This window comes from Streptomyces sp. NPDC056835, from assembly GCF_042789485.1.
Classification (GTDB): domain Bacteria; phylum Actinomycetota; class Actinomycetes; order Streptomycetales; family Streptomycetaceae; genus Streptomyces.
This window is the reverse complement of record NZ_JBHUBB010000008.1, coordinates 116,613-172,319: the sequence shown is the minus strand read 5'-3', so window position 1 is coordinate 172,319 and position 55,707 is coordinate 116,613. Positions and strand designations below refer to the sequence as shown.

At 70.9% G+C, this 55,707-nt stretch carries 56 protein-coding genes and 2 pseudogenes (1 of these 58 cut by a window edge); 37 read left to right on the top strand and 21 right to left on the bottom strand.

From position 1 onward, the window contains the following. The 5 genes in view from ACFRMN_RS11715 to ACFRMN_RS11695 are tightly spaced (at most 44 nt apart) and all read left to right on the top strand, a layout consistent with a single transcriptional unit that may run on beyond the window. Positions 1–726, top strand: partial view of an ABC transporter substrate-binding protein gene (locus tag ACFRMN_RS11715; RefSeq protein WP_383016977.1) — the 3' end only. Its footprint begins 900 nt before the window's first position; 726 of the gene's 1,626 nt are visible here — the last part of the coding sequence; its start codon lies beyond the left edge, outside the window; it ends in the stop codon at positions 724–726. Positions 727–770: 44 nt separating this feature from the next. After that, positions 771–1,694, top strand: a complete 924-nt coding sequence (locus tag ACFRMN_RS11710) for an ABC transporter permease (RefSeq protein ID WP_383016974.1) — start codon at positions 771–773, stop codon at positions 1,692–1,694. Continuing rightward, positions 1,687–2,700 carry an ABC transporter permease gene (locus ACFRMN_RS11705; protein WP_383016971.1) on the top strand — a complete coding sequence of 338 codons (1,014 nt, stop codon included), beginning with the start codon at positions 1,687–1,689 and terminating at the stop codon, positions 2,698–2,700. The genes ACFRMN_RS11710 and ACFRMN_RS11705 overlap by 8 nt, the downstream gene beginning before the upstream one ends. A gap of 14 nt (positions 2,701–2,714) precedes the next feature. Continuing rightward, on the top strand, positions 2,715–3,707 hold the full coding sequence (locus ACFRMN_RS11700; RefSeq protein ID WP_383016968.1) for an ABC transporter ATP-binding protein: 993 nt from the start codon (positions 2,715–2,717) through the stop codon (positions 3,705–3,707). Further along, positions 3,700–4,725, top strand: coding sequence for an ABC transporter ATP-binding protein (locus ACFRMN_RS11695; protein ID WP_383016965.1), 1,026 nt, complete (start codon positions 3,700–3,702; stop codon positions 4,723–4,725). Before ACFRMN_RS11700 ends, ACFRMN_RS11695 begins: the two co-directional genes overlap by 8 nt. 199 nt (positions 4,726–4,924) lie before the next feature. Here ACFRMN_RS11695 and ACFRMN_RS11690 read toward each other — a convergent pair whose 3' ends face one another. Beyond that, on the bottom strand, positions 4,925–7,126 hold the full coding sequence (locus ACFRMN_RS11690; RefSeq protein ID WP_383016962.1) for a prolyl oligopeptidase family serine peptidase: 2,202 nt from the start codon (positions 7,124–7,126) through the stop codon (positions 4,925–4,927). A gap of 165 nt (positions 7,127–7,291) precedes the next feature. On the opposite strand from ACFRMN_RS11690, the gene ACFRMN_RS11685 reads away from it, so the two are divergent. From ACFRMN_RS11685 to ACFRMN_RS11670, 4 genes are all read left to right on the top strand, one after another. Then, positions 7,292–7,486 carry a hypothetical protein gene (locus ACFRMN_RS11685; RefSeq protein ID WP_030352924.1) on the top strand — a complete coding sequence of 65 codons (195 nt, stop codon included), beginning with the start codon at positions 7,292–7,294 and terminating at the stop codon, positions 7,484–7,486. A gap of 142 nt (positions 7,487–7,628) precedes the next feature. Further along, positions 7,629–8,570 carry an N-acetyl-1-D-myo-inositol-2-amino-2-deoxy-alpha-D-glucopyranoside deacetylase gene (gene mshB / locus ACFRMN_RS11680; RefSeq protein WP_383016958.1) on the top strand — a complete coding sequence of 314 codons (942 nt, stop codon included), beginning with the start codon at positions 7,629–7,631 and terminating at the stop codon, positions 8,568–8,570. After that, entirely contained in the window at positions 8,567–8,977 is a 411-nt protein-coding gene (locus ACFRMN_RS11675; RefSeq protein WP_383016955.1) for a DUF6113 family protein, read from the top strand. Before mshB ends, ACFRMN_RS11675 begins: the two co-directional genes overlap by 4 nt. Positions 8,978–9,172: 195 nt before the next feature. Continuing rightward, positions 9,173–11,356 (top strand): hypothetical protein, encoded by a 2,184-nt coding sequence (locus ACFRMN_RS11670; protein WP_383016952.1) that lies wholly within the window; start codon positions 9,173–9,175, stop codon positions 11,354–11,356. A 123-nt stretch (positions 11,357–11,479) separates the two neighbouring features. On the opposite strand, the gene ACFRMN_RS11665 is transcribed toward ACFRMN_RS11670, so the two are convergent. Next, positions 11,480–12,310 (bottom strand): tetratricopeptide repeat protein, encoded by an 831-nt coding sequence (locus ACFRMN_RS11665; protein ID WP_383016949.1) that lies wholly within the window; start codon positions 12,308–12,310, stop codon positions 11,480–11,482. Between the two features lie 17 nt (positions 12,311–12,327). Then, a complete protein-coding gene (locus tag ACFRMN_RS11660; RefSeq protein WP_383016946.1) occupies positions 12,328–13,341 on the bottom strand; it encodes a GNAT family N-acetyltransferase in 1,014 nt (337 codons plus the stop codon). Positions 13,342–13,481: 140 nt separating this feature from the next. Between ACFRMN_RS11660 and fdxA the strand changes: the two genes are divergently transcribed. Then, positions 13,482–13,802 (top strand): ferredoxin, encoded by a 321-nt coding sequence (gene fdxA, locus ACFRMN_RS11655; RefSeq protein ID WP_003985062.1) that lies wholly within the window; start codon positions 13,482–13,484, stop codon positions 13,800–13,802. Positions 13,803–13,975: 173 nt separating this feature from the next. Further along, positions 13,976–15,070 (top strand): bifunctional succinyldiaminopimelate transaminase/glutamate-prephenate aminotransferase, encoded by a 1,095-nt coding sequence (locus ACFRMN_RS11650; protein ID WP_383016943.1) that lies wholly within the window; start codon positions 13,976–13,978, stop codon positions 15,068–15,070. A gap of 103 nt (positions 15,071–15,173) precedes the next feature. On the opposite strand, the gene ACFRMN_RS11645 is transcribed toward ACFRMN_RS11650, so the two are convergent. After that, positions 15,174–15,629 (bottom strand): ATP-binding protein, encoded by a 456-nt coding sequence (locus tag ACFRMN_RS11645; RefSeq protein ID WP_383016940.1) that lies wholly within the window; start codon positions 15,627–15,629, stop codon positions 15,174–15,176. A gap of 288 nt (positions 15,630–15,917) precedes the next feature. Next, positions 15,918–16,880 carry a hypothetical protein gene (locus ACFRMN_RS11640; RefSeq protein WP_383016937.1) on the bottom strand — a complete coding sequence of 321 codons (963 nt, stop codon included), beginning with the start codon at positions 16,878–16,880 and terminating at the stop codon, positions 15,918–15,920. A 104-nt stretch (positions 16,881–16,984) separates the two neighbouring features. Here ACFRMN_RS11640 and dapE point away from each other — a divergent pair, with 104 nt between their 5' ends. After that, the gene (gene dapE, locus ACFRMN_RS11635) at positions 16,985–18,064 is read left to right on the top strand and encodes a succinyl-diaminopimelate desuccinylase (protein ID WP_383016934.1); all 1,080 of its coding nucleotides are present in this window, start codon (positions 16,985–16,987) and stop codon (positions 18,062–18,064) included. 177 nt (positions 18,065–18,241) lie between these two features. Next, positions 18,242–18,991 carry a TIGR00730 family Rossman fold protein gene (locus tag ACFRMN_RS11630; RefSeq protein ID WP_383016931.1) on the top strand — a complete coding sequence of 250 codons (750 nt, stop codon included), beginning with the start codon at positions 18,242–18,244 and terminating at the stop codon, positions 18,989–18,991. An 84-nt stretch (positions 18,992–19,075) separates the two neighbouring features. Here ACFRMN_RS11630 and folP read toward each other — a convergent pair whose 3' ends face one another. After that, on the bottom strand, positions 19,076–19,948 hold the full coding sequence (folP, locus tag ACFRMN_RS11625; RefSeq protein WP_383016928.1) for a dihydropteroate synthase: 873 nt from the start codon (positions 19,946–19,948) through the stop codon (positions 19,076–19,078). Between the two features lie 175 nt (positions 19,949–20,123). Here folP and ACFRMN_RS11620 point away from each other — a divergent pair, with 175 nt between their 5' ends. The 3 genes and pseudogenes from ACFRMN_RS11620 to ACFRMN_RS11610 all read left to right on the top strand — a co-directional run. Further along, a complete protein-coding gene (locus ACFRMN_RS11620; RefSeq protein ID WP_383016925.1) occupies positions 20,124–20,540 on the top strand; it encodes a DivIVA domain-containing protein in 417 nt (138 codons plus the stop codon). Continuing rightward, the gene (locus tag ACFRMN_RS11615) at positions 20,537–21,148 is read left to right on the top strand and encodes a DNA-3-methyladenine glycosylase I (RefSeq protein ID WP_383016922.1); all 612 of its coding nucleotides are present in this window, start codon (positions 20,537–20,539) and stop codon (positions 21,146–21,148) included. The genes ACFRMN_RS11620 and ACFRMN_RS11615 overlap by 4 nt, the downstream gene beginning before the upstream one ends. Before the next feature lie 24 nt (positions 21,149–21,172). Beyond that, positions 21,173–21,250, top strand: a pseudogene (locus tag ACFRMN_RS11610) (transposase); the annotation flags it as partial. 17 nt (positions 21,251–21,267) lie between these two features. On the opposite strand, the gene ACFRMN_RS11605 reads toward ACFRMN_RS11610, so the two are convergent. Next, entirely contained in the window at positions 21,268–21,897 is a 630-nt protein-coding gene (locus ACFRMN_RS11605; RefSeq protein WP_383016919.1) for a TetR/AcrR family transcriptional regulator, read from the bottom strand. Between the two features lie 70 nt (positions 21,898–21,967). On the opposite strand from ACFRMN_RS11605, the gene ACFRMN_RS11600 reads away from it, so the two are divergent. After that, on the top strand, positions 21,968–22,840 hold the full coding sequence (locus ACFRMN_RS11600) for a ketopantoate reductase family protein (protein WP_383016916.1): 873 nt from the start codon (positions 21,968–21,970) through the stop codon (positions 22,838–22,840). Between the two features lie 256 nt (positions 22,841–23,096). On the opposite strand, the gene ACFRMN_RS11595 is transcribed toward ACFRMN_RS11600, so the two are convergent. Continuing rightward, entirely contained in the window at positions 23,097–23,900 is an 804-nt protein-coding gene (locus tag ACFRMN_RS11595; RefSeq protein ID WP_383016913.1) for an enoyl-CoA hydratase-related protein, read from the bottom strand. Between the two features lie 312 nt (positions 23,901–24,212). Here ACFRMN_RS11595 and ACFRMN_RS11590 point away from each other — a divergent pair, with 312 nt between their 5' ends. Next, positions 24,213–24,380: a DUF3117 domain-containing protein gene (locus tag ACFRMN_RS11590; RefSeq protein ID WP_003966491.1), complete on the top strand. Its 168-nt coding sequence runs from the start codon at positions 24,213–24,215 to the stop codon at positions 24,378–24,380. A 193-nt stretch (positions 24,381–24,573) separates the two neighbouring features. Here ACFRMN_RS11590 and ACFRMN_RS11585 read toward each other — a convergent pair. After that, positions 24,574–25,240: pseudogene (locus ACFRMN_RS11585) on the bottom strand (O-methyltransferase). Between the two features lie 141 nt (positions 25,241–25,381). On the opposite strand from ACFRMN_RS11585, the gene sigE reads away from it, so the two are divergent. The 5 genes from sigE (at position 25,382) to ACFRMN_RS11560 (ending at position 30,244) form a co-directional block, all read left to right on the top strand. Further along, entirely contained in the window at positions 25,382–26,140 is a 759-nt protein-coding gene (sigE, locus tag ACFRMN_RS11580; RefSeq protein WP_383016910.1) for an RNA polymerase sigma factor SigE, read from the top strand. Then, positions 26,137–27,021, top strand: coding sequence for an anti-sigma factor family protein (locus ACFRMN_RS11575; protein ID WP_383016907.1), 885 nt, complete (start codon positions 26,137–26,139; stop codon positions 27,019–27,021). The genes sigE and ACFRMN_RS11575 overlap by 4 nt, the downstream gene beginning before the upstream one ends. 87 nt (positions 27,022–27,108) lie before the next feature. Continuing rightward, positions 27,109–28,878, top strand: a complete 1,770-nt coding sequence (locus ACFRMN_RS11570; protein ID WP_383017250.1) for a trypsin-like peptidase domain-containing protein — start codon at positions 27,109–27,111, stop codon at positions 28,876–28,878. Between the two features lie 93 nt (positions 28,879–28,971). Beyond that, a complete protein-coding gene (locus ACFRMN_RS11565; RefSeq protein WP_383016904.1) occupies positions 28,972–29,463 on the top strand; it encodes a sec-independent translocase in 492 nt (163 codons plus the stop codon). Between the two features lie 115 nt (positions 29,464–29,578). Then, on the top strand, positions 29,579–30,244 hold the full coding sequence (locus ACFRMN_RS11560) for a hypothetical protein (RefSeq protein ID WP_383016901.1): 666 nt from the start codon (positions 29,579–29,581) through the stop codon (positions 30,242–30,244). A 160-nt stretch (positions 30,245–30,404) separates the two neighbouring features. Here the strand turns inward: ACFRMN_RS11560 and ACFRMN_RS11555 are convergent, their stop codons facing one another. From ACFRMN_RS11555 to ACFRMN_RS11545, 3 genes are read right to left on the bottom strand one after another with little or no spacing between them, the layout of a single operon-like run. Next, positions 30,405–31,565 (bottom strand): Mrp/NBP35 family ATP-binding protein, encoded by a 1,161-nt coding sequence (locus tag ACFRMN_RS11555; RefSeq protein ID WP_383016898.1) that lies wholly within the window; start codon positions 31,563–31,565, stop codon positions 30,405–30,407. 42 nt (positions 31,566–31,607) lie between these two features. Next, on the bottom strand, positions 31,608–32,198 hold the full coding sequence (locus ACFRMN_RS11550) for a DUF1003 domain-containing protein (RefSeq protein ID WP_383016896.1): 591 nt from the start codon (positions 32,196–32,198) through the stop codon (positions 31,608–31,610). Further along, positions 32,191–33,468: a magnesium transporter MgtE N-terminal domain-containing protein gene (locus ACFRMN_RS11545; protein WP_383016893.1), complete on the bottom strand. Its 1,278-nt coding sequence runs from the start codon at positions 33,466–33,468 to the stop codon at positions 32,191–32,193. The genes ACFRMN_RS11550 and ACFRMN_RS11545 overlap by 8 nt, the downstream gene beginning before the upstream one ends. 218 nt (positions 33,469–33,686) lie before the next feature. Between ACFRMN_RS11545 and ACFRMN_RS11540 the strand changes: the two genes are divergently transcribed. Beyond that, positions 33,687–34,460: a hypothetical protein gene (locus ACFRMN_RS11540; protein WP_383016890.1), complete on the top strand. Its 774-nt coding sequence runs from the start codon at positions 33,687–33,689 to the stop codon at positions 34,458–34,460. Here ACFRMN_RS11540 and ACFRMN_RS11535 read toward each other — a convergent pair. Together ACFRMN_RS11535 and ACFRMN_RS11530 are read right to left on the bottom strand one after the other, a co-directional pair. Then, positions 34,457–35,017, bottom strand: a complete 561-nt coding sequence (locus tag ACFRMN_RS11535; RefSeq protein ID WP_383016887.1) for a hypothetical protein — start codon at positions 35,015–35,017, stop codon at positions 34,457–34,459. The genes ACFRMN_RS11540 and ACFRMN_RS11535 overlap by 4 nt on opposite strands. A gap of 70 nt (positions 35,018–35,087) precedes the next feature. Further along, the gene (locus tag ACFRMN_RS11530) at positions 35,088–36,212 is read right to left on the bottom strand and encodes a magnesium and cobalt transport protein CorA (protein ID WP_383016884.1); all 1,125 of its coding nucleotides are present in this window, start codon (positions 36,210–36,212) and stop codon (positions 35,088–35,090) included. Between the two features lie 443 nt (positions 36,213–36,655). On the opposite strand from ACFRMN_RS11530, the gene ACFRMN_RS11525 reads away from it, so the two are divergent. The 4 genes from ACFRMN_RS11525 to ACFRMN_RS11510 all read left to right on the top strand — a co-directional run bounded on the left by ACFRMN_RS11525 (position 36,656) and on the right by ACFRMN_RS11510 (position 39,748). Beyond that, entirely contained in the window at positions 36,656–37,252 is a 597-nt protein-coding gene (locus ACFRMN_RS11525) for a suppressor of fused domain protein (protein ID WP_383016881.1), read from the top strand. Positions 37,253–37,441: 189 nt separating this feature from the next. Next, positions 37,442–38,080 carry a DUF6758 family protein gene (locus ACFRMN_RS11520; protein WP_383016878.1) on the top strand — a complete coding sequence of 213 codons (639 nt, stop codon included), beginning with the start codon at positions 37,442–37,444 and terminating at the stop codon, positions 38,078–38,080. 80 nt (positions 38,081–38,160) lie between these two features. Continuing rightward, entirely contained in the window at positions 38,161–39,030 is an 870-nt protein-coding gene (locus ACFRMN_RS11515) for a PHP domain-containing protein (RefSeq protein WP_383016875.1), read from the top strand. 112 nt (positions 39,031–39,142) lie between these two features. Further along, a complete protein-coding gene (locus ACFRMN_RS11510) occupies positions 39,143–39,748 on the top strand; it encodes a MarC family protein (RefSeq protein ID WP_383016872.1) in 606 nt (201 codons plus the stop codon). 93 nt (positions 39,749–39,841) lie between these two features. Here ACFRMN_RS11510 and ACFRMN_RS11505 read toward each other — a convergent pair whose 3' ends face one another. Next, positions 39,842–39,994 carry a hypothetical protein gene (locus ACFRMN_RS11505; protein WP_165840668.1) on the bottom strand — a complete coding sequence of 51 codons (153 nt, stop codon included), beginning with the start codon at positions 39,992–39,994 and terminating at the stop codon, positions 39,842–39,844. Positions 39,995–40,170: 176 nt separating this feature from the next. Between ACFRMN_RS11505 and ACFRMN_RS11500 the strand changes: the two genes are divergently transcribed. Continuing rightward, complete coding sequence (locus ACFRMN_RS11500) at positions 40,171–41,082, top strand: NYN domain-containing protein (RefSeq protein ID WP_383016869.1); 912 nt, start codon at positions 40,171–40,173, stop codon at positions 41,080–41,082. A gap of 23 nt (positions 41,083–41,105) precedes the next feature. Here ACFRMN_RS11500 and ACFRMN_RS11495 read toward each other — a convergent pair whose 3' ends face one another. Beyond that, complete coding sequence (locus ACFRMN_RS11495; RefSeq protein ID WP_383016866.1) at positions 41,106–41,948, bottom strand: alpha/beta fold hydrolase; 843 nt, start codon at positions 41,946–41,948, stop codon at positions 41,106–41,108. Positions 41,949–42,064: 116 nt separating this feature from the next. Continuing rightward, positions 42,065–44,086 carry a DEAD/DEAH box helicase gene (locus tag ACFRMN_RS11490; protein WP_383016863.1) on the bottom strand — a complete coding sequence of 674 codons (2,022 nt, stop codon included), beginning with the start codon at positions 44,084–44,086 and terminating at the stop codon, positions 42,065–42,067. A 515-nt stretch (positions 44,087–44,601) separates the two neighbouring features. Between ACFRMN_RS11490 and ACFRMN_RS11485 the strand changes: the two genes are divergently transcribed. Next, a complete protein-coding gene (locus ACFRMN_RS11485; RefSeq protein WP_383016860.1) occupies positions 44,602–45,348 on the top strand; it encodes a ferritin-like fold-containing protein in 747 nt (248 codons plus the stop codon). Between the two features lie 47 nt (positions 45,349–45,395). Here ACFRMN_RS11485 and ACFRMN_RS11480 read toward each other — a convergent pair whose 3' ends face one another. The 4 genes from ACFRMN_RS11480 to ACFRMN_RS11465 all read right to left on the bottom strand — a co-directional run bounded on the left by ACFRMN_RS11480 (position 45,396) and on the right by ACFRMN_RS11465 (position 47,266). Next, entirely contained in the window at positions 45,396–45,668 is a 273-nt protein-coding gene (locus tag ACFRMN_RS11480) for a hypothetical protein (protein WP_383016857.1), read from the bottom strand. A 226-nt stretch (positions 45,669–45,894) separates the two neighbouring features. Further along, the gene (locus ACFRMN_RS11475) at positions 45,895–46,122 is read right to left on the bottom strand and encodes a DUF3107 domain-containing protein (protein WP_383016854.1); all 228 of its coding nucleotides are present in this window, start codon (positions 46,120–46,122) and stop codon (positions 45,895–45,897) included. A gap of 120 nt (positions 46,123–46,242) precedes the next feature. Then, a complete protein-coding gene (locus ACFRMN_RS11470) occupies positions 46,243–46,884 on the bottom strand; it encodes a TetR/AcrR family transcriptional regulator (RefSeq protein ID WP_383016852.1) in 642 nt (213 codons plus the stop codon). Between the two features lie 157 nt (positions 46,885–47,041). Then, positions 47,042–47,266 carry a hypothetical protein gene (locus ACFRMN_RS11465; protein ID WP_383016849.1) on the bottom strand — a complete coding sequence of 75 codons (225 nt, stop codon included), beginning with the start codon at positions 47,264–47,266 and terminating at the stop codon, positions 47,042–47,044. Positions 47,267–47,376: 110 nt separating this feature from the next. Between ACFRMN_RS11465 and ACFRMN_RS11460 the strand changes: the two genes are divergently transcribed. The 7 genes from ACFRMN_RS11460 to ACFRMN_RS11430 all read left to right on the top strand — a co-directional run bounded on the left by ACFRMN_RS11460 (position 47,377) and on the right by ACFRMN_RS11430 (position 55,529). Next, on the top strand, positions 47,377–48,336 hold the full coding sequence (locus ACFRMN_RS11460; protein ID WP_383016846.1) for an alpha/beta fold hydrolase: 960 nt from the start codon (positions 47,377–47,379) through the stop codon (positions 48,334–48,336). 8 nt (positions 48,337–48,344) lie between these two features. Next, positions 48,345–49,718 carry a DUF3152 domain-containing protein gene (locus ACFRMN_RS11455; RefSeq protein ID WP_383016843.1) on the top strand — a complete coding sequence of 458 codons (1,374 nt, stop codon included), beginning with the start codon at positions 48,345–48,347 and terminating at the stop codon, positions 49,716–49,718. A 67-nt stretch (positions 49,719–49,785) separates the two neighbouring features. Beyond that, positions 49,786–49,884 (top strand): Ms4533A family Cys-rich leader peptide, encoded by a 99-nt coding sequence (locus ACFRMN_RS11450; protein ID WP_326610489.1) that lies wholly within the window; start codon positions 49,786–49,788, stop codon positions 49,882–49,884. A 206-nt stretch (positions 49,885–50,090) separates the two neighbouring features. Beyond that, positions 50,091–51,815: an ABC transporter substrate-binding protein gene (locus tag ACFRMN_RS11445; protein ID WP_383016840.1), complete on the top strand. Its 1,725-nt coding sequence runs from the start codon at positions 50,091–50,093 to the stop codon at positions 51,813–51,815. Beyond that, positions 51,812–52,855: an ABC transporter permease gene (locus tag ACFRMN_RS11440; RefSeq protein ID WP_383016837.1), complete on the top strand. Its 1,044-nt coding sequence runs from the start codon at positions 51,812–51,814 to the stop codon at positions 52,853–52,855. The genes ACFRMN_RS11445 and ACFRMN_RS11440 overlap by 4 nt, the downstream gene beginning before the upstream one ends. After that, a complete protein-coding gene (locus ACFRMN_RS11435; protein ID WP_383016834.1) occupies positions 52,852–53,841 on the top strand; it encodes an ABC transporter permease in 990 nt (329 codons plus the stop codon). Before ACFRMN_RS11440 ends, ACFRMN_RS11435 begins: the two co-directional genes overlap by 4 nt. Continuing rightward, positions 53,838–55,529 carry a dipeptide ABC transporter ATP-binding protein gene (locus ACFRMN_RS11430; RefSeq protein WP_383016831.1) on the top strand — a complete coding sequence of 564 codons (1,692 nt, stop codon included), beginning with the start codon at positions 53,838–53,840 and terminating at the stop codon, positions 55,527–55,529. The genes ACFRMN_RS11435 and ACFRMN_RS11430 overlap by 4 nt, the downstream gene beginning before the upstream one ends. Positions 55,530–55,707 lie beyond the last annotated feature (178 nt).

Sequence of the window (55,707 nt, the reverse complement as noted above, 5' to 3'; positions counted from 1 at the left end):
GACAAGGAGTGGAACACCGCGGGGGCCGCCAAGGTACGCACCGGGCTCTCCATGGCGATCAACCGCAAGCAGATCACCGACATGATCTTCCGCAGGACCCGCACCCCGGCGACCGACTGGACCTCCCCGGTCCTCGGCGCGGACGGCGGCTATCTGGCCGGGCTCTGCGGCAGGGCCTGCGAGTACGACGCCCCCGCGGCGAAGAAACTGATCAAGCAGGGCGGCGGCATCCCGCACGGCCGATTGACGATCACGTACAACGCCGACACCGGCTCCCACAAGGAGTGGGTCGACGCGGTCTGCAACAGCATCAACAACGCGCTCGGCAACGACAAGGCGTGTGCCGGCAGTCCGGTCGGCACCTTCGCGGACTTCCGCAACCGGATCGGCCGGCGGAAGCTGCGGGGGCCCTTCCGGGCGGGCTGGCAGATGGACTACCCGCTGATCCAGAACTTCCTCCAGCCGCTCTACTACACCAACGCCTCGTCCAACGACGGCAAGTGGAGCGATCCCCGGTTCGACCGGCTCATCGACGAGGCCAACGCCGACGCGGACACGAAGGCGGCGATCCGCACATTCCAGCAGGCGGAGGGCGTCGTACGGGACCGGATGGCGGCCATCCCGCTCTGGTACCAGAACGGCAGCGCCGGCTACTCGGACCGCGTCTCCCATGTCGAACTGAACCCCTTCAGCGTCCCGGTCTACAACGAGATCACGGTCAGCTGACGCCCGGGGCCGCCCACGCCCTCCCCCGAACCCCGGAGCTCTCCATGGGACGTTATGTGATCCGGCGTCTGCTGCAGATGATCCCCGTCTTCATCGGCGCCACCCTGCTGATCTTCCTGATGGTCAATGTGATGGGCGACCCCATCGCCGGTCTCTGCGGGGAGCGGCAGTGCGATCCGGCCACCGAGGCACGGCTGCGCCAGGAGTTCGGCCTCGATAAGCCGGTGTGGCAGCAGTACCTCACCTATATGGGACATGTCTTCTCCGGCGACTTCGGCACCGCCTTCAACGGCCAGAGGGTCATCGACCTGATGGCCTCGGCCTTCCCGGTCACCATCCGGCTGACGATCGTGGCCATCGTCTTCGAGATCATCATCGGGATCATCTTCGGTGTGATCACCGGGCTGCGCCGGGGCCGTCCGGTCGACACCTCCGTACTGCTGCTGACACTGGTGGTCATCGCCGTACCGACCTTCGTCACCGGTCTGCTCGCGCAGCTGCTGTTCGGCGTGAACTGGCATCTCATCCGGCCGTCGGTCTCCCCGGCGGCCCCGCTGGACGAGCTGATCCTGCCGGGGCTGGTGCTCGCGTCCGTCTCCCTGGCCTATGTCACCCGGCTGACCCGAGCCTCGATCGCCGAGAACGCCCGCTCCGACTATGTCCGTACCGCCGTCGCCAAGGGCCTGCCCAGACACCGGGTGATCACCCATCATCTGCTGCGCAACTCGCTGATCCCGGTGGTCACGTTCATCGGTACGGACATCGGCGCGCTGATGGGCGGCGCGATCGTCACCGAGCGGATCTTCAATATCCATGGCGTCGGATTCCAGCTCTATCAGGGCATCCTGCGCCAGAACACCCAGACCGTCGTCGGCTTTGTGACCGTACTGGTCATCGTCTTCCTGGTGGCGAATCTGCTGGTCGACCTCCTTTACGCCGTTCTCGACCCGAGGATCCGCTATGCCTGAGCCGCAGTCCCCACCCACCGACGACAACGGCGGAGCCATCGCGGCGACCGGGGCGGGCGGGGTGATGGACCTCGCCACCAGCGAGGGAGGCACGCTGGAACAGCGCCCGGCCGGCCCCGGCGGCGGATCAGGCGGCGGCCCCGGCGGCGAATCCACGGGCAGGCCGCGCAGCCTCTGGTCGGACGCCTGGCGCGATCTGTGCCGTAACCCCGTCTTCGTCCTCTCGGGGCTCGTCATCGTCTTTCTGGTGATCATCTCGATCCGGCCGTCGCTGATCACCGCCGGCAATCCGCTCTCCTGCGATCTGGCCAGGGCCCAGGACGGCTCCCGGCCCGGCCATCCCTTCGGCTTCAACGGGCAGGGCTGCGACGTCTACACCCGGACCGTCTACGGCGCCAGGACCTCGGTCGTCGTCGGCGTTCTCGCCAGCCTCGGGGTCGCGGTCGCCGGCTCGGTCCTCGGCGGACTGGCCGGCTTCTTCGGCGGATTCTGGGACGCGATCCTCTCCCGGATCACCGATATCTTCTTCGCCATCCCGGTGGTCCTCGGCGGTCTGGTACTGCTGTCCGTGGTGACCAGCTCCACCGTCTGGCCGGTGATCGGCTTCATGGTGCTGCTCGGCTGGCCGCAGATCTCCCGGATCGCGCGCGGCTCCGTCATCACCGTCAAACAGAACGACTTCGTCCAGGCGGCGCGGGCGCTCGGCGCCTCCAACCCCCGGATGATGCTGCGGCACATCCTGCCCAACGCCATCGCGCCGGTGATCGTCGTGGCGACGATCGCGCTCGGTACGTTCATCGCGCTGGAGGCGACCCTCTCGTATCTCGGCGTGGGCCTCAAACCGCCGACCGTCTCCTGGGGGATCGACATCTCCGACGCCTCGCCCTATATCCGCAACTCCCCGCACATGCTGCTCTGGCCGGCCGGCGCGCTGGCGATCACCGTGCTCGCGTTCATCATGCTCGGCGACGCGGTACGCGACGCCCTCGACCCCAAGCTGCGCTGAGGAGCCCCGCCCCCATGTTGCTCGAAGTGCGCGATCTACAGGTGGAGTTCCACACCCGGGACGGCGTCGCCAGGGCCGTCAACGGCGTCAGCTACTCGGTCGACGCCGGCGAGACACTGGCCGTACTGGGCGAATCGGGGTCCGGGAAGTCCGTCACCGCGCAGGCGGTCATGGGGATCCTCGATATGCCGCCCGGCCGGATCACCGGCGGTGAAGTGCTGTTCCAGGGGCGGGATCTGCTGAAGCTCAAGGAGGAGCGGCGGCGCAGGATCCGGGGCGCCGAGATGGCGATGATCTTCCAGGACGCGCTCTCCTCGCTCAACCCCGTGCTCACCGTGGGCGCTCAGCTCGGCGAGATGTTCATCGTGCACCGGGGGATGTCCCGCAAACAGGCGCGGGCGAAGGCCGTCGAGCTGATGGACCGGGTCAGGATCCCGGCGGCCGCGGAACGGGTCAACGACTATCCGCACCAGTTCTCCGGCGGCATGCGCCAGCGCATCATGATCGCGATGGCGCTCGCCCTTGAGCCCGCGCTGATCATCGCCGACGAGCCGACCACCGCACTGGACGTGACCGTCCAGGCCCAGGTGATGGATCTCCTCGCCGAGCTGCGGCGCGAGCTGAACATGGGGCTGATCCTGATCACCCATGACCTCGGTGTGGTCGCCGATGTCGCCGACCGGATCGCGGTGATGTACGCGGGCCGGATCGTGGAGACCGCCCCGGTGCACGAGATCTACCGGGCGCCCGCCCACCCGTACACCCGCGGTCTGCTCCGGTCGATCCCGCGTCTTGACCGGAAGGGCCGGGAGCTCTACGCGATCAAGGGCCTGCCGCCGAATCTGCTGCGCATCCCGCCCGGCTGTGCCTTCAACCCCCGTTGTCCGATGGCCCAGGGCGTGTGCCGTACGGAGGTGCCGCCGCTCTTCGCGGTGGAGGAAGTGCCGGGGGCGGCCGGGGGACGGCACAGCGCCTGCTACTTCTGGAAGGACACGCTCCATGGCTGAACCCATCCTGGAAGTGCGGGATCTGGTCAAGCACTACCCGCTGACCCGGGGCATCCTGTTCAAGAAGCGGATCGGGGCGGTACGGGCGGTCGACGGGGTCTCCTTCGCGCTGGCCCCCGGCGAGACCCTTGGCATCGTGGGGGAGTCGGGCTGCGGCAAGTCGACCGTCGCGAAGACGCTGGTGAACCTGGAGCGGCCGACGTGCGGCGCGATCCGGTACAAGGGCGAGGACATCACCCGGCTGTCGGGCCGCGCGCTGAAGGCGGTGCGTCGCAATATCCAGATGGTGTTCCAGGACCCCTACACCTCGCTCAACCCCCGGATGACCGTGGGCGACATCATCGGGGAGCCGTACGAGATCCACCCCGAGGTGGCGCCGAGGGGCGACCGGCGGCGCAGGGTCAGGGAGCTGCTGGATGTCGTCGGCCTCAACCCGGAGTACATCAACCGCTATCCGCACCAGTTCTCCGGCGGCCAGCGCCAGCGCATCGGCATCGCGCGCGGGCTGGCACTCCGGCCCGAGATCATCGTGGCCGACGAGCCGGTCTCGGCCCTCGACGTCTCCGTACAGGCGCAGGTCATCAATCTGATGGAGCGGCTTCAGGACGAGTTCGGTCTCTCGTATGTCTTCATCGCCCACGATCTGTCGATCGTCCGGCATATCTCCGACCGGGTCGGCGTGATGTATCTGGGGCGACTGGCCGAGATCGGCCGGGACGCGGAGATCTACGAGCACCCCACGCATCCGTACACCCAGGCGCTGCTCTCGGCCGTGCCGCTGCCCGACCCGACGGCGCGCGAGCACCGCGACCGGATCATCCTGACCGGCGATGTGCCGTCCCCGGCGAATCCTCCGTCCGGCTGCCGGTTCCGTACGCGCTGCTGGAAGGCGCGGGAGCGGTGTGTGGTGGAGGTACCCGAACTGGCGGTCCCGGAGGTCTTCCGGGGGCGCCAGGGGCCCGCCGCGCACCCTTCCGCCTGCCACTTCGCGGAGGAGCGGCAGATCGTGCCGTCCTGAGCGCGGGAGGGCCGGGATTCGGGGACGAAATGTGATGAAGCACATCAATTTCGTTAACACGCAGGCAACTTGGCGGACCCGTCACCGATATACGAACGCGTCAGGCTGGACAGCGTACGGCCGTGCGGGTGCCGTAGACCGGCCGGGACTCCCAGGGTCCCGACCGGTCGCCCCGCGCTCAGCGGCCGGTCGCCCGTGCTCAGTCCAGGCCCAGCGACCTCTTGAGGAAGTCGACCTGGAGCAGCAGCAGATTCTCCGCCACTTCCTCCTGCGGTGTCATATGGGTCACACCGGTGAGCGGCAGTACCTCATGGGGCCGCCCCGCCGCGAGCAGGGCCGCGGAGAGCCTGAGCGTGTGTGCCACCACCACATTGTCGTCCGCCAGCCCATGGATGATCATCAGAGGGCGCGCCGGACTCGCCGGCGCCGAGAGCCCGTCGTCCGTGACCAGTGAGTGCCTGGCGTAGACCTCGGGCACCTCCTGTGGACCGCCGCCGAAGTACCGCTCCTGGTAGTGGGTGTCGTAGAGCCGCAGATCGGTGACCGGAGCGCCGGAGACCGCCGCGTGGAAGACATCCGGGCGGCGCAGGACCGCGAGCCCGGCGAGATAACCGCCGAAGGACCAGCCGCGCATCGCGACCCGCCCCAGATCGAGCGGGAACCGCTCGGCGAGGGCGTGCAGCGCCTCGATCTGGTCGTCCAGGCTGAGCAGCAGATTCTGCTTGACCGCCTTCTCCCAGGCCGGCGAACGGCCCGGGGTGCCACGACCGTCGGCGACGATCACCGCGAACCCCTGGTCGGCGAACCACTGCGAGGTGAGATACGCGTTCCGCGCGGCCACCACGCGCTGCCCGTGCGGGCCCCCGTAAGGGTCCAGCAGAACGGGAAGCGGGCCGTCCGACTCCTGGTAGCCGGCCGGGAGCAGCACGGCGCACGGAATCCGGTGCTCGCCCGCCTCGGTGAGCACCGGCCGCGCGGTGAGCACCGGCCGCTCGGCGTACGACGCGACCGCCGCGAGCCCCTTGCCGTCCCTGAGCACCCGCGCGGACGCTCCGGAGGCATCGAGCCCGGCCGACACCAGCACGGTCACCTCGCCGGTACGTACGGCGGAGTGCACCCCCGCGCCTTCCGACAGCCGTTCGACGCCCAGTTCGTTGACCCGGTACACATGGATCTCGCCGATCCCGGGATCCGCCGCCTCCTCGCCGGCCGACGCCGAGACGAGGACATCGTGCTCGCCGATGTCCAGCACGGCCCGGACATGCAACTGCGGCCCGGTCAGCGGCCGGTCGCCGACGATCAGGACCCGCGCGCCGCCCTCGTCGGCGATCCGTACCAGCCGTCCGTCCGGTGCCCAGGCGGGCAGCTCGGCGAAGAGGTCCAGCCAGGCGGGATCCTCGTCCCGGTGCACGGTCCTGGTCGCGCCGGTCGCCGTGTCCACCGCCAGATACAGCTGGCCGCGCTGGTCGCGGCTCTGTACGAGCAGCAGGGGCGCGCCCGCGGCCGACCAGTGCACCCGCGCCAGATACGGGTAGCGGGCACGGTCCCAGACGACCTCCGTACGCGCCTCTCCGGGCCCCTCTGCCGCGTCCGCGCCCTCGGCACCGCCGGACCCCTCCAGGCCGACGAGATACAGCCGTACGTCCGCGTTGGGGGTACCGGCCGCCGGGTAGGCGACCTTCACGGGCTCCCGCTCCGGGTGCGCCGGGTCGGAGATCCACCAGCGCCGCACCGGCGCCGTATCGACCCGCGCGACGAGCAGCCGGTCGGACTCGGGAGACCACCAGTAGCCGCGGGTGCGGCCCATCTCCTCGGCGGCGATGAACTCCGCCAGGCCGTAGCCGATGTCCTCGCCCTCGGCCGCCGAGCGCCCCGCCAGCTCGCGGTCGCGCTCCCCGTCCGCCGCGATCACGCGGAGGGCGCCGTCGGCCACGTACGCGACATGGCGCCCGTCCGGCGAGGGCCGCGGGTCGATCACCGGTCCCCGAACGGGCAGTTCGCGGGTCGTCCCGGCGAGCAGTTCGGCCGCGAACAGCCGCCCGGAGAGCGCGAACGCCGCCAGCTGTCCCGCGCCGTCCACCGCGTAGCCGACGATGCCCCCCGATCCCTCGCGGCTCCGCTCGCGCCGGGCCCGCTCCTCGGGGGAGAGCCGTTCGACGGCGCCGCCCAGGAGCACGGCCGGATCCGCGACGATCCGCTCACGCCCCTCTCCGGATCCGGTGGGGGAGTCCTCAAGATCCAGTACCCAGAGGCTGTTCACCCGGTCCGTGCCCGAGGAGGAGCGCAGGAAGATCACCCGCGCACCGTCGGGAGACACCGTGAACGCGCGTGGGGCGCCGAGGGTGAAGCGCTGAGTCCTGGCGTGCTGGCGAGGGAACGAGAGCTGCTGCCTCAAGGTCATGGAACGAACCTACTGGGCGAGGGCTGTGCGCCCCCAGTGTGCTGCCGTGCACCGATCAATGCATCCGCACGGATAGTTATGATCCGTAGCGTTAGGTGGGTATGAATCCGCCGGGCACATGCTTGCTGCGATTTTCCGACTGAATATTTATGGAGGTGAACCGCCGTGGCACTCTCGATTTCGGCGGTGGTGCTGCTGGCGATCGTCGTCTTCCTGCTGGTCCGGAAATCCGGACTGAAGGCCGGACACGCGGTGGTCTGCATGTTGCTCGGGTTCTACATCGCCAGTTCATCCATCGCTCCCACCATCAGCGAACTGACCACGAACGTGGCAGGGATGATCGGCGGGATCAAGTTCTAGCCATCTTCCGCTCTCTTTCGGTCAACTTCACCATGCCCTGAAGTCCGACCATATCCGGCACCGCCCACTGCCCACCGCCCCTCGGTCACCGTCGTCGCCCACTGGCCGAGGGGTTTCGGGTGCCTGCTCGTAGGCTGTCCCCATGACCGATCTACCCGCCCGCCGTCTGCTGCTGGTGCACGCGCACCCGGACGACGAGTCGATCAACAACGGCGCCACCATGGCCAAGTACGCGGCCGAGGGCGCCCTGGTCACGCTGGTGACCTGCACCCTCGGTGAGGAGGGAGAGGTCATCCCGCCCGAGCTCGCCCATCTGGCGGCCGACCGCGAGGACCGCCTCGGCGCCCATCGCATCGGTGAACTGGCCTCGGCCATGAGCGAGTTGGGCGTCACCGACCACCGCTTCCTCGGCGGCCCCGGCAGATTCCGGGACTCCGGGATGATGGGTCTGGAGCAGAACGACCGCGAGGGCGCCTTCTGGCACACCCCCGTCGACGACGCCGCCGCGTACCTGGTGGAGGTGATCCGGGAGGTGCGTCCGCAGGTGCTGGTGACGTACGACCCCCACGGCGGTTACGGCCACCCCGACCACATCCAGGCCCATCGCGTCGCCATGCGCGGCGCCGCCCTGGCCGCCGAGCCCGCCTTCCGGCCCGGCCTCGGCGCTCCGCACGCCATCGACAAGATCTACTGGAACCGCGTACCGCGCTCGGTCGCCGAAGAGGGTTTCGCCCGGCTGCGGGCGGCGGGGGCCGACTTCCCGGGTGTCGCCGCGATCGAGGACATTCCGGGCGTGGTTGACGATACGGAGATCACCGCCGCGATCGACGGCGCGCCGTACAGGGAGCGCAAGGCGTCGGCGATGCGCGCCCATGCCACCCAAATCGCCGTGGACGGGCCCTTCTTCGCGCTCTCCAACGATCTGGGGCAGCCGATCTTCGCCGCCGAGTACTACCAGTTGACGCACGGCACGTCGGGGGCGCCCGCCGGTGAACGTGAGAACGATCTCTTCGCGGGAGTCGCCGGAAACGACGGCGTGAACGTTGTGAACAGTGTGAACGGGGCGAACGGGGCGAACGGATGAGCGGGCAGGGGCAGTCCGGCGGGGGATTCGCGAGTCGCCCCAGACCCGGGCGTATCGCCACGTATCTCGCACTGTTCGTCCTCGGTGCGCTCGTCAGTACGGCGGGCTCGCTCGTCCAGGGCGGCTGGATTCCCGGCGGATTGCTGCTCGCCCTCCTCGCCACGGCCGGGCTCTTCTTCGGCGGGCTGTATCTCACCGGCACCCAACTGGGCGTGGGGGCGCCCGCGGCCGGCTGGATCCTCACCGCCGTTTTCCTGAGCCTGGGCCGCCCGGAGGGCGACGCGGTCTACACCGCGGGCATCGGTCCGCTCGTCTACCTGCTGGGCGGCATGTTGGTGGCTGTGATGTGTGTCACGATGACGCGGTTGCCGCAACCGGGCCCGAAGTCCGGCCGACTTGAGAAGTGACGCGCCCGGCTGCTGCTGAATTGACCACGTCCGTACGGTCGGCGGAGCATCGCTTCGCACGGTCGTCGGGTGTCTGTCGGCCGAGGCCAGTATGGTGGTGCGCGCTCCGGGCCTTCCCCCCGCCTCCGGCATGGGGAACCTGAACAGTTTCGTACCAGTAAGAACGGGCGGCGGAGCCAACCGGGAGAACCTGCTTTGAGTCGTGAAACTGACAGTTCGTCCTCCGGGCCCCAGGGGCGCGGCGGAGCCGCGTACCCCTCGGGGACACCGCCGTACGGATCCCGCCAGTATCCGTCGCTGCACCCCCAGCAGGACGCTCCGGAGGAGACGGAAACCTCGCCCGTCCCGCAGCCGGACGAGCCCAGAACAGAGACCACGCTGACCACGCGTATCCGGATCAACATCCCGGGCTCGCGGCCGATTCCGCCCGTCGTGATGCGTACGCCCATGGGCGACGCCGACAGCACCGACGGCCGGGGTGTCCCGGCCGCCGAGCGAACGGGCGGCATCCCCAGGCCCGACGCGCCCCAGGACGCCACCGACGCCGGGCCGGCCGGACAGGCCGAGACGGCGGAGGAGCCGGGGGCCGAGGACAGATCCACGAGCGACTGGTTCGCGCCACGCAAGTCGGCGACATCGGGCACCGGTACGGCCGCGGGCATGAGCGCCGGTCTCGGCGCGGGCGCCGCCGCCGTCGCGGGCACCACCGCGCCGCGGCAGGCCGACCGAGGCTCCTCGGAGTCGCCGTACCACCCGGGCGGCGGGCAGTCGCAGAACGGCGGCGCTCCCCGCAGCGCGCTCAGCGATCTCGCGTCCGGCTCCGGACCCCAGGGCTCCGGACCTCAGGGCTCCGGACTCCAGGGCTCCGGACTCCAGGGCTCGGGCTCCAACGGCTTCGCGTCCGGCGGTACCGGTACGGACTTCGCGTCCGACGGTGCCGGTACGGACTTCACGTCCGGTGGTCCCACCACCCCGGCGCTCGGTATCCGGCCTCCCGGAAGCGGGCCCAGCGGTCCGACCGGCGGTCCGGTCACCGGTGGCGCGTCGCTCGGCACCCCGCCGTCGTCCCTCAGCACCCCGCCGGGCCTGGGCCAGGTCGGCCCGCCGCGGATGTCCGACGACACCGCCGTACTGACACCGCAGCAGCCCGCGCCCGAGCCCGCACCCGGCGGCCATGTCTCCGGGGACACGCTCACCAGCGGAATTCCCGTGGTGCCCGCGGAGCACCGCTCGCCCTTCCCCGGCTCGGGTCCGCAGGGCGGTCCGCACGCCGACCTCGGCCCGAGGACCGACGGCCCCGGCGCACTCGGCCAGGACCGTGACTTCTCGGCCCCGGACTTCCCCGGCCCGATCGGCTCCCCGCAGGGTGCCGCGCCCTCGGGCACGGCCCCGGCCCCGGCGCGTACCGCCACCCCGCCGGCCCCGCCCGCCAAGAAGAAGGGCCGCTCCAAGCTCACGCTCCTCGCTGTCATGGTCGTCGTGGCCGCGGGCTGCGTCTACGGCGCCGGCCTGCTGATGAACCGCTCCGATGTGCCCAAGGGCACCACGGTCCTCGGCGTCGACATCGGCGGCACCCGCGACGAGGCGGTCAACAAGCTCGACACCACCTTCGGCGAGCGGGCCTCGGCACCGCTGCGGCTCAGCATCGGAGGCAAGACGGAGGAGCTCGCCCCGGACAAGGCGGGACTCAGCTTCGACAGCCAGGCCACCGTCCGCGCCGCGGCCGGCAGCGACTACAACCCCGTGTCGGTGATCGGCTCGCTCTTCGGCCGCGCCCGGGTCGCCCAGCCGATGATGCCCGTCGACGACGAGAAGCTGACCGCCGCGCTCACCGATCTGGCGGGCGTCTCGGGTTCGGCGAGCGAGGGAACGATCAAGTTCGAGCCGGGCAAGGCCGTCGCCGTACCGGGCAAGGCCGGCAAGGCACTGGACGTCAACCACTCGATCATCTCGGCCAAGGACGCCTACCGCGCCCAGGTGGAGACGGGCAAGACCAACAACGTGGAGCTGCCCGTCGTCACCCGCGAGCCGACGGTCGGCCAGGCGGAGCTGGACCGGGCGATGAAGGAGTTCGCCGAGCCCGCGATGTCCGACCTGGTCACCATCAAGGCGGGCGGCAAGCAGATCCAGTTCGGTCCCGCGAAGTCGCTGCCCAAGATCCTCTCCATGAAGCCCGTCGACGGAAAGCTTGTCGAGGTCTACAACAGGACCGCCATCGACCAGCTGCTGGAAGGCGTCTTCGACGGCATCACGATCACGAAGGGCGACGGCAAGCAGCACCCCGTCTCCTCCGCCGATGTGGCGCAGGCCATGCAGATGGCGCTGCGCGGCAAGACACCCGCCGAGCGCACCCAGACGATCAATCTGAACCCCAGCTAGAAGATCGTCGCTCAGGCTCTGTCGTGTCCCGGGGAGGACGGATGTCATCCCCGGGACCCCGGGACACGACTCGCGACACCGGACGGCGCGCCCGGCCCCCGGGCCCCCGCCGGGCGCGGACCGTCAGTTGAGCATCGCCCGCGCCGCCCTCGCCTTGCGCCGGATCGCCTCAGCCGTCGACGGCTCCACCGCGTCCACCACCCGCGCGTACTCGTCCATCTCCGCCGCCCCCCGGCGGAACTCCCCGCGCTGTACGAGCAACTGGGCGCGGTCGTAACGCAGTCTGGCCGGGTGCGAGGGCAGCAGCAGGGACAACTCGACCGCCCACAGCGACACATCGGTGTGCTCCGGGCGGGTCGCGGCCCAGGCGCGGATGTTGTTCAGGACGCGCAGAACGATGTCGAGCGGGTCGGCGGGGGCGAGCATGGCCGGTTCGAGCGCCTCGCCCGTCGTGCCGGTCACCAGCAGCTCCGCGTCCGCGCCCGTCAGCAGCCGGCCACCGCCGAAGGGATCGGCGAGGACACGCTCCTCCGGATCGCCGAAGCCGACCACGAAATGGCCGGGCAGGGCCACGCCGTACACCGGCGCGCCCGCCCGTCGCGCGACCTCGATCCACACCACGGAGAGCAGGATGGGCAGCCCGCGTCTGCGCCGCAGCACCACGGGCAGCAGCGAGGAGTCCAGCCGCCGGTACTCCGCCGGGGAGCCCTCGAACCCGCACCGCTCACCCAGCAGTTCCGCCAGCGCGACCGCCCAGGCGCGCGCGCCGAGGACCCCGAAGGGCAGCAGCCCCGCCAGCCGGTCCAGCTCGGCCTGGGCCGCGTCGATACCGGCCTCGCCCAGGGCGGGATCGGCCTCCGCCGCCACCAGCAGACAGAGCGTGGCCAGGTCGGGACGGTCCGCGCGGGCCTCCTCGGCGAACCACCGGCGCACGTCCTCGGATTCCGGTCGCATATCGGCCTCGTACCCGCTCAGCGCGCTCGGAAGTGGTGGTAGCGGTGGTGGATGGCGAAGCCCATCGCGTCGTACAGCGCACGCGCGCCGTCGTTGTCCGACTCGACCTGGAGCCAGGCGGCGGACGCGCCCTCCTCCAGCGCGCGCCGGGCGAGCGCGGTCATCACGGCGGTGGCCAGCCCTTGGCGGCGGCGGGCCGGGTCGACCTCCACCGCCATGAACCCCGCCCACCGTCCGTCCACCACACACCGGCCGATCGCCGCCGGTACGTCGGGCTCCCCGTCCTCGCGGGGTTCCCCGGGCACGGTGGCGAACCACACCGAAGGTCCGCTGTTCAGTACGTGGAGCACATGGGGTCCCGGCACACCGGACCGCTGGTAACGCCGGAGCCAGGCCTCGTCGACGCTCCGGCCGAGCACGACCCGGGAGACATCGGCGTCACGGTCCCCGAGCGGCGCGAGCGCGGCGATCCGTACCTCGGCCGTCACCTCCGACCGCCAGCCGCGCCGCTCCAGCTCCGCGCACAGCCGCTCCTGGGTGCCCTCCGCGCCGGTCGCGGTCTGTACGTACGGGGGCAGCCCCCGCTCCTCGTACCACCGCTGTACGCGCGTCAGCGCCTCGTCCAGCTCCACTCCGGGATCGCCCAGGGGAAGCGCGGCATTGGCCCGCCGGGTGAAGCCCGAGGCCGCTCTGAGCCGCCACTCTCCCAGCGGCTCGCTCTCCACCGGCTGCCAGGACCGCGCGCAGACCCTGGACAGCTCCTCGAACGACGCCGCGGGCCCCCGGCGTCTGGCCGGGGCCGCGGGCACCACCTTGCCCGCGACCAGGGCAGCCTCCGGAACGTGGACGCTCTCGCCGGTGCGCCGTGTGATCAGCAGCACATCCTCGTCCCAGGATGTGAGAACGCCCACTGTGTCGGTGAACTTCTCACCGTCGGTCCCGCTGCCGGTCAACTGTCTGACTGATACACGTTTGCCCACGTCAGCCCGTGTGAGACGGACCTCGAACCGTCCGCCCGCAGTGAATTCCACAGCTCTGTACGCCCCTCCTGTTCGGATCGCGCCCAAGAACGGAGATACTAGATGCGGGCATCGACGACGCCGCGCTCCCGCGCGCCCGTGGACGGAGCCGCAGATCGGCCCGCCGCGCCCTATCGAGGAGGAACGACAGCGTGACCTACGTCATCGCGCAGCCTTGTGTCGACGTCAAGGACAAGGCGTGCATCGAGGAGTGCCCGGTCGACTGCATCTACGAGGGCTCCCGGTCCTTGTACATCCACCCGGACGAATGCGTCGACTGTGGAGCCTGTGAGCCGGTCTGCCCGGTCGAGGCCATCTTCTACGAGGACGACACCCCGGAGGAGTGGAAGGACTACTACAAGGCGAACGTCGAGTTCTTCGACGAGCTCGGTTCGCCCGGTGGCGCTTCCAAGCTCGGTCTGATCGAGCGGGACCATCCCTTCATCGCCGCGCTGCCGCCCCAGAACGGCTGACAGCGTGCCCCCGGTCCCGTACGGCCCGCCGCCGTACGGGACCGCGGTGTTTCGCCCGCCGGTCCGCGTCTGTCCGCGTCGGTTCGCGTCGGTTCGCACGAGTCCGTGCGGCGGGAACGAGCACCGTACGAGAGGATCCGTACGCGAGCATCCGTACGAGAAAGAGTGAGCACGTGTCCGCAGTCTCTTCGCGTCTTCCCGTCTTTCCCTGGGACAAGCTGGAGCCCTACAAGGCCACGGCGGCGGCCCATCCGGACGGGATCGTGGACCTGTCCGTCGGGACCCCCGTCGACCCCGTCCCGGCACTGATCCAGCGGGCCCTGATCGAGGCCGCCGACTCCCCCGGCTATCCGACGGTGTGGGGGACGACCGCGCTGCGGGACGCGCTCACCGGCTGGGTGGAGCGGCGGCTCGGCGCGCGCGGCGTGACGCACGAGCATGTGCTGCCGGTGATCGGCTCCAAGGAACTGGTGGCCTGGCTGCCGACGCAGCTCGGCCTCGGCGCGGGTGACCGCGTCGCCTTCCCGCGGCTCGCGTACCCGACGTACGAGGTGGGCGCGCGGCTCTGCGGCGCCGAGCCCGTCCCGTACGACGACCCTACGGATCTCGACCCCGCCGGGCTGAAGCTCCTCTGGCTCAACTCGCCGTCGAACCCGACCGGAGCCGTCCTGGCGCCGGACGAGCTGACCCGGATCGTCGCCTGGGCGCGCGAGCACGGCGTGCTGCTGTTCAGCGACGAGTGCTATCTGGAGCTGGGCTGGGAGGCCGATCCCGTATCGGTGCTGCACCCGGACGTCCGCGGCGGTTCGTACGACGGGATCGTCGCCGTCCACTCGCTCTCCAAGCGCTCCAACCTGGCCGGCTACCGCGCGGCCTTCCTGGCGGGCGACAAGGCCGTCCTGGGCGAGCTGCTGAAGATCCGTAAGCACGGCGGGATGATGGTCCCGGCGCCGGTGCAGGCAGCGACCGTCGCGGCGCTCGGCGACGACGCGCACGTACGGGAACAGCGGGAGCGGTACGCGGCCCGGCGCGCCGCGCTGCGCGCCGCGCTGGAGACGCACGGCTTCCGTATCGACCACAGCGAGGCGAGCCTCTATCTGTGGTCGACGCGCGACGAGCCGTGCTGGGACACCGTGGCGCACCTCGCGGAGCTGGGCATTCTGGTCGCGCCCGGCGATTTCTACGGTCCCGCCGGGGACCGGCACGTACGGGTGGCGCTGACGGCCACCGACGAGCGCGTCGAAGCGGCGGTCAAGCGGCTGGGCTGAGACGCCCGTACCGCGTACGACGGTGACGCGAGGGGGCCCGGGAAGCGACCGCTGACTGCTTCCCGGGCCCCCTCGTCCGCGTCGCGACGCGCGTGCGCGGGTGTCAGCCGAGCGGCAGCGACACCGGCAGCTTGCCGGTCGGCAGACCGCCACCGAGCGCGCCGGTCGGCGCGGCACCCTCCGTGGCGGACGTGGCGGACGTGGCGGACGCGGCGGTGTCGCCGAGGAGTTGACCGGCGCCGCCCGCGGTGTCACCGGCCGCCTTCTGCACGGCGGGCGTCGCCGTCTTGCCGACCTTGCCGACGGCCTTGCCCGCGGCCGGGACGCCCGTCTTGACGGCCTTGCTGCCCGCGTCGCCCACCACGCCGGTCGCCTTCTGGGCGCCGGTGTCGACGGTGTCGCCCACGGCCGCGCCGTCCAGCGCGCTCACCGCACCCAGGTCGGTGGCCTGCGGGAGCGCGGCCGCGTTCGCCGCGCCGGCCGCACCGATCACCGGGGCCGCGCCCGCGGCGACGAGGAGGGCGGCACGGGCGATCCGACGGGTCAGGGGGAGGGACATGATGCTCCTTGGAAGGGAGAGAAATAGTGCTTGTCCGTCGATCGGACGTAGTGACAACCCCTCAAAGGGCGGCGAAGGTTGCGGCGAACGAGGGTAAAGAGTTGGTAATGCGTCGCATTATCGGCTACGGATAAAAACGGGCAAACGATCCCGTGACGACAGACCTGCTGAACCGTTACACCCCTTTGTTCCCAAGGGAAACGGCGGATCATGGGCGCGCGGCACAATCATCGGAGGAAAAGCGATGCGGGGCGGCGCGGACTCGCCCGTTCGGGTGACGCCGCCGTACTACTGCGCAGTGCGAATTCGAACTTCCGCCAGACCTGAATCCGCGCTTTTCTGTTCCGAGGAGCCGGTCCGCTGCCAGCCCCTGTTCGCCGTGTTCGCGTTCTTCGCGCTCCACATCCGGCCGGCGTAGCGCACCTCGTCGATCCGCAGGGCGGTGGACTGCGCCACGGCCCAGTGCGCCAGCTCCCAGCCGCGCAGCGCGGAGGAGCCGGCGTTCTGCGAACCGCCGGTCGTGGCCGATACCGGTACGGACACCTCGGCGGCCATGCCCGAGGCCCCCGCCCGGCCGACCGTGTCGGCGCCGGGCAGCACCTCGGCCCCGAAGTCCCGTACCAGCGCGGCCCGTACCTTCGCCGGGTCCCCGGGCTCGGCGCCGCTCGGCGCCGTACAGGTCAGCGTGGCGCCGGACCGGCCGGTGAGGGCCGCGGCCAGCAGTGTGGCGTCCGGCTCGTGCTTCGCGTACGCCTGCGGGAAGCCGCTGCGCTGGACGCGCTGGGCCGCTTCGGTGAGCGGCAGCCGCGAGTAGCCGGGGACCTTGACGAGATGGTCGTAGAACTGGCCCGCCGAGTAGACCGGGTCCTGGATCTGCGCCTCGGTGCCCCAGCCCTTCGAGGGCCGCTGCTGGAACAGGCCGAGCGAGTCGCGGTCGCCGTGGTTCAGATTGCGCAGCGCGGACTCCTGGAGGGCGGTGGCCAGCGCGATCGTGACCGCGCGCTCGGGCAGCCCCCTGGTGGTGCCCACCGCCGAGATCGTCGCGGCGTTCTCGGCCTGCTCCGGGGTCATCTCGTAGGTGGGGCTGTCGCCGCCCGACCTGTCCGTGGCGCGCACGAGACAGCGCGGGGGACCGCCGCCGGCGCTCATGTACTGGACCACCACATACCCGGCCAGGGCCAGCAGCACGGCGAGGGCGGCGGCGATACGCGGGAGGCGGCCGCGACGGGAGCGGGAGGCGGTCTCGGACACGAGGCCACCGTACTGGAGAGGGTGGCGGCGGCTCGCGCCGACGCCGGGGTCCGGCCGTCGGCGCGGAGCGGGTCCGGCCGGCGCTCACGGGTAGGGTCAAAACCATGTCTGAGAACGTGCTCGACCTCACTCTTGACGCCCCGGCGCTCACCGCACGCCTGGTCGACTTCCCGTCGGTCAGCGGCGAGGAGAAGCCACTCGCCGACGCGATCGAGGAGGCGCTGCGGGCGCTGCCGCATCTCACCGTCGACCGCCACGGCAACAACGTGGTGGCCCGGACCCGGCTGGGCCGCGGCGAGCGGATCGTCCTCGCCGGACATATCGACACCGTCCCGATCGCGGACAACGTGCCCTCCCGGCTGGACGACGACGGGGTGCTGTGGGGATGCGGTACGAGCGACATGAAGGCGGGCGTCGCCGTACAGCTGCGGATCGCGGCGACCGTCCCCGAGCCCAACCGCGACCTGACCTTCGTCTTCTACGACAACGAAGAGGTCGCCGCACATCTCAACGGTCTCGGACATGTGGCAGAGGCCCATCCGGACTGGCTGGAGGGCGACTTCGCGGTGCTGCTGGAGCCCTCCGACGGCGAGGTCGAGGGCGGTTGTCAGGGCACGCTCCGGGTCTTCCTCCATACGACGGGGGAGCGGGCACACTCCGCGCGCGGCTGGATGGGGGCCAACGCCATTCACGCCGCCGCGCCGATCCTGGCCCGGCTCGCCGCGTACGAGCCGCGCAGGCCGGTCATCGACGGCCTGGAGTACCGCGAAGGGCTCAACGCCGTACGGATCGAGGGCGGCGTCGCCAACAACGTCATCCCGGACGCGTGCACCGTCGTCGTGAACTACCGCTACGCGCCGGACCGCGGTGAGGAGGAAGCCCTCGCGCATGTCCACGAGGTCTTCGCGGACTGCGGAGTGACGGAGTTCACAGTGGACGACCACTCCGGGGCGGCCCTGCCAGGTCTCTCGCACCCCGCCGCGGCCGCCTTCATGGCAGCCGTCGGCGGCACGGCACGGCCCAAGTTCGGCTGGACGGACGTGTCACGTTTCGGTGCGCTCGGGGTGCCCGCGGTCAATTACGGCCCCGGGAACCCGCTGCTCGCCCACAAGCGCGACGAGCGGGTGGCGGTCGAGCGGATCACCCACTGCGAGAACCGTCTCCGCGACTGGCTCACCGGCTGAAGCGCGCCCGGGCGGTCCGTGGCCCGGGCGGTCCGTGGCCCGGGCGGGCCGTGCGCTCACCGAGGGGCGGAGCGCTCACTGAGTGAGGGCCTGATCGACTGCCGGAATTTCGTCGTTTGTCACGTGCGTGGACCTACCCTTGCCCAGAACAACGCACAGCAGCGGAGGGAGCAGCTCATGGGCATGCCTGACGGAGCGGAGAAGCCGGAGGAACAGCGGCTCGGGCCGGTGATCCGTCGCCGGGGACAGGTGCAGGAGGGCACGACCGATCAGCGGCTGCTGGACACCGAGGGCGACTCGGAGTGGGTGCACACCGATCCCTGGCGGGTGATGCGCATCCAGTCGGAGTTCGTGGAGGGCTTCGGCGCCCTCGCCGAACTGCCCAGCGCCATCAGCGTCTTCGGCTCCGCGCGCACCCCGGCCGGCTCCGCCGAGTACGAGGCGGGCATCCGGATCGGCTCCGCGCTGGTCGACGCCGGATTCGCGGTGATCACCGGCGGCGGGCCCGGCGCCATGGAGGCGGCGAACCGAGGGGCGCGCGAGGCGCAGGGCGTCTCCGTCGGACTCGGCATCGAGCTGCCCTTCGAGCAGGGGCTCAACCCCCATGTCGATATCGGCGTGAACTTCCGCTACTTCTTCGTCCGCAAGACGATGTTCGTCAAGTACGCGCAGGGCTTCGTGGTCCTGCCGGGCGGCCTCGGCACGCTGGACGAGCTGTTCGAGGCGCTCACCCTGGTCCAGACGCGCAAGGTCACCCGCTTCCCGATCGTCCTGTTCGGTACGGCGTACTGGGGCGGTCTCGTCGACTGGCTGCGGGACACCGTCGTGGCCCAGGGCAAGGCGTCCGAGAAGGATCTGCTCCTCTTCCATGTCACGGACGACGTGGACGAGGCGGTCGCGCTCGTCACCAAGGAGACGCGCAACTGACCTTGGGGGGCCGCCGACAGCCGCGACCGTTCGTCGATCGCCCGGAACTCCGCCGGCGCCCGCGCCCCACCGGGCCGGACGGGCTCAGGCCAGACCTCGGCGGGCGACCGCCGGGGGGCGGTGGCCCGCGATGGCCGCCACCATGTCCAGGACCTGCTTCGTCTCCGCGACCTCATGGACGCGGTAGACCCGGGCCCCGAGCCATGCCGATACGGCGGTCGTCGCCAGGGTTCCGGTCAACCGCTCCTTGACGGGCTTGTCGAGCGTCTCGCCCACGAAGTCCTTGTTGGAGAGCGAGACCAGCACCGGCCAGCCCGTCTCCGTCATCTCGCCCAGCCTGCGGGTCGCTTCGAGGGAATGCCGGGTGTTCTTGCCGAAGTCATGGCCGGGGTCGATCATGATCCGGTCCCGGCGGACGCCCAGCTCCAGGGCGCGCTCGGCGAGCCCGAGCGTGACCCGCAGGATGTCCGCCATCACATCGTCGTACGCGATCCGGTGCGGCCGGGTCCTGGGCTCCGCCCCGCCCGCGTGCGTACAGACCAACCCCACGTCGTACCGCGCCGCGACCTCGGCCAGCCGGGGGTCCACCCCGCCCCACGCGTCGTTGAGCAGATCAGCGCCCGCCTCGCAGACCGCCTCGCCGACGTCGTGCCGCCAGGTGTCGACGCTGATCACCACCTCGGGATGGCGGCGGCGCACCTCGGCGACGAAGCCGACCGTACGGCGGGCCTCCTCCTCGGCCGTGACCTCGTCGCCGGGCCCGGCCTTCACCCCGCCGATGTCGATGATGGCTGCCCCCTCGGACACCGCGCGCTCCACCCGGTCGAGGGCGGGCTGATCGCGGAAGGTCGCGCCCCGGTCGTAGAAGGAGTCCGGAGTCCGGTTGACGATGGCCATGATCACCGGCTCAGTCGGGTCGAATTCCCGACGTCCCAGCCGCAGAGTCCCGCCGCGCATCCCCTGATCCTCCTTGTGTTCGTCCGCCTGCGACCTTAGGCCCTGTCCGGTCGATCTTCGCGGGCCCGCGAAGATCGACCGGACAGGGCCTAGTCGTCCCGGAGCGGACGGCCCCGGCTGTCAGTGGGGCATGGCACGATCGGCACCGGACGTTTTCCTGCCCGGGGAGAAGCACGTGTTCTTGTTCTTGCTCATCGCGATGGTCGTGGTCGTCGCCGCGGTCACGCTCGCGGTCGTCGGCGGCGGCGATCGCGCGCTCCTGCCGGAGGCCGCTCCGGAACGGCTGGTGGATCCCCTGCCGCTGACCCGCCCGGTCGGCCGCGCCGATGTCGAGGCGCTGCGGCTGCCGGTCGGGGCGCGCGGCTACCGCATGGCGGAGGTGGACGACGTGCTCGGCCGGCTCGGCGCGGAGCTGGCGGAGCGGGACGCGCGGATCGCGGAGCTGGAGTCGGCGCTCGCCGGGATCCAGGCCACCGCGGTCTCCTCGCCCGACCTCTTCGACAAGCCCGGAGACCTTTTCAAGAAGCCCGGAGACCTCTTCGACGAACCCGGGGATCTCTTCGACAAGCCCGGAGAGGACACCGGCCGATGAGCGACGGCGCCGCGGTGACGGGTCCCGACGGGAAGCCGCGCTGCCCCTGGGGCCTGTCGGCCGAGGACTACATCGCGTACCACGACTCCGAGTGGGGCCGCCCGGTCCATGGCGACGACGCCCTGTTCGAGCGACTGTGTCTGGAGGCGTTCCAGTCCGGGCTGTCGTGGATCACGATCCTGCGCCGGCGCGAGGGCTTCCGTAGCGCCTTCGCCTCGTTCAAGATCGCGTCGGTGGCGGAGTTCACCGACGCGGACGGGGAACGGCTGCTCGCCGATCCGGGCATCATCCGCAACCGCGCCAAGATCGAGGCCACGCTGTCCAACGCGCGCGTCCTCGCCGACTGGTCCGCGGGTGAGCTGGACAGGCTGATCTGGTCGTACGCACCGGACGCGGCGAAGCGCCCGGCTCCCCGTACGACCGCCGACGTACCGGCGGTCACCGACGAGTCCACGGCACTCGCCAAGGCCCTCAAGAAGGCCGGCATCCGCTTCGTCGGCCCCACGACCGCCTACGCCCTGATGCAGGCGTGCGGTCTGGTGAACGATCATCTGGCGGACTGCTTCGTACGGGACAGCGCCCCGCGCGCGGGTGCGACGCGGGGCTGAGCGCCCGGCGGGCCTAGTGCCGCGAAGACCAAGAACCGCGGCAAGTTCCTGGAATTCTGCCGCCACCTGCGCTCGCTGCACCCGGCGGACGTACGCATCGCGGCGTCTGTTTTGGGTCGTCAGGTTCGGGTCGGTGGCGCACTTATCGCTGCCGTCAGGAACGTGATCGCCCATCGTCGGGCCGCCTCGCCCGCTACCGGGGACGCGCAGCCGGGGGAGGGCTGCTGGTGGGCCTCAAGGCGGTCGATGACCGTCACGGCAAGGATCCCCCGGATCCGGAACCACAGCTCCTCCGGGGAAAGGCCGGGCAGTACGCGCGCGAAGGCCGCGAGGTAGCGCTCGCGGACCGAGTCCTCGGCCGGGCCGGTCCAGCTGCGTGCCTCCTCGGCCGGGTCGCTGAGGATCGTCACGATCAGCCGGGACGTCCGGGCGCCGCCCTCGTCGCCGGCCGGCATCTCGTCGAACAGCGGCCCCGCGAATGCCTCCACCAGTTCGCCGACCGGTGGGTCGGGAGTCCTGGCGAGCAATTTGTCGAGCCCGGCGCACTGGGCAGCGTTGACGGGCTCGCTCACGCGGCGGGCGACTGCGGCCATCAGCTCCGCCTTCGAGCCGAAGTGATAGCCGACGGCGGCCAGGTTCGCTCCGGCGAGTTTGGTGATCGCGCGGATCGAGGTGCCGCGGTATCCGTGCTCGGCGAAGAGGTGCTCGGCCGCGTCGAGGATCTGGGTTCGGGTGTCTGAGGTCGCCACACGAGGGACTCTACATATGTTTGAATGAAACGAACGTATGAGTCAAACGAACGTGTGAAAGAGGACTGTCATGAAGCTGCTCGTGTACGGCGCCGGGGTTTGCGGCAGCCTGTTCGCCGCCCGCATGCACGAGGCCGGCCACGACGTCTCGCTCCTCGCCCGGGGCGAGCGCCTGACCGCCCTGCGCCGGCACGGAGTGCGGCTCGCCGAGGAAGGCGGCCCAGCTGTCAAGCGGGTGCCGGTACCGGTGATCGAGCACCCGGACGGCGCGTACGACCTGATCACCGTCTTCGTCCGCACCCACCAGGTGGACGCGGTGCTTGAATCACTCGCTGGTGTCCAAGGTGACGTGCTGTTCCTGCTCAACTGGGCAGCCGGCCCGGAGACGCTGGGTGCGGTGATCGGCCACGAGCGGGTGCTGCTCGGCTTCCCCGCGACTGGCGGCACGATGGACGGCGACGTGGTCCGCTACCGCAAGAGCAATCTCATCACCCGCCGGGTCGCGATGCCGATCGGCGAGCCCGACGGCCGTACCACCCCGCGACTGGTACGGATCGTGGAGACGTTCCGTGCCGCCGGGATCAACGCCAAGGCCGAGCCGCAGATGGATGCCTGGCTCAGGACGCACGCCGCGTTCGAGGTCCCGCTCGGTCAGGCGGTACACGCGGCGGGCGGACCGGTAGCGCTGGCCGACGCCCCGGACGCGGTCTGCGGCATGCTCCACCTCATGCGGCAGAACCTCGCCGCGATGGAGACGCCGCCGGTACCTCGCGCGTTCGCCGCGTTGCGGGCTCTGCCGCAAGGGCTCCTTGTGGCCGTGCTCCGGCGCTTCCTGAAGAGCCCGACGGCCGTGCACAGCGGACTCAACGACCTCTCGCCTGCCGCGGCGGCCGAACTCAAGCGGCTGGCCGAACAGCTCCGTGCCCCTGCGGGAGCCCGCTGAGCGACCCAGGGCGGCGAAAACCTCACCACGCACACCACCCCGTTTCGGTAGCAAGGGAGCGTCCGGCCTTCGGAGTCGGCGTGGCTTTCTCCCCTTTGCGGCCACGTCCCTCACATAGCGCGGCACTACCGGGTGAACGTTGGCTGATGCGCCCTGGACGAGTAAGTCCGAAGTCCCGTCTGCCCGGGGGCGAACGACGCCACTTCGGACTTAGAGGCCCCACCTATCCGCGCGGCCTCTTACTCGTCCAGCGGTACTAACGGCCGACGTACCGCGGCTTCTCCTTCGCCAGGAACGCGCGCACGGCGATGGCATGGTCCTCCGACCCGCCCGCCCGGGACTGGAGTTCGTCCTCCTTCTCCAGGGTCTCGGCCAGCGAGTGGGCCGCTCCGTACGCCAGGGACTCCTTGATCGCCGCGTAGGCGAGCGTCGGCCCCGAGGCCAGGGCGCGGGCCACCGCGGCGGACTCGGCCGCCAGATCGGCGGCGGGCACCAGCCGGTGCACCAGACCCCAGTCGTACGCCTCACGGGCCGGCACCGAACGCGGGAAGAGCAGCAGATCCGTCGCCCGGCTCCGGCCCACCAGCCGCGGCAGCGTCCACGAGACCCCGGAGTCCGCGGTCAGCGCGACCCCCGCGAAGGACGTGTTGAACGCGGCAGTGTCCGCCACGACCCGGTAGTCCGCCGCGAGGACGAAACCGAGACCCGCGCCCGCCGCGACCCCGTTGACACCGGCCACCACCGGCTTGGGCATGTCCGTGATCGCCCGCAGGATCGGGTTGTAGTGCTCGCGGACGGTGCTCATCGTGTCGCCGGTGCCCGCGGCCCGGTCCGCTTCCAGCAGCGCGGTGTGCTCCTTCAGGTCCTGTCCGACGCAGAACGCCCGGTCGCCCGCGGCGGTCAGCAGCACACTCCGTACGGCCGGGTCGGCGGCGGACGCCAGCAGCGCGTCCCGGAGCGCGACCTTGGCGGCGACGTTCATCGCGTTCATGGCCTCGGGCCGGTTGATCGTGATCGTTGCGAGTCCGTCGCGCACCTCGTACAGCACGGTGTCGGCCATGATCGGTCCCCTTCGCGGCTCGGGCAGTCCTGTCCGGCCCCAGCATGGCGGAGATCGCCGGCGCCGGGCATGTGACCTGCGTCTAAGAAAGTCGGGCCCCGGTGGAGCGCGCGGCGGCGAAGTATCGCAGGCGGATCGCCGAATTGAGGGGTTTTGCGAGAGCGCGTTGCGCAAGCGATGCCGTCCGATGTTGGTCATCGGGTCCCGGCATGCGGGATAATGGGCTGGAAGCAATGTGTTCGATGCCGGTGACACAGCGCCTGTCATGGGGCCGCCGGCTGCGATGAGCTGGTTTCAGGAAGGGGAACGAGCATGGCGGCCATGAAGCCGCGAACGGGCGACGGCCCGCTCGAGGTGACCAAGGAGGGGCGGGGCATCGTCATGCGCGTTCCGCTCGAAGGCGGCGGTCGGCTTGTCGTCGAGCTGACTCCGGACGAGGCGGATGCGCTCGGCGACGCTCTGAAGAAGGTCGTCGGCTGAGCGGAGCGCTCACAGTCTCCGGGGTGTTCGGTCACCTCTGGACAGACAGAACTCTGCCCCGGTACGGATACGTCCGTGCCGGGGCAGAGCTCTGTCCGGTGCCGATCCGCGGTGGCCTGTTCTTTACGGTGACCTGTTCATGGGGCGTCCTGTTGATCCGGCCCGCTCTCCGAGGAGCCGGCGTGTCCCGGGCTCAGCCGCGCCGCATCGCGCAGAGCAGGCCGTCGCCCACCGGCAGCAGCGTCGACTGGAGCTCCTGGCTCTCCCGTACGGTCCGCAGCAGTTCCCGCAGCCTCAGCACCTCCGCGGGCTGGGCCGCCGAGTCCACCGTCCGGCCGCCCGCGAAGACGCCCTCGAAACAGACCAGGCCGCCGGGGCGCAGCAGCCGCAACGATTCAGCGAGATAGTCGAGGCACTCCAGCCGGTCGCCGTCACAGAAGACGAGGTCGTAACCGCCGTCCGCCAGCCGGGGCAGTACATCCAGCGCGCGCCCGGGGATGAACCGCGCGCGGTTCCCCGCGAAGCCCGCGGCCCGGAAGGCCTGCCGGGCGAACTGCTGGCGCTCGGGCTCGGTGTCGACCGTGGTCAGGACGCCGTCCGGCCGCATGCCCTGGAGCAGATACGTCCCCGAGACACCGGTGCCGGTGCCGATCTCGGCGACCGCCTTCGCGTCCAGGGTGGCAGCGAGCAGACGCAGCGAGGCGCCGGTGCCTGGTGACACCGAGCGGAGCCCTGTCTCCCGGGCCCGGTCCCGGGCCCAGAGCAGTGCCTCGTCCTCGGCGACAAAGGCGTCGGCGAACGCCCAGCTCGTCTGCCGGTTGGCGGTAATGACCCTCTCCTTGTCCCCGTTGGCGGCGCAACGGTGACTGTATCCGCTGCGCCCGGGAACCCGCAGATGGGACCGGGCGTTAAGAAGAAGCGGGGAACACCTGGATCAAGACCTGCGACCGGGCCTAAATTCACGTAAAGATTCTTATCCGGAGCTAACGGGCGGAGTGGCTATGGTAGGGGCTCCACTGGACACCACCAGAGCCGATAGGGGAGGTGCGGCTGAGCCTGTGGATCGGGGAGGAGTGCTGACGCGCTTTCTCAGGTCGGCCGGCAAGCCGAAATCCGTGACCAACTTCGCTGACCGTTCTCGCTCCACCGACTCCGCAGTTACCGCGACCTTCGCATCGGATGCGGAATCGCAGGCGTGGACGCCTCCCAGCTGGGAGGAGATCGTCAGCACGCACAGCGGACGTGTCTACCGCCTCGCCTACCGCCTCACGGGCAACCAGCACGACGCCGAGGACCTGACCCAGGAAGTCTTCGTCCGGGTCTTCCGCTCGCTGTCGACCTACACCCCAGGCACCTTCGAGGGCTGGCTGCACCGCATCACCACGAACCTCTTCCTCGACATGGTCCGGCGCAAGCAGCGGATCCGGTTCGACGCGCTCGGTGACGACGCGGCGGAGCGGCTGCCCAGCCGTGAGCCGTCGCCGCAGCAGGTCTTCCACGACACGCACTTCGACGCGGACGTCCAGCAGGCGCTGGACACCCTCGCGCCCGAATTCCGTGCCGCGGTGGTGCTCTGTGACATCGAGGGGCTTTCGTACGAGGAGATCGCGGCCACGCTCGGCGTCAAGCTCGGCACCGTACGCAGCCGGATCCACCGAGGCCGTTCGCATCTGCGCAAGGCTCTCCAGCACCGTTCCCCCGAGGCAAGGGCCGAGCAGCGCGCCTTCGTGAGCGTGTCCGGGGAGGGCGGAGCGGCGTGAGTGGCACCAGCCCCACCCCCGCCGAGCAGCACTTGGGGGACAGACTCGCCGCCTTGGTGGACGGGGAGCTGGACCATGACGCGCGCGAGCGCGTGCTGGCCCATCTCGCCACCTGCGCCAAGTGCAAGGCGGAGGCCGACGCCCAGCGCCGGCTGAAGAGTGTGTTCGCCCAGTCCGCTCCGCCGCCGCCCTCCGCGGGGCTGCTCGCCAGACTCCAGGCACTGCCGGGCGGCTTTCCCGGCTCCGGGGGTGGTGATGACGACAGCGGAAAAGGGCTCTTCGATGGGGGGCGCTTTGGTGAGGGCGTTTTCGGCGTCCGCACCGACGGCTTCGGTTATGTCCCGGCGGGCGCCCATGCCGCCGTGCTGCCCAGCGGCTCCGGCTTCCGGATCCATGAGGTCGGGCGCCAGGAGGCCGAGCGGTCGCCGTGGCGCGGCAAGCGGTTCGCCTTCGCCGCCGCCAGTGCGGTGTCGTTCGCCGCGATGGCCCTCGGCGGGACGATGCCGCTCGGTACGGCCGCCGATGCCCTGCCCCGGGGCGCGGGCAACAATGTGACACCCATGCGTGCCCCCGGCACCGCGGGCCCCGCCGTCGGCGGTGAGTCCTCCCGGCGTCAGAGCGGCGGCAGCGGAGCGCTGTCGCGGTCCCTCGACCGCCCGACCCCCGCGGCCCCTCCCGGCATGTTCCAGACACAGACACTCTCCGAGCGCCCGTTCTCACCGGGCGCCCTGGTCGGTCCGTCCCCGGCGCTGCTGATCCAGCCCACGGGCTCGGCCCTCCAGATCGACGAGGCGTCCGGGATCAGCCCCACGGCAACCCCCAACCCGACCCAGCTGGCCGCGCCGACACTGCCCGGCGCGCCGCTTTCCGCCCGGCGCTGAGCGACCCCCTGCGCGGAAATCCGTAAACCTGATTGAATCCTGGCAGGGGTGCCCGTCAGGGCATGGAACGGCAGTGGCGGGGAGAGCATGGACGACGGGAAGCCGACCGGACCCGAGGGACCCGAGGGACCCAAGGCGAAGTGGTGGAGCCGTCCCTCGGCCGAGGGCGCGATACCGCAGGGGCCCGGGGTGCCGTCGGCCCGGAGCGACGAGGTGACGACACAGCTGCCCCCCGTCGCTGACAAGCCGTCAGCGGTGGCCGACCCGGCCCCCGTGCCCGTCGATGCGGCCCCCGTGCCCGTCGACGCGGCTCCTGTGCCCACGGACGCGGCATCCGTGCCCGTCGACCCGGCTCCAGCGCCCGCCGATGCGGTTCCGGCGCCTCAGGGGCGTCCACAGCCGCTGCACGAGCCCGACGCCTACAGCACCCCGCCCTACGGTGGCCCCGGCCCCTGGGCGCTCGCACCGCCCGTACAGCGCCCCACCCCGCCCCACGGCACGCCGATGCCGCCGCCCGCGCACCAGGCGCCGCCGCAGGTCCAGATCCCGCAGCAGCCGCACGCGCACCCGCAGCAGCCGCATCACCACCCAGGCCATCAGCCCATGCCGATGCCCCCGCCCCCGCCGTCCCAGGCCCAGGCCCACGCCCAGGCCCCCGGCCTGCCGGAGACGTCGCAGTGGCTCCGGTACGACCCCTGGAACGCGCCGGGGCAGCAGCCCCTGACCCAGTACGGCGAGCCGCGCAAGCGGCGCGGCCGACGGGCCGGGCTCGCCGCCGCCGGGGCGCTGGCCCTCGCCGCCTGTGTCCTCGGCGGCGCGGTAGGCGCGTACCTCGAACGCAACGGCGGCTTCACCAGCGTCGAACTCCCGCAGGCCGACGCGGAAGCCGGTGGCCGCGCGCCCGACAGCGTCGCGGGCATCGCCGCCAGCGCGCTGCCCAGCGTCGTCACCCTGCATGTCAGCGGCAGCGGAGAACAGGGCACCGGAACGGGCTTCGTCCTCGACCGGCAGGGCCACATCCTGACGAACAACCATGTCGTCCAGCCGGCCTCCTCCTCCGGCGAGATATCGGTCACGTTCAGCGGCGGCCAGACCGCCAGGGCGAAGCTCGTCGGCAAGGACACCGGCTACGACCTCGCCGTCGTCAAGGTCACCGGCGTCTCCGGGCTCAAGCCGCTCCCGCTGGGCAACTCCGACAGCGTCCAGGTCGGCGATCCGGTCGTGGCCATCGGCGCCCCCTTCGATCTGTCCAACACCGTGACCTCCGGGATCATCAGCGCCAAGCAGCGCCCCATCACCGCGGGCGGTGAGAAGGGCGACGGCAGCGACATCAGCTATGTGGACGCGCTCCAGACGGACGCCCCGATCAACCCCGGCAACTCCGGCGGTCCGCTGGTGGACACCCGGGCCCGGGTCATCGGCATCAACAGCGCGATCCGCGCCGCGGACAGCGGTACGGGCCTCACCGGCGGCCAGTCGGGCTCCATCGGACTCGGCTTCGCGATACCGATCAACCAGGGCAAGCGCGTCGCCGAGGAGCTGATCAACACCGGGAAGGCGACGCACCCCGTGATCGGCGTCAGCCTCGACATGGAGTACGCGGGCGACGGCGCCCGGGTCGGTGACAAGGCCGCCGACGGCGGTCCCGCGGTGACCGCGGGCGGCCCCGGTGCCAAGGCCGGGATCAAGGCGGGGGACGTCATCACGGAAGTGAACGGCCGGCGGGTGCACAGCGGTGAGGAGCTGATCGTCAAGATCCGCGCCCACCGCCCCGGCGACCAACTGGAGCTGACCCTGGCCCGCGGAGGTAAAGAGCGGACCATGAAGTTGACTCTCGGCTCCGCGGACGGCACCTGACGTCCACCGGAAGGTACCGCCCGGACAGTTCGGGCAGGTACCGTGGAGCGGCCCCGACCTCGCCCGACCTTCGATCCACCCGAGGAGCAGCACGTGTTCAATGACATTGGCGCCCTTGAGGTGATCGCGCTCGCGGTCCTCGCCGTGATCGTCTTCGGTCCCGAGAAGCTGCCCAAGGTCATTCAGGATGTCTCCGGCTTCATAAGAAAGGTCCGCGCGTTCTCCGAGAGCGCCAAGGAGGACATCCGCTCCGAGCTGGGTCCCGAGTTCAAGGACTTCGAGTTCGAAGACCTCAACCCCAGGACGTTCGTCCGCAAGCAGTTGATGGACAACGACGATCTCGGTCTGAACGAGATCCGCAGCAGCTTCGACCTCCGCAAGGAGATGAATGAGGTCGCGGACGCGGTGAACGGCCGCGAGAGCGAGTCCGTCGCGGATGTCTCCGCGACGACGCCGCTCTCCCCGAATGGCTCCGCTGCGATCGGGTCGTCCGCGAACGGCTCCTCCACCATCCCCGACCTGCTCAAGAAGCGCGAAAAGCCCGTTCAGCCCGAGCGTCCGCCGTTCGACGCAGACGCCACCTGAGTACGACCAATCCCGATGAGTCGGGACCTGGTGGCTATCCTCCAACTGTCCGGCAGTGAGGCGCCCGTCGGGGGCGGGCCGCTCCGGACGCTCACGATCGAGGAGGCGCCGGCAGATGGAGACGACGAGTCGGGCAGGTACGCGGGACGCGGCCGGCTCAGCCAAGGCCGGAGGAGTGGCAGCCGCCCGGCGCACGGTCGAAGGCTATCTGCGGGCGCCCTTTCCCTGGTACGGACTGGACGACGCATTCACCGGGCCGCGCTGGCTCATGCAGGTCGGCGCGACGGCTGACGGAACGGTTCGGCACGGCGCCACGGGCCATGGTGAAGAGCCGTCGATAAGACCGGAGGCTCCGGCCGCAGACAGGGAACGCTTCGCGGTGGTCGTGACGGTGGCCACGAGCCCCGAACGGCGCACCGGTGACGGTACGGGCCACCTGGACGCCACCACGGCCTCCTCCGCGGCCTGGCTGGCCGGTTCGGGGCTGCTGGCCTTCACCTGGCCCCCGCAGCTGGACCACGCGCTGCGCGACAACTGGCTGGACCAGCAGACGGAGGCGGCGTTCGAACTGGCCGACGATCTGGACGGACCGGAGTGGACGACGCTCTCGCTGCCGGTCGACGCGGAGCCGACGCCCTTCCACTACCGCGAGTCCGAGTTCGGCTGGGTGCTGGCCGGCTCGGCGCGCCGCGGGGTGCACCTCGGGGCGTACGGGCGCGGGATGAGCGCCTATGGCCTCGGCTTCTCGGTGATCGAGGACATCAGGACGTACACGCCCTAGAACAGGGGGCTACGAACAAGGGTCGACGAACAAGGTGTCGACGAACAGCGGTCGAAGAACAGCGGTCGAAGAACAGCGGTCCACCGGGACAGCCGGTAAGGGGCGGTCGCAATAGGCGACCGCCCCTTACCCGTTGAGCTGTTGAACCGTCCGGGCAGGCTCAGAACTTGTTGCGCGGGGTGATCCCCAGCGACATGCCCGACAGGCCGCGCTGCCGGCCGCTCAGCTTGCCGGCGATCCCGCGCAGCGCCGTGGCGGCAGGCGAGTCGGGGTCGGAGAGCACGATGGGCTTGCCCTCGTCGCCGCCCTCCCGCAGCCGTACGTCGATCGGGATCGCGCCGAGCACCGGCACCTCGGCGCCGGTCGTCCTCGTCAGCCCCTCGGCGACCAGCTTGCCGCCGCCGGTGCCGAAGACATCGATCATCTCGTCGCAGTGCGGGCACGGCAGACCCGACATGTTCTCGACCACGCCGACGATCTTCTGATGGGTCTGTACGGCGATGGAACCGGCCCGCTCGGCGACCTCGGCCGCGGCCTGCTGCGGGGTGGTGACCACCAGGATCTCGGCGTTCGGCACGAGCTGCGCCACGGAGATCGCGATATCGCCGGTCCCCGGCGGCAGGTCGAGCAGCAGCACATCCAGATCGCCCCAGTAGACGTCCGCGAGGAACTGCTGGAGCGCGCGGTGCAGCATCGGGCCGCGCCAGACCACCGGCGCGTTGCCCGGCGTGAACATCCCGATGGAGATCACTTTCACACCGTTCGCCGACGGCGGCATGATCATGTTCTCGACCTGGGTGGGCCTGCCGTCCGCGCCGAGCATCCGCGGCACGCTGTGCCCGTAGATGTCCGCGTCGACCACACCGACCTTCAGCCCGTCGGCCGCCATGGCGGCGGCCAGGTTGACCGTCACCGAGGACTTGCCGACACCGCCCTTGCCCGACGCCACCGCGTACACCCGGGTCAGGGAGCCCGGCTGGGCGAAGGGCACCTCGCGCTCGGCGGTGCCGCCGCGCAGGGAGGCCGCCAGCTCGCGCCGCTGCTCGTCGCCCATCACGTCCAGCGTGACGTCCACCCGCGTGACGCCCGCGACCCGGGCGACCGCTTCGGTCACGCTCCGGGTGATCGTGTCGCGCATCGGGCAGCCGGAAACCGTCAGATAGACCGTGACGGCCACCGCACCGTCCGCGCCGATATCCACCGATTTGACCATGCCGAGGTCGGTGATCGGCCGATGGATCTCGGGGTCGTTCACCGTCGCCAGCGCTTCGCGCACCGCTTCTTCCGCGGGGACGGCGGTTCCGTACGTGTCGGTAGCCATACCGAGATGGTACGGCGATCCGCACCGCCGCAGGAAAGACCGTCAGCGGTCGGATTCCTCGCGTCCGGGTTCCGGCCGGGGCGGCGAGTACTGCTCCGTCATGTCCCGCACCAGATCCTGAAGCTCCGACCGGATCCAGTCGCGCGTGGCGACCTCGCCCATACCGATCCGCAGCGCCGCGATCTCGCGCGTCAGGTATTCGGTGTCGGCGATCGAGCGCTCGTTCTGTTTGCGCTCCTGCTCCTGTGTGACCCGGTCCCGGTCGTCCTGGCGGTTCTGCGCCAGCAGGATCAGCGGCGCGGCGTACGAGGCCTGGAGGGAGAGCATCAGCGTCAGAAAGATGAACGGGTACGGGTCGAAGCGCAGTTCGCGCGGGGCGGTGACGTTCCAGACGAGCCAGACGATGATGATCAGCGTCATCCAGACGATGAAGCGGCCCGTCCCCAGAAAGCGGGCGATACGCTCCGAAAGCACCCCGAAAGCCTCGGGATCGTACTCGGGCAGCAGTCGGCGCCGCGGCGGGGCCGGCTGGTCGAGCCTGATCCGGCCACCCCGGAGCAGCGCGGTCGAACCGGCCCCGGAGCCGGTCCGCGCGCGCTCCCGGCCGGCCTCCCTGTCGGGGCGCTCACTCATCACGGGCCGCCCCGTCCAGCCCGTGGTAGCCGGTCTCCCGCCAGTCGTCGGGCAGCAGGTGGTCGAGTACGTCATCGACGGTCACCGCGCCGAGCAGCGATCCGCCCTCGTCCACCACCGGCGCCGAGACCATGTTGTACGCGGCGAGATGGCTGGTGATCGCGGGCAGCGCGGTGTCGGGCGCGAGCGGCGGCAGATCGCTGTCGACGATCGAGCTGACCAGCGTGTACGGCGGATCCCGCAGCAGCCGCTGGAAGTGCACCGTGCCCAGATACTTGCCCGTCGGCGTCTCGTCCGGCGGCCGGCAGACATAGACCTGCGCGGCGAGCGCGGGGGAGAGGTCCTGGAGCCGTACCCGCGCCAGCGCGTCCGCCACCGTCGCGTCGGGCCGCAGCACGATCGGGTCGGTCGTCATCAGACCGCCCGCCGTGCGCTCCTCGTACGCCATCAGCCGCCGCACATCGGCGGCGTCGTTCGGCCGCATCAGGGTGAGCAGCCGCTCCTTGTCGTTCTCGGGCAGTTCGGAGAGAAGGTCGGCCGCGTCGTCCGGGTCCATCGCCTCCAGGACATCGGCGGCGCGCTCCTCCTTGAGCTTGCCAAGGATCTCCACCTGGTCGTCCTCGGGCAGCTCCTCCATGACATCGGCGAGCCGGTCGTCATCGAGGGCGACGGCCACTTCGCCGCGTCGTTTCGGCGTCAGATGGTGCAGCACATTGGCGACTTCGACCGGGCGCAGCCGTTCGAAGGTGGCGACAAGATTCTCCGCGCCCTGCCCCTCCTCCTCCAGCGAGAAGCCGGTGACCGCGGACCAGTCGACGGTCAGGGTCTCCCCCCGCCGCCGCAGGGCGCCGCCCTTCCTGCCACGCCGTACGAAGACCTTGTCGATCTCCCAGTCGCGGCGGGCCGGCAGCTGACGGATGGCGACATCGAGGACCGTCACCTCCTCGCCGTTCTCCACGAGCCGCACCCTGCGGTCAAGCAGCTCGCCGAGTACGAGGCGCTCGGTGGGCCGCTGCTCGAAGCGGCGCATGTTGAGTACACCCGTGCTGATCACCTGGCCCGACTCGACACCGGTCACCCGGGTCATGGGCAGAAAGATCCGGCGCCGGCTGAGCACCTCGACGACCAGCCCGAGCAGCCGGGGCGGACGGCCGCCGACCCGCAGCATCGCCACGAGATCGCGGACCCGGCCCACCTGGTCGCCGGCGGGATCGAAGACGGCCACACCGGAGATGTGCGAGACAAAGATCCGGGGGGCGCCTGCCGCCATTTCCCAGCGCCTCCTTCGCCCTCGGTTGTCCTTCTATTGTCCTTCTGTTCCGGCGGGATAACGGGTTCAGGCTAGCCCGTACCACCGCGGTATGCCCTGGCGGATCCGTCCGTACGGCCTTCCCGCGGCGACTGTGCGGCTCACTGTCGAGACGTGTCTCCGGCCCGGGTACGCTGCGGTCTGCCAACCCCCAGCCGCGTTTGAGAGGCAGTGCGTCTGTGACCGTTTTCCTGTCGTCCGGCCGTGCCCGCAGGGTCGCTCTTCCCGTCGCGTTCTGCGTGGGGCTGGCCGCGGTTCTCACGGCATGCGGTGAGGATCCGGACAAGGGTACGAACGGGGTCGGCAAGCTCTCCGCCACCGAGATCGAGAGAAAGGCACGGACGGCGGCGAACGCCGCGGGCTCGGTCAGGCTCTCCGGCTCGCTGGTCACCCAGGGAGAGACCTACAAGCTCAATATGCGGCTCAAGACGAACGGCGGGACCGGCACCGTCACCTCGAAGAACAGCACCTTCCAGCTGCTGCGCGTCGAGGACGCGCTCTTCCTGAAGGCGGACGCCGGTTTCTGGAGCCACGCGGGCGGCGATGACGGCAAGGAGACCACCAAGCCGAGCGGTTCGGACAGCGAGGCCGCGGACAAGCTCCAGGACAAGTATGTGAAGGTCCCGAAGGACGACCCCTCGTACAAGCAGCTGAGCGGCTTCACGGACATGAAGGTGCTGCTCGCCGGGATACTGACGCTGCACGGCAAGCTGAACAAGGGCGCCCGCGACCGTATCGGCGGCGTGCAGACCATCAAGATCAACGGCAGCGAGGGCGACGGCGGGACGCTGGACGTCTCGCTGGCGGGCACGCCGTACCCGCTGCAACTGGTGCGCGCGGGCGGCGCGGGGACGCTCTCGCTCGCCGACTGGGGCCGCGATTTCGAACTGGCGGCGCCGGCCAAGGGCGAGACCCTTGACTACGGCAGCCGGCTCCCGGCCACCAGCGACTAGGTCCTGTCCCCGTCCTTGCCCTTGTGGCGCTTGAGCAGGAGCCGTCCGAGCGAGGCGGGCAGCGGCCGGCGGGTCGTCGCAGCGGTCGGCAGCGGCACCGCCGCCAGCGAGGAGTCGGGCAGGTCGGTGATCGCGGCCCGGGGCGTCAGCCGCAGCACCCGGCACTCGCGCGCCCAGCGCTCCGTCATCACCTCGGCGTCGGGCGCGTTCAGCCGCTTGCCCTTGAGCTCGGCGACGGCCGTCTCCCAGCCCTCCGAGTGCGGTGCCAGCTCCGCGACGGCCGCCGTCCAGGCGACGAGCCGGCCGCCCTTGTCCTTGCTGCGTACGGTCACCTCGGCGGCGGAGCCGTCCGCGAGCCCCGGCAGCGGCTGCTCCCCGGGGCCGTCCCCGACCAGCAGCGCCGCGCCCTCGTGCCATACGTGCCACAGCGCGCGGTCGGGGCCCGAGCCGCGCACCCAGATGAGGCCGGACTTCTTGGTGGCCTCCTCGACGAGGACCTGGCCGAGATCGGGCCCGAGGCCGGGCCCGAGGCCGTGCACGGGGTCTGGTTCTGTCATGCCCGCAGCCTATCCAGCCGCCGGGACGGCGGCCGGACGGTGTCAGACAGGGCCAAGGCCCGGACGGTCTCTAGAGCCAGCCGTTCCGCTTGAGGGTGCGGTGGATCGTCACACAGATGATGGCGATCGCGGTGAGCACCATGGGATAGCCGTACTTCCACCCCAGCTCCGGCATGTGGTCGAAGTTCATGCCGTAGACACCGCACACGGCCGTCGGTACGGCGATGATCGCCGCCCAGGACGTGATCTTGCGCATGTCCTCGTTCTGCGCGACCGTCGCCTGCGCCAGATTCGCCTGGAGGATCGAGTTCAGCAGCTCGTCGAAGCCGATGACCTGCTCGTGCACCCGGGCCAGATGGTCGGCGACGTCGCGGAAGTACTTCTGGATGTCCGGGTCGACCAGCCGCATCGGCCGCTCGCTCAGCAGCTCCATCGGCCGCAGCAGCGGGGACACGGCCCGCTTGAACTCCAGCACCTCTCGCTTGAGCTGGTAGATCCGCCCGGCGTCCGAGCCGCGCGGGCTGCCCTTCGCCGGCGCCGAGAACACATCGATCTCGACCTCGTCGATGTCGTCCTGGACGGCCGCCGCCACCGCGACGTAGCCGTCGACGACATGGTCGGCGATGGAGTGCAGTACGGCCGAGGGCCCTTTGGTAAGGAGCTCGGCGTCGCTCTCCAGCCGGTGGCGCAGCGCGCGCAGCGAGCCCTGGCCGCCGTGCCGGACGGTGATCACGAAGTCCCGGCCGGTGAAGCACATGACCTCGCCGGTGTCGACCACCTCGCTGGTCGCGGTCAGCTCGGCGTGCTCGACGTAGTGGATGGTCTTGAAGACGGTGAACAGGGTGTCGTCGTACCGCTCCAGCTTGGGCCGCTGGTGCGCGTGCACCGCGTCCTCCACCGCCAGCGGGTGCAGCCCGAACTCGGCCGCGATACCGGCGAATTCCTCCTCGGTCGGCTCGTGCAGGCCGATCCAGGCGAAGCCGCCGCCCTCGCGCACCCGCAGCATCGCCTCGTGCGGGGTGACACAGGGGTTCTCGGTGACCCGTCGGCCGTCGCGGTAGACCGCGCAGTCGACCACCGCGCTCGACGCGGAGGGGTCACGGGTGGCGTCGTACGTGTCGTACTTGCTGTACGCGGTCTTGGTCTTGCGCAGGGACGGACGGACCGCTTCGCGCAGGTCACGGATCATCGACATGGCGGGCTCCTTCACGGAGAGGCCGTCGGCGAGGCGTGGCACAGCCCGGAATGGGGACGTGATGCGTACGTACGTCCGCAAAGCGGGCGGCACCGCGGGTCGCGGTGACGGCGTTCGCTACAGACAGGCAGAGAGAACTCAGGTACTGCTCAGGTACTGAGAGACGTGCTCTTCCGTCGTGCGAGATGCCGTGGGCCCGGGGGACGGGGGCGTCAGATCACCGGACAGGAGGTCCGTACGGAAGAGCGGCTGGTACTGGCCGGGTGACTTCGATCCACCGCAGCCCCACCTCCTCCAGCCGGTCCCCCGTGGGGGATGACGTGTCGTCGGGACCAGAGACCAACGCTTCCGCGTGTGCTGACCCGACCAGCGGCCAAGACTATCAGCAGACTGAGGCCCAACTTCGTTGCTTGCCCAATCCTTACGCGATCTATGCTCGCCGGATGGGAGAAATTCTTGACCGGGTCGAGGCCCGGCTCCGTACGGCGCTGGGCGAGCCGGACGCGCGCGCCGCGGTGACGTTTCTCGGGACGGACCGCTTCGAGGTGCTGCGGTTCCTGGACTCCCAGGGCGGTTCCGGGGTGGTGCGGTACGCCACGCTCGGGATGTCGGCGCAGCCGATGGCGGACCCGTCGGCGCTGCTCGCCGACCCCGTGAAGGGGCCGCGGGCCGAGCTCGTCCTGTCCGTGCGCGCCGGGCTCGCCGACACCGATCAGGTGCTCCGCCCGCTGGCTGTGCTGGCCGCTTCTCCGCAGGTCGAGGGCTTGGTCGTGGCGCCGGGCAGCTCGCTCGACCTCGGCGAGCCGCTGTGGCCGGGGGCGCCCTTCAGCTCCGTACTGGTCGGTGAGCCGGGCGGGCTGGTGGCTGATCTGGAGCTGGACGCCCCGCTGGAGCCCGTGCGGTTTCTGCCGCTGTTGCCGATGACGCCCAATGAGGCGGCGTGGAAGCGGGTCAGGGGCGCGCGGGAGCTTGAGGAGCGCTGGCTCGCGCGGGGCACGGACCTGCGCGACCCGCTGCGCGCCTCCGTGCCCCTGGACTGAGCGTCGAACGGATCCTCATCCGCGCGTGAGGCGAGGCCTCGACGCTCCAGCCAGATCATTGCAATATGCACGCAGTGAGTATGGGCCCGCTGGCGAGTGTCAGCTGCGTCTATTTCTCTGTGTCCGGACTCTGACCGGACGAGTGATCGTCCTTGACTCGGCGTCGGCCACGGAGGAGCGTGGGGCGCTATGAGGGGCGAACCCAGTTGCCCGAAGTGCGGTGGCCGAGTCAGGGCGCCCGGCCTCTTCGCCGACTCCTGGCAGTGCGATGTACATGGCACCGTGCACCCGCTGCAGCCCGTGATACCGCCCAGTGTCGAGGCCCTGAGTGTCGTGGTGCACCGCGCCCGGGTGCCGGTGTGGATGCCCTGGCCGCTGCCCGTCGGCTGGCTCTTCACCGGCGTGGCGTACGCGGGCGACGACCGCAGCGGCGGACGCGCCACCGCCGTCGCCTGCTCAGGACCGGGGCCGCTCGGCGGTATGGGCGAGCTGCTGCTCGTCGCCGAGGAGCTGGGCGTGGGGCTCGGCGCGCGCTACGCGGGCATCGACGGTCCGGACCCGGGCCCCGCCATATGCGTCGCCAAGCCACCCCAGACGAAGCTGCTCGCGGCCGGGAGGCCCACGCCGCTCTGGCATGTCGCCGACGCCCCGGAGGACCGCGCGGTCTTCGCGGGCGAGGCGCTCGGGCTGTGGCTGTGGGCCATCGTCTGGCCCGAGCAGTCGGGGCTGTTGCTCTACGACGAGGTGGTGCTGACCGATCTGCGGGACGTGGGTGCCGAGATGGAGCTGCTGCCCTGCGGGGCCCTGTCGCCCCGGCTGCTCTCCTGACGGACCGGTCTCCTGAGGCCGCTCGGCCCGTTATTCTTGAGCGTCCCCCTGTCCGCCCCGAACCTCCGGAGTGACGCGTCGTGCGCATCGATCTGCACACCCACTCCACGGCCTCGGACGGTACGGACACCCCGGCCGAGCTGGTGCGCAACGCTGCCGCCGGCGGGCTCGACGTCGTCGCGCTGACCGACCACGACACCACCCGCGGCCACGCCGAGGCGATCGCCGCGCTCCCGGATCTCGACCGGGACCTCACCCTCGTCACCGGCGCGGAGCTCTCCTGCCGGCTCGACGGCGTCAGCCTGCATCTGCTGGCGTATCTCTTCGACCCGGACGAGCCGGAGCTGCTGAGCGAGCGGGAGCTGGTACGGGACGACCGCGTCCCGCGCGCGCGGACGATGGTCCGCAAGCTCCAGGAGCTGGGCGTCCCGATCACCTGGGAGCAGGTGGCGCGCATCGCGGGCGACGCCTCCCTCGGCCGCCCGCACATCGCCACCGCCCTGGTGGAACTCGGCGTCGTCGCGACCGTCTCCGACGCCTTCACCCCGGACTGGCTCGCGGACGGCGGACGCGCGTACGCCGAGAAGCACGAACTCGATCCCTTCGAGGCGATCCGTCTGGTCAAGGCGGCCGGCGGGGTCACCGTGTTCGCGCATCCGCAGGCCGTCGAGCGGGGCCGGGTCGTGCCCGAGTCCGCCATCGCCCGGCTCTCCGCCGCCGGTCTCGACGGCATCGAGGTCGACCACATGGACCACGACGCCCCGACCCGGGCCCGGCTGCGCGAACTGGCCGCCGAACTGGGCCTGCTGACCACCGGATCCAGCGACTACCACGGCAGCCGCAAGTTCGTTGAACTCGGCGCCTGTACCACCGACCCGGAGATCTACGGCGAGATCACCCGGCGGGCCTCCGGCGCCTTCCCGGTGCCCGGCGCGGGCGGACGCGCGTAAGTCCAGCCGTACCGCCGCCGTAGCCGTACCGCCTCCTCATGCCGTCGCGTCCGTTCCCGTTCCCGTTTCCGCTCCCCGTTCCCTCGTCTCTACGTCCCGCAAGGCCCTCACTGTGTTCGACTTCGCCGTCTTCGGCTCCCTCTTTCTCACGCTCTTCGTGATCATGGACCCTCCCGGGATCACCCCGATCTTCCTCGCCCTCACCTCCGGCCGGCCCGCCAAGGTCCAGCGCGCCATGGCCTGGCAGGCGGTGGCCGTCGCCTTCGGTGTGATCGCCGTCTTCGGGCTGCTGGGCCAGCAGATCCTGGACTATCTGCATGTCTCCGTACCTGCGCTGATGATCGCCGGCGGGCTGCTCCTGCTGCTCATCGCGCTGGACCTGCTGACCGGGAAGACCGACGAGCCCCAGCAGACGAAGGACGTCAATGTGGCGCTCGTACCGCTGGGCATGCCGCTGCTCGCCGGACCCGGCGCGATCGTGTCCGTCATCCTCGCCGTACAGCACGCCGACGGCGCCCCGGCGCGGATCTCGGTCTGGGCGGCGATCGTAGCGATGCATGTCGTGCTCTGGCTGACGATGCGCTACTCCCTGCTGATCATCCGGGTCATCAAGGACGGGGGAGTGGTGCTGGTGACCCGGCTGGCGGGGATGATGCTTTCGGCCATTGCCGTTCAGCAGATCATCAACGGCGTCACCCAGGTGATCCAGAGCGCCTGACATGGGCAGCGCCCCCGTACGAGTGATCCGTACAGGGGCGCTTCGTCGGTTCGCGGTCGGCCGCTGTCGTGCGCGTCGCGAAGGGATACGGGGTTACGAGGCCGAGGATTCGGCCGGGCGGATATAGATGCGCTGGCCCATCGCGGCGGCCTGCTGCACGATCCGATTGACGGAGGCGGCGTCCACAACGGTGCTGTCGACAGCGGAGCCGTCAACATCGTCGAGTCGCATGATTTCGAAGCGCAAGGCTTCTCCCTTCGTCTGATCCTCCTGCTGGAGAACTATGGGTGACGGGTGGAGCCGTCGTCAGTTACATCGGGGTACAACGGCTTGCCCTCTGCAAACATTCCCTACGCTAAGGAAAATTTTCGGGTGGCTAACTTCTGGCGGGTACGCTCGCGTCCGCAGAGAATGAACGGTGTATGAGCGAGGCAGAGATCAACCCAGAGATCGCCGACATCGGCGCCCGTCTGGAGCGCACCAACCAGCTGCTCCAGCGGATGCTCGCCGAGGTCGCCAAGACTCCGTCCACACATGCCATCTTCGTCGACGCCGGTTACGTCTATGCTGCGGCCGGGTTGCTTGTGGCGGGTACCGAGGACCGGCGCGCCTTCGATCTGGACGCCGAAGGGCTCATCGAGGCCTTCATCGACAAGGCCCGGATCATCTTCGCGGACAGCAGACTGCTCCGCGTGTACTGGTACGACGGCGCCAGACGCCGGATCCACACCTCGGAGCAGCAGTCCATCGCCGAACTGCCCGACGTCAAGGTCAGGCTCGGCAACCTCAACGCCAACAACCAGCAGAAGGGCGTCGACTCGCTGATCCGTACGGATCTCGAATCGCTCGCCAGGCACCGCGCCATCAGTGACGCGGCGCTGGTCGGCGGCGACGAGGACCTGGTCTCGGCCGTCGAGGCCGCCCAGGGGTACGGCGCGCGCGTGCACCTCTGGGGCATCGAGGCCGGCGAGGGGCGCAATCAGGCCGAGCCGCTGCTGTGGGAGGTCGACAGCCAGCGCACCTTCGACCTGGACTTCTGCAAGCCGTATGTCACCCGCCGCCCGGTCACCACGTACGAGCACGAGGGCGAGCCGCCGCCCTCCCGCGACCAGGTGCGGTTCATCGGCGCGCAGATCGCCGCGACATGGCTGGCGGAGCGCGGCCGGGAAGCCATGTCCGAGCTCCTGCCGGGCCATCCGTATCTGCCCGGCCCGGTGGACCAGGATCTGCTGATCGAGGCGGAGAAGCTGCTCCAGCGGTCGCTACGGGGCCATGCGATGCTGCGGCGGTCGCTGCGGGACGGATTCTGGCAGCACTTGCAGGCGCAATACTGAGGGCCCGGTGCCCATGGCGGCGGTCAGCCGCGGGTGTCCCAGAAGTCCCTGAGCGCTGCGGCGGTCTCCAGCGGCCGGTCGGTGTTGGGTGAGTGCTGGGCGCCCTCGATGACCGTCCTGCGCGCGCCGAGCCGCCGCGCCATCTCGTCCAGCAGCGGCACCGGCCAGGTGTCGTCCCGTTCGCCGGACACCACATGCTTGGGCAGCGGCTGTACGGCGGCCAGCTCGTCCACCCTGTCCGGCTCCACGCTCAGCTGCCGGCCGGTGGCGATCAGCTGGGCGGGCCGGGTGAGGAGCCAGCGCCTGCGCAGATCCTCCCCGTCGATCGCGGTCTCCTCCGGGGGATCCATCGAGCGCATGATCTCCCAGACCTGCCCCATCGTCATGGCCCTGAGCGCCCCGCTCAGCAGTTCGGCACGCTCCCGCTGGACCGGGGCGACCCGCGCGGGCCCGGAGGACAGCAGCGTCAGCGTGACGAACGGGCCGGGGTCGAGCAGTACGGCGGCACGGGCGATCAGACCGCCGAGCGAGTGCCCGAGCAGATGCACGGGCGAGCCGATCGCCTCCGCCTGCGCCAGTACGTCGGCGGCCAGCTCGCTCTGCGCGTAGCCGTCCTCGGTGTCCGGGCCGTCGGTCTCGTACTGGCCGCGCCCGTCCACGCAGACGACCCGGTAGCCGGCCGCCGTAAGGGGATCGAGCAGCGCGATGAAGTCTTCCTTGCTCCCGGTGAACCCGGGAAGCATCAGCGCGGTGCCGCGCGGCTCCCCGGCCGGCCGCGCGTCGAGCGTGGCGAAGGGGCCGCGGCGGGTCGCGAGCGTACGGGCGCGGGCACAGGAGGGCGGGACGAACGTGGGCGGCCGACTCATGCGAAGAGATTAGGCCCTGTCCTGCCCCTAACAGGGGTGGGAGGTCCCGGAAAGCCGATGGCCCGGCACCCCCCGTCTGGGGGCGTCGGGCCATCCGGCTGTGGTGCGCGCGTACGTCAGCTCTCGGTCTTCGCCGCTGTCGTACGCGTACGGCGGCGGCGCGGCTTGGGCAGGGCCTCCGCCTCCGCTTCGGCCGTCTCCGCGGTCGCGGCGGCCTCGACGGCCTCGACGGCCGGCTTGGCGACGCGGGTACGGCGACGGGGTTTGGTCTCCGCGACGGGGGCCTCGGCCTTGACGTCCGCCGACTCCACCACCGCCGACTCCGCGGCCTCGGCCACCGACTTGGCGACGCGGGTACGGCGACGCGGCTTGGTCTCGGCGACCGGCGCCTCGGGGGCGTCGACCGGCTCCGTCACCGCGGCGGCCCCGACCGTCGCGACCGGGTCGGCCGCGGGCCTGGCGGCCCGGGCGCGACGGCGGCGCGGCTTGGCCACGGGCTCCGCCTCCGGCTCGGAAACGACAGGCTCGGAAACGACAGGCTCCGACACGGCGGGCTCCGAAACGACCGGGTCGGAGAAGACCGGCTTGGAAACGACCGGGTCCGCGAGGACCGGCTCCGCCGCGGCGTCCGGGGCCGTGACCGTGGCCGCGCTCTCCACGGCCGGTGTCCCGGTCCCTGAGCCGGCTCCGGCGCGGGTACGCCGGCGACGACGCGGGGTACGCGGCTCGGCGGCCCGCTCCACGCGCTCGGGCACGTCCATCGGCACGGCGGTCTGGAACTGCGGCTCGGCGACGGCGACCGCGGACCGCGGCTCGGCCGCCGTACCGGCCGCGTCCAGCGGGGTCCCGCCACGGGTGCGGCGGCGCTGGCGCGGCGCGCGCGTACGGGCCGGGCGCTCTTCCCGTACCGCCGCGGCGGGGGCGGCGGACTTACGGCCGCGGCCGCCCGTCTCGCCGAGGTCCTCGACCTGCTCCGCAGACAGACCGGCGCGCGTACGCTCCGCGCGCGGCAGGACGCCCTTGGTCCCGGCGGGGATGTTCAGCTCCTCGAACAGGTGCGGAGACGTGGAGTACGTCTCCGGCGGGTCCGGGAAGCCGAGGTCCAGCGCCTTGTTGATCAGCTGCCAGCGCGGGATGTCGTCCCAGTCGACGAGCGTGACGGCGGTACCGGACGCGCCCGCCCGGCCCGTGCGGCCGATGCGGTGGAGGTAGGTCTTCTCCTCCTCCGGCGACTGGTAGTTGATGACATGGGTCACGCCCTCGACGTCGATGCCGCGCGCGGCGACATCGGTGCAGACGAGCACATCGACCTTGCCGTTGCGGAAGGCGCGCAGCGCCTGCTCGCGGGCGCCCTGGCCCAGGTCGCCATGGACCGCGCCGGAGGCGAAGCCGCGCTGGGCGAGCTGGTCGGCGATGTCGGCGGCCGTGCGCTTCGTACGGCAGAAGATCATCGCCAGGCCGCGGCCCTCGGACTGGAGGATGCGGGCGACCATCTCCGGCTTGTCCATGGAGTGGGCGCGGTAGACGCGCTGCGTCGTGTTGGCGACGGTCGCGCCCTCGTCGTCCGGCGACGTGGCGCTGATGTGTGTGGGCTGCGACATGTAACGGCGGGCGAGGCCGATGACCGCGCCCGGCATCGTCGCGGAGAACAGCATCGTCTGCCGCTTGGGCGGCAGCAGCTGGATGATCTTCTCGACGTCGGGCAGGAAGCCCAGGTCGAGCATCTCGTCGGCCTCGTCCAGGACGAGCGCGCGCACATGGGAGAGATCGAGCTTCTTCTGGCCCGCCAGGTCGAGCAGCCGGCCCGGGGTGCCGACAATCACATCGACGCCCTTCTTCAGGGCCTCGACCTGCGGCTCGTAGGCACGGCCGCCGTAGATCGCCAGGACCCGGACGTTACGCACCTTGCCGGCCGTCAGCAGGTCGTTGGTGACCTGCGTGCACAGCTCGCGGGTGGGCACGACGACGAGCGCCTGCGGGGCGTTCGTAAGCTTCTCGGGCACGGCCCGGCCGGACTCGACGTCCGCGGGGACCGTGACGCGCTCCAGGAGCGGCAGACCGAAGCCGAGCGTCTTGCCCGTGCCGGTCTTGGCCTGTCCGATGACGTCCTTGCCGGAAAGCGCGACGGGGAGCGTCATCTCTTGGATGGGGAACGGAGACAGGATGCCGACGGCTTCTAGCGCTTCGGCTGTCTCGGGGAGGATTCCGAGGTCTCGGAAAGTCGTAGTCAGGGTGCTGCCTCTTCTGTGAGACGCGGCGCGAGGCGAACGCTGGGGGTCGTACCGCACCTGGGTACTCGGCCGGCCGTGGATTGGCCGGATGGCGCGGGACCACTGCCGTCGCTCGAGCGCTCGAACCGCTGAGGGGGCCCCTCATCTGCGGCCGTACGCTGCTGTGCGTACGATCCGCGTGGAGGGCGGTCGGGTCGGAGCCGATCGGGCCACCGACCGGGCATCCTCATGGGGCCTGTACGAGGGACTACCCTCGTTCAAACACTGTCTAACACTGCGATCGCCCGCCGAAAAGTCGGCAGGCGCATTACCACTGTACCCCGGAATCGCGCATGTGTGTTGGGCGAATTAGTCGGAACGGTGTGGCCACGGTGTCTGACCAGGCACTTACGCGGCGCGAAGAGCGGGCTATTGTGCGGTCCATGGAGACGCCCGACAACGCCACCACGCCCGCACCCGCAGCCGAGGAACCCACCGGGATCGCCGCCCAGGACTGGGACACGGCCTCCGCCGAGCCGCAGTACCGCGCCGCGGTCGTGGATCTGCTGGGAGCGCTCGCCTATGGGGAGCTGGCGGCCTTCGAGCGGCTCGCCGAGGACGCCAAGCTCGCGCCGACCCTCGCCGACAAGGCCGCCCTGGCGAAAATGGCCGCCGCCGAATTCCACCACTTCGAGCGGTTGAACGACCGGCTGCGGGCGATCGACGCCGAGCCGACCGGCGCGATGGAGCCGTTCGCGAAGGCGCTCGACGACTTCCACCGGCTGACCGCGCCCTCGGACTGGCTGGAGGGCCTTGTCAAGGCGTACGTGGGCGACTCGATCGCCAGCGACTTCTACCGTGAGGTGGCCGCGCGGCTGGACACCGACACGCGCGCGCTGGTGCTCGCCGTGCTGGACGACACGGGACACGGCAACTTCGCCGTGGAGAAGGTCCGCGCAGCGATCGAGGCGGAGCCGCGGGTCGGCGGGCGCCTGGCGCTCTGGGCGCGGCGCCTGATGGGCGAGGCGCTTTCGCAGGCGCAGCGGGTCGTGGCCGAGCGCGACGCGCTCTCCACGATGCTCGTGGGCGGGGTGGCGGCCGGCTTCGATCTCGCGGAGGTCGGCCGGATGTTCTCCCGGATCACCGAGGCGCACACCAAGCGGATGGCCGCTCTCGGTCTGGCCGCCTGAGCGGGCGGCCCGCCGGGGGCGGGCGGGCCTACCGGGACGGAGAACGGTCAGGAGGAGATCTGGGGGCGCCGCAGCGCCCGGCGCGTGGGGCGGAGCAGCAGCGACAGCAGCACCGCCCCCACCAGCAGGGCACCGGCGAGCGTCGCGGGAACATGGCCGGCGCCGAGCGCCATGTGTGTCACATAGGCGCCGAAGAGCGCGCCGACCGGGCCGGCCGTGAACACCGTCCGGTGAGCCGGGAGCCGGTGGGACAGCCGGCTGGCGGCGGCCCAGGAAAGACCGAGTCCGAGCAGGACCGATCCGAGAACTTCCCAGATCACTGCTGATCACCTCACGACGCCGGGAGTGACATGTGGTCAGGGCTTTGGGCCCAGCACGTCACTACCCGGAGCGCATGGGACGCAACCCCCATCGGCCCCCGGAGAGGGTGGCTACGCGCACAGCGGAACTCGCGCTGACCGACAGGGGAATGGCCCGGCGGGGGTGTCCCGCCGGGCCATTCCCGGATGTCAGTCACGACAGTGACGACAGTGACCGCAGAGCGGACTACAGAGCGCCGAATCCGACGCGTCGTGTGGCCGGCTCACCGATCTCCACGTACGCGATCCGCTCGGCCGGTACGAGCACCTTGCGCCCCTTGTCGTCCGTGAGACTGAGCAGCCGCGCCTTGCCGGCCAGCGCGTCGGCGACGGCGCGCTCGACCTCCTGGGCGGTCTGCCCGCTCTCCAGAACGATCTCGCGGGGCGTGTGCTGCACGCCGATCTTGACCTCCACGGCTATGTCCCTCCGAACGGTCTGCGTTGCGCGGCCAGCCGCGCGGTACGCAGCACACATTAGCCCGGAGTGACCATCCGGAAGACGCCGCGGGGAACGCCCGCAGCGAACACCGGCCGTTCAGTGCTGCTCGCTGCCGTGCAGCGGGAAGCCGGCGATCCCGCGCCAGGCCAGCGAGGTGAGGAGCTGGACCGCCTGCTCGCGGGGGATCGCGGACTCGCTGGAGAGCCAGTAGCGGGCCACCACCTGGGAGACGCCGCCGAGCCCCACGGCCAGCAGCATGGACTCCTCCTTGGAGAGCCCGGTGTCCTCGGCGATCACGTCGGAGATGGCCTCCGCGCACTGGAGCGCGACCCGGTCCACGCGCTCGCGCACCGCGGGCTCGTTCGTCAGATCCGACTCGAAGACCAGGCGGAAGGCGCCGCCCTCGTCCTCGACATAGGCGAAGTACGCGTCCATCGTGGCCTCGACGCGCAGCTTGTTGTCGGTCGTGGACGCGAGCGCCGTACGGACCGCCTGGAGCAGGCTCTCGCAGTGCTGGTCGAGCAGGGCGAGATACAGCTCCAGCTTTCCGGGGAAGTGCTGGTACAGGACGGGCTTGCTGACGCCGGCCCGCTCGGCGATGTCGTCCATCGCGGCCGCGTGATAGCCCTGTGCGACGAACACTTCCTGAGCCGCGCCCAGCAGCTGATTGCGTCGGGCGCGACGCGGCAGGCGCGTACCTCGCGGGCGCGCCGCCTCTGTCTGCTCTATGGCTGTCACGCCGCCTCCCAAAAATTCGTTCCGTGCGCGCGATGCGCCGCCTGGCCATCGTACTTTTGGGTAACCCGGCTGTGCGTGGTGAGGACCTGTTTTTTTGGGGTCCGGTGGCCTCCGGCCGACGTGTCCGGCGCTTTGTGGCACGACCCTTCTCGCCCGGTCACGGACGGTAGTCGTCGTCCTCGTCGGACCCGACCGCCCGCGCCTGATCGGCCGCGTCCGCCTCGTCGGCCGAGTCCGGGTCGCTACGCGTCAGGGGTTCGTCGCCCCTGGGCCGTACGTCCTTGTGCTGTTCGGCGGCGTCGGCTTCGGGGACTTCCTCGTCCAGCTCGGCTTCCTCGTCGTTCGACTCGAAGGTCTCGGGATCCGTGGGGTCATCCGCCATGGCGTCCCCTTTCTCTCCCTAAGAGCCTAGAAGCAGGGGATGTACGGCGCCATGCGGCCTGTGACCCCCAACACACGGACCGGGGCGTGATCGTCTCGTAACATTGCGGCATGTCGTCGACCGAGCTGCCGGAAGCCGTCGCCGCCGCCATGGCGCCGAAGGTGAGTCCCGTACGGGTCGCGGACGGGGAGCGGCTCCGTTCCGTCGCGCTGCCAGGACTGACGCTGACCGTACGGTCGCGGCCCGCGTCCCGTACCGGCGTCCCGCCCGCGCTGTATGTGCACGGGCTCGGCGGCTCCTCGCAGAACTGGTCGGCGCTGATGCCGCTCCTGGAGGACATCGTCGACGGCGAGGCCGTCGATCTGCCCGGCTTCGGAGACTCGCCGCCGCCGGACAATGGCGACTATTCGGTCAACGGCCAGGCCCGCGCGGTGATCCGGCTGCTGGACGCGGAAGGGCGCGGCCCCGTACATCTCTTCGGCAACTCCCTCGGGGGTGCCGTCGCCACCCGTGTCGCGGCGGCCAGACCCGATCTGGTGCGGACCCTGACGCTGGTCTCGCCGGCGCTGCCGGAGATCCTGGTCCAGCGCACCGCGCTGCCGACCGCGTTGCTCGCGCTGCCCGGTGTCGCCCCGCTGTTCGGCCGGCTCACCCGGCACTGGACGCCGGAGCAGCGCACCCGGGGTGCGATGGGAGTCACCTACGGCGACCCCTCGTCGGTGACGGAGGAGGAGCTGCGCCACGCCGTGCGGGAGATGGAGCGGCGGCTTCAACTGCCCTACTTCTGGGACGCGATGACCAACTCGGCGCGCGGTATCGTCAACGCGTACACCCTGGGCGGTCAACATGGGCTGTGGCGGCAGGCCGAGCGGGTGCTGGCGCCGACGCTGCTCGTCTACGGTGGGCGGGACCTGCTCGTTTCGTACCGGATGGCCCGCAGGGCGTCGGCCGCTTTCCGCGGTTCCCGGTTGTTGACCCTCCCCGACGCCGGACATGTTGCCATGATGGAGTACCCACGGCAGGTCGCGCAGGCGTGCCGGGAACTCATCGATGACTACGACAGGAGCTGATCCGGGGCGTGGGACGACACAGCCGCAAGGGCCCCCTACCCCAGGGCGCGCGGTCCACGGCCCCGGTCGCGGCGGGCGAACCGGCCCCGGCGCGGACCGGATCCGACAAGGGACGGCGCAGGCGCGCCGCGGACGACCGGGACGCGGAACCGGAACAGCAGCACGGCGGCCCGGCGTACGCCACCCCCGCGCACGGCGTGCCGAAGGTGCGCGGCGGTCACCCCGAGCAGCGTGAGGCCGGCGGCGGCTGGGGTGGTGAGCAGCGCCACGGCGATACGCGCGACTCCGCGCCGCGCGCCGCGGCCCCGCCCAAGCAGGCCCGCACGCCCGGGACTTCGGCGCCCGCGGCGCCGGCGCCCGCCGCTCCGCGCATCCCGGGACCGCGACGTGAGTTCATCGAGGCGTTCGACGACGACGCGTTCGACGCCTTCGGCGCCCCGGCCTCCCGTACCGCCGCCCCGGGGGACGTCGCGCCCGGCCCGCACCCCACCGGTGACCGGGACGGCGGCGCCGACGGCCCCCGCGACGGTGGCGACACGGAGCCGGCCCCGGCGGAGCCCGCCAGAGGCGCCAAGGGACGTACGCTCACCGGGATCGCCGCCGCGGCGGTGACCACGGTCCTCGTGGTCGTCGTGGCCGGGCAGGTCACCGGCGGCGGTACGGAAACGACCGACGCACGGTCCGCCGACGGCGTCGGCCGCGCCGAAGAGGACGATGACACCTCGCGCTCCGAGGGCCGGCCCACCCCGACGCGGTCCGCCGGGGCGGCGACCCCGGCCCCCACCTACGCGCAGCTGATGACGCGTCAGTTCCCGCTCGATCCGAAGCTGACGGCCTCGGGCGAGTTCACCGCCGTCCCCGGTCTCGCCAAGGCGCCCGGCAAGGGGCAGAAGTTCCACTACCGCGTGGACGTCGAGAAGGGGCTCGGACTGGACGGCGGGCTCTTCGCCGAAGCCGTCCAGAAGACCCTGAACGACGACCGGAGCTGGGCCCACAACGGCGCCATGACCTTCGAACGGATCTCCAGCGGCACGGCCGACTTCGTGATCACGCTGGCGAGCCCGGGGACCACCGGCGTCTGGTGCGCCAAGTCCGGTCTGGACACGACCATTGACAATGTGTCCTGCGACTCGGCCTCGACCGACCGCGTCATGATCAACGCCTTCCGCTGGGCGCGGGGCGCGGAGACCTTCGGCGACAAGGCGATGCTCGGCTACCGGCAGATGCTGATCAACCACGAGGTCGGACACCGGCTCGGCCACAACCATGTGAGCTGCCACACGCCCGGGGCGCTCGCTCCGGTGATGCAGCAGCAGACCAAGTCGCTGGACATCGGAGGGATCAAGTGCAAGCCGAACCCCTGGGTCTATCCCAGTAGTTGAGACGACCGTCTCATGGCTGCCGGGCACCTCGTTGACATCGAACCCGGGGTCGTTCATATTTCTCGGCATGTCGCCCCGCCACGCCGCCGCTTCCGGCCACACCGCCATTGAGCTGACGCTCATCGGTGTGACCGCGCTGTGCGTGGCCGACATTCACTGTCGCTGACGCCTGCCCGAGCGCGCGTCGGCCCTTCTTCTCTTCAGCCGCGCATCTCCGCGCCCGGGCGTATGTGTTCCGTACGCAGGCGTGCCGTGCCGGTCTCCCGTTCTCCTCTCCGTCGCTGTCGCCTGCGCGGACTCCAGGGCGTTCAGAGCCCTTTGTCCTGATCTGTCTGCGCCCTGCCCGCGCAGCTCACCGAGAGGCCCCTTCCGATGCGTCAACCGTCCGTCATATCCCGCCGCGTGGCCGCGGCAGCCGTCAGCCTGGTCATGGCAGCGGGCGCCGGGGCCTGCGCGGGTCCTCAGGACAACGATGCCAAGGCCGATGGCGCGGACAAGGGCAAGCCCCAGAAGGGCGGCACGCTCTCGGTGCTCAACACCGAGGCGCAGAGCGACTTCGACCCGGCCAGGCTCTACACCTCCGGCGGCGGCAACGTCCCCTCGCTGGTCTTCCGTACGCTCACCACCCGCGACCGCGAGAACGGCCCGGCAGGCACCAAGGTCGTCCCCGACCTCGCCACCGACACCGGGCGCCCGAACGCGGACGCCACCGAGTGGACGTACACCCTCAAGGAGGGGCTGAAGTTCGAGGACGGCACCCCCATCACCACCGCCGACATCAAGTACGGCATCGAGCGCTCCTTCGCCGCCGAGCTCTCCGGCGGCGCCCCCTATCTGCGTGACTGGCTGATCGGCGGCGCCGACTACGAGGGCCCGTACAAGGACAAGAAGGGCCTCGCCTCGATCGAGACGCCCGACGCCAGGACCATCGTCTTCAAGCTCAACAAGCCCGAGGGCGACTTCCCGTTCGTCGCCACCCAGACCCAGTTCGCGCCCGTGCCGAAGGCGAAGGACACCGGGGCCACGTACGAGGAGCACCCCGTCTCCTCGGGCCCGTACAAGGTCGTCAAGAACGAGGGTGACGGCCAGCGCCTCGTCCTGGAGCGCAACCCGCACTGGTCGGAGAAGACCGACGAGGAGCGCCACGCCTACCCCGACACGATCGATGTGAGGGCCGGGCTCGACGCCGCCGTCATCAACCAGCGGCTCTCCACCAGCTCAGGCGCCGACGCCGCCGCCATCACCACCGACACCAACCTCGGGCCCGCCGAGCTGGCCCAGGTCGGCAGCGACAAGGCGCTCGCCGCGCGCGTGGGCACCGGAAACTTCGGCTACACCAACTACCTCGCCTTCAACCCGAAGGTGAAGCCGTTCGACAACCCCAAGGTGCGCCAGGCGATCTCGTACGCCATCAACCGCACCAGCGTCATCAACGCGGCCGGCGGCTCCGCGCTCGCCAAGCCCGCGACCACCTTCCTCCCCGAACAGCCGGCCTTCGGCTACACGCCCTACGACCACTTCCCGGCCGGGAAGACCGGCGACCCGGCCAAGGCCAAGGAGCTGCTGAAGGAGGCCGGGTACGCGGACGGTCTGACGATCTCCCTCACCCACTCCACCGCGCAGAACAGGGAGACCAGCCCCGAGGTCGCCACCGCCGTCCAGGAGGCGCTGAAGCAGGCCGGGATCACCGTCAAGCTCCAGGGCCTGGAACCCAACGCGTTCAACGAGGCGCGCTGGAGCGTCAAGGACTCGCCCGGCTTCTTCCTCTCCCGCTGGGGCGCGGACTGGCCGTCGGGCGGCCCGTTCCTGGCGCCGATCTTCGACGGTCGGCAGATCGTCAAGGACGGCTCCAACTTCAACCACGCGCAGCTCGACGACCCGTCGGTCAACAAGGAGATCGACGAGATCAACAAGCTGACCGATCTGAGCGCGGCGGCCGAGCGCTGGGGCGCCCTCGACAAGAAGATCGGTGAGCAGGCGCTCGACGTGCCGCTCTTCCACCCGGTCTACAAGCGGCTGTACGGCAAGGACGTCAAGAACATCGTGATCAGCGACTGGACCGGCGTTCTCGACATCTCGCAGGTCGCGGTCAAGTGAGCACCGCCGTTACCGCGGGCGCCTCGGGCGCCCGGCAGGTGTGGCGGCGGCTGCGTGGACGCCCCTCGGCCCTGGTGGCCGGGGGCGTCCTCGTCCTGCTCGTGGTGCTGGCGCTCGCCGCGCCCCTGCTCGCCGCGATCGAGGGCCAGGACGCCAACTCGTACCACGACGCTCTGGTGGACTCGGCGCGCGGCGGGGTGCCGATCGGCTCCTTCGGCGGGGTGAGCGGGGACCACTGGCTCGGGGTCGAACCCGGCACCGGACGGGACCTGTTCGTACGGCTGCTGTACGGGGCCCGGGTCTCGCTGCTTGTCGCCGTCGGCGCCACGGTCGTCCAGGTGCTGATCGGGGTCGCGATCGGTCTCGCCGCCGGGCTCGGCAACCGGCTGCTCGACACCTTCCTCAGCCGGGTCACGGACATCGTGGTCGCGCTGCCGATGCTGGTGCTCGCCATCGCCCTGACGGCCGTCGTGCCCGCCGACTTCCCGCGCCCGCTGCTGCTGATCCTGGTCATCGGACTGCTCTACTGGGGCGGCACCGCCCGGATCGTACGGGCGCAGACACTGACCCTGAAGCAGCTCGACTTCGTGGCCGCCGCCCGGCTCGGCGGCTCCGGGCGGGTGCGGGTGGCGCGGCGCGAGCTGCTGCCCTCGCTCGCCGCGCCCGTCATCACCTACGGGGCGATCCTGCTGCCGTCGAACATCGTGATCGAGGCGTCGCTGTCCTTCCTCGGGGTCGGGGTCAAACCGCCGACGCCGTCCTGGGGACGGATGCTGTCGACCGCGCAGACCTGGTTCCGCGCGGACCCGATGTACGTACTGCTCCCCGCCGGACTGCTGTTCGTGACGGTGCTCGCCTTCACCGTGCTGGGCGACGCGGTGCGTACGGCGCTCGATCCGCGCGAGGCCAGCCGGCTGCGGGTCGGGACACGCGCGGGGCGCCGCGCCCGCACGGACGGCGCCGCCGCCACCTCGCTCAAGGAGACGGCCTCGCTCGCCTCGCCCAAGGAAACGGCCTCGCCCAAGGAAACCGCCTCATGACGCGCTATCTGCTCAAACGCCTCGGAGGCGCGCTGCTCGTCCTGCTCGTGCTGTCCGTCGCCATCTACGCGCTCTTCTATCTCGTACCGGGCGACCCGGCCCGGCTCGCCTGCGGCGAACGGTGCTCCACCCAGCAGGTCACGCAGGTACGGGAGCGGCTGGGCCTCGACGCCTCGGTGTTCACGCAGTACGGGCACTTCCTCCAGGGGATCTTCGCCGGGCGGGACTACTCGACCGGCACGGCCGTACTGCACTGCGACGCGCCCTGCCTCGGCTTCTCGTACAAGACCGACCAGCAGGTCACCCAGCTGATCCTGGAGCGGGTGCCCGCGACGCTCTCCCTCGCGCTCGGCGCGATGGTGATCTGGCTGGTCATCGGGGTCGGCACCGGCCTGCTCTCCGCGCTGCGGCGCGGCGGGATCACCGAGCGCGCGCTGACCGTGCTCACCCTCGCCGGGACCGGCACGCCCGTCTTCATCCTGGGCCTGCTGCTTCTGATGGTGGTCTGCGCGTATCTGCGCTGGCTGCCGTTCCCCTCGTACGTACCGCTCACCCAGGACCCCGAGCAGTGGGCGTGGAACCTGCTGCTGCCCTGGCTCACCCTGGGCCTCTTCGAAAGCGCCAAATACGCGCGGCTGACGCGCGGTTCGACGCTGGAAACACTGGCCGAGGACCATATCCGCACGTTTCGCGCCTATGGCGTCGGGGAACGGGCGGTGGTCGGACGGCACGCGCTGCGCGGCGCCGTACCGCCCGTCATCGCGCTCAACGCGAACGACCTCGGCACGGTCGTGGGCGGCGCGGTGCTCACCGAAACCCTCTTCGGCATCCCCGGTATCGGCAAGACGCTGGTCGACGCGGTACGGGTGGTCGATGTGCCGGTGGTGGTGGGGGTGGTGCTGGTGACCGGCACGGCCGTCGTCCTGGCGAACGTGGTGGCCGATCTGCTCTATGCCGCGGCCGACCGAAGGGTGGCTCTCCTGTGACGAACGCGACGGAGCGACTGATCCTCGTGAAGGACCTCACCGTCGACTTCCCGACCGGGGAGCCGGGGGAGGCCGGGACCGTACGGGCCGTGGACGGGCTCTCGTTCGAGCTCGACGCAGGGCGGGCGATCGGACTGGTCGGCGAGTCGGGCAGCGGCAAGAGCACCGTCGCGAGCGCGCTGCTCGGTCTGCACCGGGGGACCGGCGCACGCGTCGGCGGGACGGTACGGGTCGGCGGTACGGACGTGGGCGCCGCCTCCGACCGTGAACTGCGCGCGCTGCGCGGCGCGGTGGCCGCGATGGTCTTCCAGGACCCGCTGTCCTCCCTGGACCCGTACTACGCGGTCGGCGACCAGATCGCCGAGGTCTACCGGGTCCATACGGACGCCAGCCGACGGGCCGCCCGCGCGCGGGCCGTCGAGGTCCTTGACCGGGTGGGCATCCCGGACGCGGCGCGCCGGGCCGGGGCCAGGCCGCACGAGTTCAGCGGCGGCATGCGCCAGCGCGCGCTGATCGCGATGGCGCTGGCCTGCGAGCCTCGGCTGCTGATCGCGGACGAGCCGACCACCGCCCTGGACGTCACCGTCCAGGCCCAGATCCTCGATCTGCTCCATGATCTGCGCCGCGAGACGGGCATGGGGCTGCTGCTGGTCACCCATGACGTGGGGGTCGCGGCGGAGAGCGTGGACGAGGTGCTGGTGATGCGGCACGGCGGGGAGGTGGAGCGCGGGCCGGTGGCCGAGGTGCTGGGAGCCCCCCGGGACACCTATACGCGCACGCTGCTGGCGGCGGTGCCACGCGTGGACACGCCGAGCACGGGGGCGGCGGCTTCGGCCCCGAAGCCCACGGGCGAGGCGCTGCTCGAAGCCGTCGATCTGCGGCGGGAGTTCAGACGGGGACGGCGGACCGTCACCGCCGTGGACGGGGTCTCGCTCACCGTCCATCCCGGCGAGACCCTTGGGATCGTCGGGGAGAGCGGCAGCGGCAAGACCACTCTGGGGCGGATGCTGGTACGGCTCCTCGACCCGTCGGCCGGGCGGCTGCGCTACCGGGGTACGGAGATCTCGACGGCGTCCGAGAAGGAACTGCGGCCCTACCGGCGTGAGTTGCAGATGGTCTTCCAGGATCCGGTCTCCTCGCTCAATCCGCGCCGTTCGGTCGGTGAGTCCGTGGCCGATCCGCTGCGGGCCGCCGGGGTGCTCGACGAGGGCCGGCTCGTCGCGCGCGTACGGGAGCTGCTTGAGCGGGTCGGGCTCGATCCCGACCGGTACGACCGGTATCCGCACGAGTTCAGCGGGGGGCAGCGCCAGCGCGTCGGCATCGCGCGGGCGCTGGCCGCCGAGCCGCGGCTCATCGTCTGCGACGAGCCCGTCTCCGCGCTGGATGTGACCACGCAGGCGCAGGTCACCGCCTTGCTGGCGGAACTCCAGCGCGAGCTGGGCCTGGCGCTGGTCTTCATCGCCCACGACCTCGCCGTCGTACGACAGGTCAGCGACCGGGTCGCCGTCATGCGCGACGGCAGGATCGTGGAACAGGGCACGGTCGACGAGGTGTACGGGACACCCTCGCAGGCGTACACAAGACAACTGCTCGCCGCCGTACCCGCGCTCGACCCGGCGCTCGCCGCGGCCCGCCGCGCGGCCCGCGGGGCCCTTCCCGCGCCCGCCGAGGGCATGGCCGTGGCCTGACCTCGCGTAGCCGGTCCGTTCCGTAGCGCGACAGAACGCTACTGGTACGGGAAAGTTACGTGCATTCACCCCTTCCGGTGGTGGGGGGGGGGGCCCGCCCGCCCCAGCCCCCCCGCAGAGCCGCGCGGCCGGCCCCCCCCGGGGGGCCGCGCGGGCGCGGCGCCCCCCACACCCGGGA

Coding starts and splice junctions, on each gene's coding strand:
- ACFRMN_RS11700 (WP_383016968.1), top strand. CDS start 2,715: ATGTTGCTCGAAGTGCGCGATCTACAGGTGGAGTTCCACACCCGGGAC.
- ACFRMN_RS11500 (WP_383016869.1), top strand. CDS start 40,171: ATGAGCGAGGCAGAGATCAACCCAGAGATCGCCGACATCGGCGCCCGT.
- ACFRMN_RS11450 (WP_326610489.1), top strand. CDS start 49,786: ATGTCGCCCCGCCACGCCGCCGCTTCCGGCCACACCGCCATTGAGCTG.
- ACFRMN_RS11600 (WP_383016916.1), top strand. CDS start 21,968: ATGAAGCTGCTCGTGTACGGCGCCGGGGTTTGCGGCAGCCTGTTCGCC.
- mshB (WP_383016958.1), top strand. CDS start 7,629: ATGACCGATCTACCCGCCCGCCGTCTGCTGCTGGTGCACGCGCACCCG.
- ACFRMN_RS11630 (WP_383016931.1), top strand. CDS start 18,242: ATGGGCATGCCTGACGGAGCGGAGAAGCCGGAGGAACAGCGGCTCGGG.
- ACFRMN_RS11485 (WP_383016860.1), top strand. CDS start 44,602: ATGGAGACGCCCGACAACGCCACCACGCCCGCACCCGCAGCCGAGGAA.
- ACFRMN_RS11525 (WP_383016881.1), top strand. CDS start 36,656: ATGGGAGAAATTCTTGACCGGGTCGAGGCCCGGCTCCGTACGGCGCTG.
- dapE (WP_383016934.1), top strand. CDS start 16,985: ATGTCTGAGAACGTGCTCGACCTCACTCTTGACGCCCCGGCGCTCACC.
- ACFRMN_RS11615 (WP_383016922.1), top strand. CDS start 20,537: ATGAGCGACGGCGCCGCGGTGACGGGTCCCGACGGGAAGCCGCGCTGC.
- folP (WP_383016928.1), bottom strand. CDS start 19,948: ATGCGCGGCGGGACTCTGCGGCTGGGACGTCGGGAATTCGACCCGACT.
- ACFRMN_RS11675 (WP_383016955.1), top strand. CDS start 8,567: ATGAGCGGGCAGGGGCAGTCCGGCGGGGGATTCGCGAGTCGCCCCAGA.
- ACFRMN_RS11550 (WP_383016896.1), bottom strand. CDS start 32,198: ATGAGTGAGCGCCCCGACAGGGAGGCCGGCCGGGAGCGCGCGCGGACC.
- ACFRMN_RS11665 (WP_383016949.1), bottom strand. CDS start 12,310: ATGCGACCGGAATCCGAGGACGTGCGCCGGTGGTTCGCCGAGGAGGCC.
- ACFRMN_RS11560 (WP_383016901.1), top strand. CDS start 29,579: ATGGAGACGACGAGTCGGGCAGGTACGCGGGACGCGGCCGGCTCAGCC.
- ACFRMN_RS11460 (WP_383016846.1), top strand. CDS start 47,377: ATGTCGTCGACCGAGCTGCCGGAAGCCGTCGCCGCCGCCATGGCGCCG.
- ACFRMN_RS11690 (WP_383016962.1), bottom strand. CDS start 7,126: ATGACCTTGAGGCAGCAGCTCTCGTTCCCTCGCCAGCACGCCAGGACT.
- ACFRMN_RS11710 (WP_383016974.1), top strand. CDS start 771: ATGGGACGTTATGTGATCCGGCGTCTGCTGCAGATGATCCCCGTCTTC.
- ACFRMN_RS11535 (WP_383016887.1), bottom strand. CDS start 35,017: ATGACAGAACCAGACCCCGTGCACGGCCTCGGGCCCGGCCTCGGGCCC.
- ACFRMN_RS11530 (WP_383016884.1), bottom strand. CDS start 36,212: ATGTCGATGATCCGTGACCTGCGCGAAGCGGTCCGTCCGTCCCTGCGC.
- ACFRMN_RS11490 (WP_383016863.1), bottom strand. CDS start 44,086: ATGACGCTCCCCGTCGCGCTTTCCGGCAAGGACGTCATCGGACAGGCC.
- ACFRMN_RS11495 (WP_383016866.1), bottom strand. CDS start 41,948: ATGAGTCGGCCGCCCACGTTCGTCCCGCCCTCCTGTGCCCGCGCCCGT.
- ACFRMN_RS11570 (WP_383017250.1), top strand. CDS start 27,109: ATGGACGACGGGAAGCCGACCGGACCCGAGGGACCCGAGGGACCCAAG.
- ACFRMN_RS11465 (WP_383016849.1), bottom strand. CDS start 47,266: ATGGCGGATGACCCCACGGATCCCGAGACCTTCGAGTCGAACGACGAG.
- ACFRMN_RS11520 (WP_383016878.1), top strand. CDS start 37,442: ATGAGGGGCGAACCCAGTTGCCCGAAGTGCGGTGGCCGAGTCAGGGCG.
- ACFRMN_RS11545 (WP_383016893.1), bottom strand. CDS start 33,468: ATGGCGGCAGGCGCCCCCCGGATCTTTGTCTCGCACATCTCCGGTGTG.
- ACFRMN_RS11705 (WP_383016971.1), top strand. CDS start 1,687: ATGCCTGAGCCGCAGTCCCCACCCACCGACGACAACGGCGGAGCCATC.
- ACFRMN_RS11590 (WP_003966491.1), top strand. CDS start 24,213: ATGGCGGCCATGAAGCCGCGAACGGGCGACGGCCCGCTCGAGGTGACC.
- ACFRMN_RS11445 (WP_383016840.1), top strand. CDS start 50,091: ATGCGTCAACCGTCCGTCATATCCCGCCGCGTGGCCGCGGCAGCCGTC.
- sigE (WP_383016910.1), top strand. CDS start 25,382: ATGGTAGGGGCTCCACTGGACACCACCAGAGCCGATAGGGGAGGTGCG.
- ACFRMN_RS11555 (WP_383016898.1), bottom strand. CDS start 31,565: ATGGCTACCGACACGTACGGAACCGCCGTCCCCGCGGAAGAAGCGGTG.
- ACFRMN_RS11645 (WP_383016940.1), bottom strand. CDS start 15,629: ATGTCCCTCCCCCTGACCCGTCGGATCGCCCGTGCCGCCCTCCTCGTC.
- ACFRMN_RS11595 (WP_383016913.1), bottom strand. CDS start 23,900: ATGGCCGACACCGTGCTGTACGAGGTGCGCGACGGACTCGCAACGATC.
- ACFRMN_RS11695 (WP_383016965.1), top strand. CDS start 3,700: ATGGCTGAACCCATCCTGGAAGTGCGGGATCTGGTCAAGCACTACCCG.
- ACFRMN_RS11435 (WP_383016834.1), top strand. CDS start 52,852: ATGACGCGCTATCTGCTCAAACGCCTCGGAGGCGCGCTGCTCGTCCTG.